This window comes from Dactylosporangium sp. CA-139066, from assembly GCF_050936175.1.
Classification (GTDB): Bacteria; Actinomycetota; Actinomycetes; order Mycobacteriales; family Micromonosporaceae; genus Dactylosporangium.
Genome location: NZ_JBNJNH010000001.1, coordinates 8398854 through 8455098, shown reverse-complemented (window position 1 = coordinate 8455098; position 56245 = coordinate 8398854). Strand labels below are relative to the sequence as shown.

The window sequence follows — 56245 nt, the reverse complement described above, 5'->3', positions numbered from 1 at the left end:
CGGCGCTGGCGGCGATGCGGGACAGCGCGGCGCCCGCCGTCACGTAGCGCTCGGCCTGCCCGCGGTCGCCCTCGAAGTCCAGCGCGTCGGGGCGGGCGAGCCCGAGACGTACCGTTGCCGGGGCCTGGCTTCTGGCGGGACCGGTCCGGGACCACGGGTCGCCGTCGTGCGGGGCGGCGGCCACGGCGAGCACCGCGGCGGCGTCGGCGACGTCGAGGGAGAAGACGGAGACGCAGTCCAGGGAGCGGCAGGCGGGGACGACGCCGAGCGTGCTGAGCAGCCCGCGGGTCGGCTTGAGCCCGACGATGCCGTTCAGGGCGGCCGGCACCCGGCCCGAGCCCGCGGTGTCGGTGCCGAGCGCGAACGCGACCAGCCCGGCGGCCACCGCGACCGCGGAGCCGCTGCTGGAGCCGCCGGCGACGAGGCCGCCGCCGTAGACGCTCTCCACCGCGCCGTACGGCGAGCGCGTCCCCGTCAGCCCGGTCGCGAACTGGTCGAGGTTGGTCTTGCCGACGAGCATCGCCCCCGCGTCCAGCAGCCGCTCGACGACCGGCGCGGTGCGCGCGGGGGTGTAGGCGAACTCCGGGCAGGCCGCCGTGGTCGGCACCCCGGCGACGTCGATGTTGTCCTTGACCGCGAACGGGATTCCGTACAGCGGCAGATGCTCCTTACCCTGAAGCTCCCGCGCCCGCCGGAGCAGCGCCTCGGGCTCGACCCGGCTGATCCACACCCCGGCGGGCGCCTCGGCGGCGGCGGCGCGCTCGGCCACGTCGGCGGGGCGCAGGTCGCCGCGCCGGTAGGCCGTGCTGAGCGCGGCGATCCCGGATCGGGTGGCGGTGCTGGTCATACTGTCGATTGTCGACAATCCTGTTTCGGTCGCCGTCCCGCGATGTAACGCATTGATGTCCGACCGTTCAAACCCCGGGCCGGGCCCTCGCGGCGGCGCGCACGAGGTTGCGCAGGCCGCGGCGGCAGAAGAACGGGACCATCACCCGGAACGTGACCAGGCGTACCACGGGCAGGCGCATCCGCAGGGGCGCGCCGGTCATCGACGTGCGCCGCAGGTGGGCCGCGGCGTCCTCGGCCGCCAGTTCGGGGCGGTGCGCCCGCGGCTCGCGTTTCGAGCGGTACGCGTCGGCCGCCGCGAGGATCCGCGCCACGGAGAACCCGGCCCCGCTCAGGCCAGATACGAACGCGCCCCGTGCTCGTCCAGGGCGGCCCGCACGGCTTCCGCGTCGCGGGAGGAGACGGCGTCGAAGAGCCGCTCGTGGCGGTGCACGCCGTCGTGCGGCCGGGCGACCTCGGCCTCGCGGCGCAGATTCATCGCCATGTACAGCTGGATCTTCACCAGGATCGACTCGTACACCAGCGTCAGCTGCCGGTTGCCCGCGAGCGCCACGACCGCGACGTGGAACTCGCGGTGGGCGTTGGCCACGTCGAAGCGGTCGCCGCGCGCGTCGGCCTCCTGCATCGCCTTCACCGCCGCGGCGACCCCGGCGAGGTCGGCGTCGGGCGGGGTCGTGGCGACCGCGTGGTGCTCCAGGACGTCGCGGACCGCGTACAGCTCGCGGATGTCGGCCTCGGACAGGATCGCCACCCGCACGCCCCGGCGCGGCATGTGCTCGACCAGCCCGCGCTGGGCCAGCAGCCGCAGCGCCTCCCGCAGCGGCGCGCGGCTGATGCCGAAGCGGCGGGTCAGCTGCTCCTCGACCAGGCGCTCGCCCGGCTCGACGCCGCCGCCGAGGATCTCCCGGGTCAGCCGGGACACCGCGAGCTCGACCAGGCTCGCGCTGGCCAGCTCACCGTCGTCCCTCATCGGCACAGTGTGGCAGACAGGCTCAGACGGACTGCAGGCCGTGGAGGCGGGCGAAGAGCCCGCCGGCGGCGATCAGCTCGGCGTGGGTGCCCAGCTCGGCCAGGCGCCCGCCGGCGAGGACGGCGATCCGGTCGGCGTTGCGGATCGTGGCCAGGCGGTGCGCGACGACGAACGTGGTCCGGCCGCGCATGAGCCGGGTCAGCGCCTCCTGCACCAGCGCCTCCGACTCGCTGTCCAGGGCCGACGTCGCCTCGTCGAGCAGCAGCACCCGCGGGTCGCGCACCAGCGCCCGGGCGATCGCCAGGCGCTGGCGCTGCCCGCCGGACAGCAGCGCGCCGCGCTCGCCGACCATCGTGTCCCAGCCGTGGGGGAGGTCCTCGACGAACTCGAGCGCGTTGGCGTCGCGCAGCGCCCGGGTCACGTGCTCCTCGGTGAGGTTGCGCCGGCCGTACGTCACGTTGTCCCAGATCGTGCCGTCGAACAGGACGGGCTCCTGGGGCACCACGGAAACGAACTTGCGGTATGAACGCAGGTCGATGCGCTCCATGTCCTGCCCGTCGAGCAGGACCCGGCCCGCGCTCGGGCGGATGAACCCGATGAGCAGGTTCAGCATGGTCGACTTGCCCGAGCCCGACGGCCCGACGAACGCGACCGTCTCGCCCTCGGCCACGCTCAGGTCGATGCCCTCCAGCGCGGGCGCGGCGGCGTCGGGGTAGCGGTAGCCGGCGCCCTCGAGCACGATCGCGCCGCGCACGGCCGCGACCCGCTGCTTGCCCTCGTTGAGCTCCAGGTCGGGGGCGGAGAGCACCTCGCCGATCGAGCGGATCGACTCCAGCCCCTTGGTCACGATCGGGGCCAGCCCGAACAGGCCGATGACCGAGCTGGTGAGCACGGCGAAGTACGTGCTGAGCAGCACCACGTCGCCCGCGCTCACCGGGGCGACGCCGCTCCACGCGGCCCAGCCGGCGCCGATGAGGCACGCGGCGCCGAGCAGCTGGTAGGTCACCCACGACATGGCGCCGAACCGGCCGTTGATCATGTCCAGGCGCAGGCCGGCCGCGCGGACGTCCTCGACCGTGCCGCGCAGCCGGTGTACGGCCTCCTGCTCCAGCGCGTGCGCCCGCGTGATCGGCATCAGGTGCGCCATCTCGTCCACCCGCGCGGAGAGCTCCTCGACCCGGCGCCGGAACTCCTCGTTGCGCGCCCCCGAGCGGCGCCGCACCATCGCGACCAGCGCCGCCGTGCACGGCACCACCAGCAGGAACAGCGGCACGAACGGCGGCACCCGGACCGCGGTCAGCGTCAGCGCGCCCAGCAGCGTCAGCACCGCCGACGTCCCCGACGCGGCCACCTGCTGCAGCATCATCTCGACGTTCTCGACGTCGCGCACGACCTTCGTCTGCAGCAGGCTCGCCCCGGCCTTGGTGTGGAACGCGATCGACAGCTGCTGCAGCCGCCCCGCGAGGTCCGAGCGCAGGTCGGTGCCGAGGTGGCGCACGATGAGGCTCATCTGCCGCACCCACAGCATGTGCATCGGGATGTTCTGCAGCAGGATCACCGCGAGCACGCCGGCGTTGAGCCACAGCTGCGCGACCGGCCGATGCTGCACCACGACGTCGATGATGTTGGCCGTGATCAGCGGCAACAGCCAGATCGGGCTGTCCTTGACGGCGAAGGCGAGGGTGGCGAGGGCAAGGCGCGCGCGGCTCGGTGCGAGCAGCCGCAGCAGCGTACGGACCGGCCGGCGGCCGTCGAACTCCATGCCTGCCATTCTTTTGGTACCCGCCACGGCCACGGAAGCGTGCACCGCGTCACAGCGGGCTCCTCGTTCCTGCCTGGACGTAGGGGGCGGAAATTGTCGTACGCGGGTTGTAGCCTGCTGGTCATGACGCAGCCACCGTATGGATCCCCCAATCCGTATGGGCAACAGGATCCGTACGGACAGCCGTCGCCGTACGGGCAGCCGGTGCCCTACCAGCAGCCCGACCCGTACGGTCAGCCTGCGTACGGTCAGCCCGCGCTGCCGCCGCCACCCATGTCGGCGCCCCCCGCCTCGGGCCAGCCGTATTCGACGGCCTACCAGATGCCCCCGGTGTCGGGCGCCCCGGTGTCCGGCGGCTACGACCCCTACGGCCAGGCCGCCTACGCCCAGGCCGCCGCCTACCCGGTCCCGATCGCCATGGCCCAGGCCTACGACCCGCTGACCGGCCAGCCCTATTCGGACAAGAGCAAGCTCGTCGCCGGCCTGCTGCAGCTGCTGCCCGCGATCGTCTTCCTGGTCGGCGGCATCGGCCGCCTCTACGCCGGCAACATCGCCCTGGGCGTGACCCAGCTGATCCTCAGCATCACCGTCGGCTGGCTCTGCGTCATCTGCGGCCTCTTCCTGCTCGGCGTGCCGTTCATCATCGCCGGCGGCCTGTGGCTCTGGTTCGTGATCGACGGCATCATGATGCTCGCCGGCCGCCCGGTCGACGGCCAGGGCCGCCCACTGCGCCCCAACTGAGCCCGCCGGCCGCTCAGCGCCACCGCCGCGCATCGAGCAGGATGTCCGACGGCCCCAGGAAGCAGTGCCCGAGCACACAGCGCAGGCGCACATGCTCGACGGGGCCGTCGGTGCTTGCGAGGTGGCCTTCGGAACGTTTGGTCGCGGGGAGGCCGCATTCGGGGCAGTCCACAAGGTTCGTCTCCATGCCGGCCCTCACGCACCGCCGCCCGCGCGCGGCTCACTTCGGTCGCCAACCCGACCCCCGTCGACTCGCCATTCGTCGGCCGCGTGCGCCCGGTGTCGGCTGCTTGGTATCCGCGTCGCGTCGCCTTGTGTTCGCCTTTCGCTCTCGTCCCGTGCCGGCGCCGTCCGGGTCCGCGTCGCGCCGCCCCGTGTCGCGCCGTTTGGGTCCACGTCGCGCCGCCCGCGTCTGCGATTGGTCCGCGCTGTCCGCGCGGCCGCGACTGGTCCGCGCCGCTCGCGCCGCTTGCGCCGTCCGCGCCCTCTGCGTCGCGCCCTCTGCGCGGCGCTCTCCGCGTCGCACGTGCCGCGCCCCCGCGCTGTCCGCGCCGCGCGCCCGCGCTGTCCGCGCCGCCCGCGCCCCACGCTCGAGTCCGCGCGGCACCGCCTGCTCGCGCCCGCGCCCCTCCGCGCCCTCCGCGCCGCGCCCCCGCGTCATCCGCAAGGCGCCGCCCGTGCCTACGCTCGCGTCGGCGCGGCACCGCCTGCGCCGCGCCCGCGCCGCGCCGCGGCCCTGCGCCGCGCCCCCTGAGCTTCCGCGTCGCCCGCGTCGCGCCCCCCGCCGCCCGCGCCACGCCCGCGCGGCGCCGCCCGCGCCCACGCCCGTGTCCGCGCTGCGCCGCGGCCCCGCGCCCCTGCGCCATCCGCGCCGCGCCCTCGCGCCGTCCGCGTCGTCCGCGCCCACGCCCGCGCTGCGCCGCCCGCGCCCGTGCTGCGCCGCCCGCGCCCCCGCGCCCATGCCCGCGTCCGCGCGGCACCGCCTGCGCCGTGCCGTCCGCGCTGCGCCGCGCCCCCGCGCCCCCGCGCCGTCCGCGTCGTCCGCGTGGCACCGCCTGCGCGCACGCGCCCCTCCGCGTCGTCCGCATCGCGCCTCCGGGCCGTCCGTGCCGCGCCGTCCGTGCCGCGCCGTCCGTGCCGCGCCGTCCGTGCCGCGCCGTCCGTGCCGCGCCGTCCGTGCCGCGCCGTCCGTGCCGCGCCGTCCGCGCCGCGCCGTCCGTGCCGCGCCGTCCGCGCCGCGCCGTCCGCGCCGCGCCCTCGCGCCGTCCGCGCCCACGCCCGCGTCCGCACGGCACCGCCTACGCGCCCGCGCCCCTCCGCGTCGCCCGCGTCGCGCCCCCGCGTCGCGCCCCCGCGTCGCGCCCCCGCGTCGCGCCCCCGCGTCGCGCCCCCGCGTCGCGCCCCCGCGTCGCGCCCCCGCGTCGCGCCCCCGCGTCGCGCCCCCGCGTCGCGCCCCCGCGTCGCGCCCCCGCGTCGCGCCCCCGCGTCGCGCCCCCGCGTCGCGCCCCCGCGTCGCGCCCCCGCGTCGCCCGCGTCGCCCGCGTCCGCGTCCGCGCGGCACCGCCTGCGCCCCTCCGCGCCGCGCCCTCCGCGCCGCCCGCGCCGCGCCCTCCGCGCCGCCTATGCCCGCGTCCGCGCTGCGCCGTCCGCGCCTATGCCCGCGTCCGCGCGGCACCGCCTGCGCCGTGCCGTCCGCGCTGCGTCGCGCACCCGCGTCGCGCCTCCGCGCCGTCCGCGCCGCGCCCCCGCGCCCCCCGCGCCGTCCGCGTCGTCCGCGTCCGCGCGGCACCGCCTGCGCGCGCACGCGCCCCTCCGCGTCGTCCGCGTCGCGCCTCCGCGCCGTCCGTGCCGCGCTCCCGCGCCCCCCGCGCCGCGCTCCCGCGCCGTCCGCACCGCGCCGTCCGCGCCCATGCCCGCGTCCGCGCGGCACCGCCTACGCGCGCCCGCGCGGCACCGCCTACGCGCGCCCGCGCCCCTCCGCGCCGTCCGCGCCGCGGCCCCGCGCCGCCCGCGTCGCGCCCCCGCGTCGCGCCCCCGCGCCGTCCGCGCCCCCGCGTCGTCCGCGCCGCCCGTGCCCGCGCGGCACCGCCTGCGCGCGCCCGCGCTCCTCCGTGCCGCCCGCGCGGCACCGTCTGCGCGGCACCGTCTGCGCCGCCCACGCCCGCGCCGCGTCGTCCGCGCCGCCTACGCCCCCATCCCGCGGCCGCACAGCCATGTCCGCGCCGGCCCGCGTCTGCGATTGCGGCCGAACCGTCCTCGTTGCCCGCGCCCGCGACTGCGTCGCGCCGTCTGCGACTGCGTCGCCTGCGGCGTCCGGGGCCGGCCGGCCGTGTCGGCGGCGGCGCTGTTGTGGGCCAAGCGAGACCCTGGAATGGGTCATGGGTTCGGCCGACTCCGCGCGCGGCGCCCGCTTTGTACAGTGGCGGCCATGGACCGCCTCGATGCCGAAGCGACCGACGACGCCCTGCGCGTGCTGCGGGACCTCGCCGCGTGGGAGCTGACGCCGCACGCCTGGGAGCGCGCCGCCGCCTTCCTGGAGCGCATCGCCGACGCCCTGGAGACCGATGACGCGTACGCGCTGCGCCGCGCGGTTGCCGGCCTGGAGTCCACGGTTCGTGTCAAAGCGCTGCGCATCGGCAGCGACGACGTGCGCGGTGTGCCGCAGGTCGTCCTCGAACGACAGATGGCCCTGGTGCACGCCCTGGTCGAGCGCCGCGCGGCGCCGGAGGGTGGCGACCGTGCTCGCTGAGCACGAGCTCGTCGCGCACCTGTTCGCGCCGCTGAGCGGGCCGGGTGTGGACGCGGCGGTGGCGGGCCTCGAGTCCGTCTGGGGTGCGTGCCGTGACGAGCTGGGCATGACGCGGGGGATTGCGGCGGCCGGGCTGCCGGCGCGGTGGCCCGTGCAGTACACCGAAGGGCCGCTGGCCGGGCTGCAGGACCCGCCGGCCGACCACCAGGCGATCCTGCGCCGCGAGCGCGACGCGCTGAACCTGTCGCTGGTCATGGCGGCCCCGCTCGGCGGGCCGGCGCCGACGTGGCGGGAGCTCGCCGGGCGCTGGTCGCTGCTCGGCGCCGACGCCGGGGCGCTGCTCGGCGTGGTGACGATCTTCCAGGCCAAGTCCGGCGGGGGCTCGCCCGCGGACGAGCTCCCGGCGCGCGACGGCGACGCCCGGGGCTGGTGGACGGCTCCGGTCACGATGGACGGCTTCACCGTCTTCGAGACCGGCCCGGTCGGGACCGCCGCCGATCGGCGCCTGGTCGTGCTCGGCCGCCCCGGCGAGGACGAGGCGCTCAGCCGCTTCACGTGGAGCGGGGGCGACACCGCGCTGCCGCCGCTCGGGCGCTATCTGATGCATGCCGCCTGGCTGCGCTACCACGCCCGGGTCCGTGGCGACGGCGAGGACCTGCGCCGGCTGCGGGAGGACCCGGCGGCCGGCGCCGACGTGGCGTACACGCTGGAGCGCCTGCGCCTGCTGCGCCGCGCCGTCGAGATCACGCAGGCGAACATGACCGCGGCGCTGGGGACGCTGCTGCCGGCCGACGCCGCGCTGTCCGAGTGGCTGACGGCCCAGCTTGCCGACGACCTGGAGCACCTGTCGGCGGCCCAGGAACGCCTCGACCGCGTGGGTGCCGTCGTGCCGCCGCCGCCTCCGCCGCCCGTGGAGGACGGCCGGATCGAGTTCCGCATGATCTTCGGGGTGGACGTGATCGGGTACAGCGGCCGCTCGGCCCCGGAGCAGGAAGCCGTGCAGGCCCGCGTCGCGGCGCAGGTCGAGCGCGTCCTCGAGCGGCTCGGCGTCGCGAGCCCGGAGGCGTCGCGCCAGCCCGCCGGCGACGGCATGATGGTGGTCCTGCCGGCGTCGGTCGAGCTGCACCGGGCCCTGCCGGCGCTGGTCCACGGCTGGCGCTCGGTGCTGGCCGAGGACAACGCCGCCCACCCGGGGCACCGCATCCGGCTGCGCCTGTCGGCGACGGCGGGGCCGATCGCGACGGCCTCGATGGGGTACAGCGGCAGCGCCATCGTGGAGGCCGGCCGCCTGCTGGACGGCCGCCCGCTGCGCGACGCCGCCACCGACCGGCCGGACGCCGACGTGGTCACGATGATCTCCGACCGCCTGTATCAGGACGTGATCGGCGAGGGGCACCCCGGGCTGCCCGGACGCGAGTTCGTGGGGTGCGAGGTGGAGAACAAGACGTACAGCGCGAAGGCCTGGCTCTGGACCGGCCCGAGCTGATCAGGGCACCAGCGCCAGCTTGCCGACGGTTGACCGTGATGCCATGTCGGTGAGCGCCCTGGCGCCGTCCGCGAGGTCGTACACCGTGGGCGGCTCGGGCGTGAGCACCCCGGCCCCGATGAGTGCGAACAGCTCGCCCATCACCTCGCCGAAGACGTGCGGTGCGGCCTGGATCAGCATGCCGATGTTCAGCCCGATGAGGTGGATCTGGTGCCGGTACACCAGGTCCCAGTTGCTGATCGCGGCGTCCCCGCCGGCCGTGCCGTAGACGACGACCCGTCCGGTCACCCGCTTCGCCGACGCCAGGCCGGCCTCGAAGGTGGCGCCGCCGGCCGACTCCAGCACCAGGTCGACGCCGGCGCCGCCGGTCAGCTCCCGCACCTCGTCGGCGATGGCCGGGCTGCGGGAGTCGAGGACGTGGTCGGCGCCCAGCGCGCGCACCGTTTCGTGCTTGCCCGCCGAGGCGGCGGCCAGCACGGTCGCGCCGTAGTGCTTGGCCATCCGCACCGCGGCCCGCCCGGTCCCGCCGGCCGCAGCGTGGATGAGCACGGTCTCGCCGGCGGCGATCCGCCCGAGCGGGCGCAGCGCCGCCAGCGCCGTCGGCCACGCCACGACGAGCCCCAGCGCCTGCTCGTCGGCCCAGCCCTCGGGCACGGGCACCGCCGCGACCGCGGGCAGCACCATGTACTCGGCGAACGCCCCGCCCCCGATCCCCGCCCCGACGACGTGGACGCCGGGTCGCAGCCCGGTCACGTGCTCGCCGACGGCGACGATCTCGCCGGCCGCCTCGAACCCCGCCACGTACGGGGGCCGCGGCCCACCGGGAAACGCGCCGCGGCTCTGCAGGATGTCCCCGAAGTTGACCCCCGCCGCGGTGACCCGGACGAGGACCTCGCCCGGGCCCGCCACGGGCACCGGCGCGTCGGTGACCAACCGGAGATCCTGTGGCCCGTTCAGCGAGGTCTGCTGCAGCGCACGCATGCCGCCCGCCCTTCCTGTCTGATTATTTATCGAACGACCAAGAAGCTCTCACGGTGGGCGGCCGCGGGTCAAGGTAAACTTGATCGAACGACCAAGAAAGGCGTACCCGAGATGCCAGCACGCGGCCGCCCGCGCGGCTTCGACCCGGACACCGCCCTGCGCCAGGCGCTGGACCTATTCTGGGAGCACGGTTACGAGGGCACGTCCCTGAGCGACCTGGCCGCGGCCATGGGCATCGCGTCGGCGAGCATCTACGCGTGCTTCGGCAGCAAGGAGCAGCTGTTCCGGCAGACGATGGCGCTGTACGGCGCAACCGCGGGCGAGCCGCCGAGGCGCGCGCTGCGCGAGCAGCCGACGGCGCGCGCGGCGGTCCACGCCATGCTCCGCGCCACGGCCGACCAGATCACCCGCCCGGACGCGCCGCACTACTGCATGCTGATCCTCGCCGCCCCGACGGGCGCCGTGGAGAACCACGCCGTGCGCGAGTTCCTGGCCGACCGGCGCCGCGACATGTACGCCACGATCCGCGCCCGCCTCGCACAAGGCGCGACCGACGGCGACCTCACCGCCCCGGAGTCCAATTTGGACGGTATCGCCCGCTACTACACGACCGTGGTGCAGGGCCTGTCGATCCAGGCCCGCGACGGCGCCACCCGAGCCGACCTGGAAACGGTCATCACCTGCGCCATGGCCGCGTGGGAGACCCTCGCCACCCCTTGATCTTGGATTGCCGCTGTCAAGCATCACGCCGTTGCCCGGACGGTGAGGTCGGCGTGAAGCTGCGTTTCGGAATGGCGGCGGCCGACGCGCCCCTGTCGCTCGTCTCGGCGAGCACGCCGGTGCAGGACCGGGTCGACTTCACCATCGCCGCGGTCCGCGTGCACAACGCCGGCGCCGCCGTGAGCTCCGTCCACCTGCGGCTGAAGTTTCATCATAGACCCGGGCGCGTTCAACCCGATCGAGTGGGACAACTACCGCGACCAGAGCCCCTGCCACGTCACGTCGCCGGGCTCGTTCGACGCGGTGCTCGACTGCGACTACGCGGTCAGCGTCGCCGCGGGCGGCAACGCCGACATTCCGGTGCACGCGTTCGTCCAAGCGGGCAACCGTACCGAGACCGCGCCGGCGCCGCGCGTGCAGGTCTTCGTGGGCGACCCGGCGGCCGGCCAGAGCCTGACCACCGGCCCGGTCTAGCGGGTCAAGCACAACGCCGACCTCACGGCGAGCGCATCCTCGCCGACCGGGCCATCGGCGACGTGGTCGACGTGCGCCTGGTCGTGAAGAACAACGGCCCGTCCGCCGCGTGGGGCTTCGCCGTCGGCCTGAGCGCGCCCGAGGGCACCGAGTTCGTCGGCCCGGCCGTTGAGCAGTGCTGGACGCCGCCGCGCACCGACATGGTGTGCAAGCCCACCGGTTTCGTGAAGCCCGGCCAGGCGTACGAGCAGACGTTCCAGCTGAAGTTCAAGTGGGCGGGCGCCAGGCCGGGCACGGTCAGTGTCACGGACAACTGGCAGCAGGGCCCGGACCCCGACCCGTACTTCCACATCGTCGACCCGGACACCTCGAACAACACGGCCGAGTTCCACGTGACCCTCGGTTCGTCGGCGCCGCACCCGTCGGCCAGCGCAACCGCCGGCGAGCCGCTGCCGGTCACCGGCACCAGCGTGACGCTCTACGTCGCGGTCGGCGCGGCCCTCGCCCTGGCCGGCGCGGTCCTGCTGGCCCTCGTCCGCCGGCGCCGGGTGCGGTTCGCCGCCGAGTGACCTCCTGGCCGGGACCGGTCCGTCAGCTATTGGCATGAGGATCGGTGACCCGGCCGAGGCGCCCCTGCGGGGCACGTCGCTGGACGTGTCGTTGTCGGTGACCGCCGGCGCGGTGCGGTTGTGCGGCCCGGGCGTGGACGTGTCGGCGCCGCATGGTGGGGTGCTGCCTGGGTTGTCGAACGCGTTGCATGACGTGCGGTTGGAGCGGGCGCGGTCCGGTGTGGCGGTGCGGGAGGTCGACTCTGACCAGTCGGGGGCGGGTCTGGTGTCGTTGCGCCGGGCGGGTGAGCTGCTGGCTGAGTCGTTCCTGCCGGCGCCGGTGGCGGCCGGGTTGCGGGGTTTGGTGGAGCGTGCGGTACGTGAGCATGTGGCGTTGCGGTTGGCGGTGGAGGCGCCGGGTTTGGCGTGGTTGCCGTGGGAGGTGTTGCCGGACCCGGTGACCGGCCAGCCCCTCGCCCTGCATCCCCTGGTGGTGGTTTTCCGGCGGAGTGGTGGGGATGTGGGGGTGCCGGGGCGGTTGGCGGGGCCGTTGCGGATTGTGGTGGCGATCGCGTCGCCGGTGGCTGGTGGTGGTCCGTTGCTGGATTACGAGCACGAGTTGCGGGCGGTGCTGGCGGCGGTGCGGCAGGCGCGGCGGGCGCGGGGCCGGGTGGAGGTGGTGCCGTTCGCGACGACGGCGGCGATCCGGGCCGCGTTGAACGTGCCCGGCGGGGTGCACGTGCTGCACATCTCGGCGCACGGTAAGCCGGGGGCGCTGATTCTGGAGGACGAGGAGGGTCGGGCGCGGGAGGTGACGGCGGAGCAGTTGCTGGTGGAGGCGGTGCCGGCGGGCCGGATGCCGCCGGTGATCAGCTTGGCCGCGTGTTACACCGATGCCGCCGGTGAGGCTGATGGTTCTTCGTACGCGGCGCGGTTGGCGGCTCACGGGGCGTGTGCGGTGATCGGGACGCAGACGAGCGTGACCGATCGCTACGCGACGCTGTTGTTCGCGCGGGTGTATGCGGAGCTGGCGGGGAGTCCGGGGGCGGATGTGGTGCAGGCGGTTGCCGATGCCCGGCGGATGGTGCAGCAGGAGCTGCTGAGCGCTACGAGTCCGGTCAGCCGCCGGTTGGCGGGGATGGATGAGTGGGGTGTGGTCACTCTGCAGGCCAGCGCCGGGGCGGTCCCGGTGGTCGACGACGGGTTGCCGGTGGTGGCGGTGCCGGCGGCGCGGCCGACGGCGTGGGGGCCGGTCGAGGCCCGCCCGGTCGGGCAGTTCGTCGGCCGCCGCGCCCTGCAACGCCGCCTCCCGTCGGTGCTGGACGGCGATGAGTACGCCGGTCTGGTGTTGCACGGCATTGGTGGGGTCGGGAAGACGACCTTGGCGGCGGAGGTGCTGCGCCGGACGGTCCAGGCTGATCCGGGGTGGCGGGTGGCGAGCCTGTTCGGGGAGGTGACCGTCGACGGGGTCCTGGCCGAGGTGGCGGCGGTCGCCCGGCGGGAGCTGCTGGTGCGTGGGCAGGTGGCTGGGTTGGCGGCGCAGGGGGTGGCGGTTGCGGGGCGGGTGGATGTGCCGTGGCGGGACCGGTTTGAGGTGCTGCGCGAGCATGTCCTGCACGAGGTGCGCATCCTGGTGGTGCTGGACAACTTCGAGGACAATCTCACCGCCGACGGCGCGGCCGTCGCCGATCCGAACCTGGCGGAGCTGCTGGCCGGGTGGGCGACAGCCCCCGGGGGCAGCCGGCTGCTGATCACCTCACGCTACCCGCTGCCACTGCCCGGCGGGCGGCTACTGGCCCAGCCGCTCGGGCCGCTGTCGGCGGCGGAGACGGGGAAACTGTTGTGGTCGTTGCCGCACATTGACCGGCACGCCACCGATGACCCGGCGGTGGAGCAGATCTGGCGGGTGGTCGGCGGCCACCCGCGGTCGCTGGAGTACCTGGATGCGCTGCTTGGGCATGGTGAGGCGCGGTTCGAGGACATCACCGCCCGGCTCGCCGACGCGGCGAAGACCCGCCTCGGACCCGACCAGGCCGGGACCTGGCTGGTGCAGGACCGCACCCTGGATGCGGCGCTGGCCGACACGGTCACCCTCGCCGCCGACGACGTCCTGCTCACCGAACACCTCAACCGGCTCACCACCATCCCCGGCGCCATCGACCTGCTCATGGCCATCAGCGTCTACCGCGAACCGATCCCCACGGTTGCGCTCACCTTCCATATCGGCATCCCGAAACCGGCCGACCAGGTCACCGCCGACACCGACGCCCGCGAGGAACAGCAGCAGGCCGCCATCGAGCAGATCGTCGGCCTGCTCGCCGCGTACGACCTCACCTTCGACGAGATGGACGCCGCCCTGGATGACGGCGGGCCGCTCACCCCGGCCGAACGCGACACCCTGCAGGACCTGTTCGTCGCCGCTGCGCGGCCGCCCCGGTCGCCGTACACGGAACCGGCCGGCCTGGCCGAGCTGCTGGACGTCCTGCGGTACAGCAGCCTCATCCACCACGACCCGGTCGACGGGGTGGTGTTCATGCACCGGTGGACCGCCACCGAACTGCACCACCGCTGGCAGCGCACCACCACCCTCGACCCGGGCAAGGACCCCATCCGCCGGGCCCATCGGACCGCGGCCGCGTACTGGCAGTGGCGGGTCACAGCCTGGCCGCAGGACCCGGCCGCGGACCTCCACGACCTCGAAGAGGCCCGCCACCACCTGGTCAGCGCCGGGGACCTCGAGACCGCCGGCGCCGTGACTGAGGGCATCGGCCAGCAGCTCGAATCCTGGGGCGCGTGGGACCGAGCCACCAGCCTCATCATCGACACCCTGCGCTGGCTACCCACCGACTCGCCACGCCGCCCCGCCCACCTCGGCCAGCTCGGCAACCTCGCCCACCGCCGCGGGGACTACGCCGAGGCCGAACGCCGCTACCAGCAGTCCTTGGCCATCTTCGAGGAGCTCGGCGACCAGTTGGGCCTCGCCAGCTGCAATCACCAGCTCGGCATGCTCGCCCAGGGCCGCGGGGATCACGCCGAGGCCGAACGCCGCTACCAGTGGGCAATCGGCATGTTCGAGCAGCTCGGCGAACAGGCCGGTCAGGCCGCCGGCCATCATCAGCTCGGCATCCTCGCCTACCTTCGCGGCGACGACGCCGAGGCCGGACGCCGCTACGAGCGATCCCTGGCCATCAGGGAGCAGCTCGGCGACCAGGCCGGCCTCGCCCTCGGCTATCACCAGCTCGGCCTGCTCGCCCAGCGACGTGGGGACCACGCCGAGGCCGAGCGCCGCTACCAGCAGTCCTTGGCGATCTTTGCGGAGCTCGGCGACCGGGCCAGCCGGGCCGCGGGCTATCACCAGCTCGGCATCCTCGCCCACCGCCGCGGCGACTACACCGAGGCCGAACGCCGCTACCGGCAGTCCCTGGCCATCAAGGAGCAGCTCGGCGACCAGTCCGGCCTCGCCACCAGCTACGGCCAGCTCGGGATCCTCGCCCAGGACCGGGGGGACCACACCGAGGCCGAACGTCTCTACCAGCGGTCGCTCGTCATGTTCGAGCAGCTCGAGGACCAGGCTGGAGTCGCCACCAACCTGAGCCAGCTCGCCAGCGTGCGGATCGCCGGCGGTGACAGCGCCGCGGCGATACCCCTGTACGTGCGGGCTCTCTCCATCAGGCTCGCCCTGGACATGCCGCAGGCCGCCGGCAACATCGAACAACTCGCGCGGATCCGCGGGCAGATCGGCGATGCGGCGTTCGCTGCGGCGGCCCGCCGGGTCGTTGACGGCGCCTCCTACGACAACCTCGTCGCGCTGCTCGAGGCGCGTTAGGAGAGCACCTCGGGCCGGACGCCGCGGATGGAGGCGTCCAGGACCTGGGCCGTGTGCGCCAGGCGCAGCTTGGCGCCGGCCCGGGACGCCGCCGCGGCGATCTGCATCAGGCAGCCGGGGTTGGCCGTGACGAGCAGCGACGCCCCCGTCGACAGCACGGCCTGGGCCTTGCGATCGCCCAGCTCCGCAGCCGGGCCCGGGTTGAGAATGTTCCAGATGCCGGCCGAACCGCAGCAGATCTCCGGATCGGGGATCTCGCGCAGGTCGAGGCCCGGGATGCCGCGCAGCAACGCGCGCGGCTGGGTGCGCACGCCCTGGGCGTGCGCCAGGTGGCAGGCGTCGTGGTATGCGGCCGTCAGCGGCACCGGATGCCGCGGCGCGACCGGGCCCAGCTCGGCCAGGAACTCCGACAGGTCGCGGACCTTGGTGCCAAGGGCGAGCGCCCGCGGGTCGTCGGGCAGCAGCTCCGCGATCTCCTTGAGCGCCGACCCGCAGCCGGCCGCGTTCACGACCAGGACGTCGACGTCCGTGAACGACGACAGCAGGCCGGCGGCGAAGCGGGCCGACTCGGTCCGGCGTCCACTGTGGAGGCTCAGGGCGCCGCAGCAGCCCTGCGACGGCGGGATGACCACGTCGCAGCCCTCGGCGGCCAGCACGCGGGCCGTCGCGGCGTTCACCGACGGGAAGAACGCGTGTTGCACGCAGCCCGTGAGCAGGCCGACGCGGGCGCGGCGCGGGCCAAGGGCCGGCACGAACGACGGCAACGGCACGGCGCGGCGGACCGGTGGGGCCAGGTCGATCAGGGTGCGCAGGGTCGCCGGCAGGCGGCTTTTCAAGGGCAGACCCAGGCGTTGGTACCCCACCAGCGGCGCCTTCGCCGCCCGCAGCCGGCGCGGGTACGGGAACAGCGCGAACACGGCGGCCCGCAGTGCCCGGCCGGCGGGCGGGCGGACCTGCTCGACCATCGTGCGGGTCTCGGTGATGAGGCGGTCGTACTGCACGCCCGACGGGCAGGCCGTCACGCACGCCATGCAGCCCAGGCAGGCGTCGAAGTGGCCGGCCATGGAGCTCGTCAGGGGTTCGCCCTCGGACTCCTGCAGCATCAGCTGGATGCGGCCGCGCGGGGAGTCCATCTCCTCGCCCCACAGGACGTACGTGGGGCAGGTCGGCAGGCAGAAGCCGCAGTGGACGCAGTCGTTGATGAGGTCGCGGCGCTCCTGCATCGCGCTAGATACCTCCTACGAAGCGGCCCGGGGCCAGGGTGCCGTACGGGTCGAACTGTTCCTTCACGCGGCGCATCAGGTCCAGGCCGTCGACGTGGCCCCAGACGTCGATGCGGGCGCGCACGGCGGCGGGCGCGGTCAGCACCACGCAGTGGCCGGCGCCGGCCCTCGTCGCGGCGCGCAGGTCGCTCACCACGCCGGCCACCACGCCGGGGTCGGTGGTGCCGGGGAGGCCGGCGTAGAGCACGCCCGTGCCGGCCGAACCGCGCACGCGCAGGGACACGTCGTGCAGGCGCGCGGTCACGCCGGCCGCGGTGAGCAGGTACGGCACCCTCGACAGCGCGCAGGTGAGCTTGATGCCGACATCGCCGGGCGACCACGGGTACCGGCCCCAGCCGGGCGGCGGCGTCTCGTGCTGGGTGGCGTCCGCGCCGAGCAGCTTCTCGAGGTCGGCGGCGCGGCGCTCGACGCCGGCCGGCACGCCCTCCACGAGCGCGGTGACCGTGAGCGGGCCCGGGCCGGGCTCCATGTCGACCTCGAGGGCGCTCGGGACCACCTGCGAGCCGAGCACCGCGGCGACGGCGTGGCCGGCCGCCTCCGGGTCGTCGGCCGGCGCCGACACGAAGCGGGACGCGGCGGGGAGCGGGTGGAGGCGGAAGGCGCACTCGGTGATGACGCCGAGGGTGCCGTACGAGCCGGCGACGAGCTTGCCGAGGTCGTACCCGGCCACGTTCTTCACGACCTTGCCGCCGGCCCGGGCGACCACGCCGTCGGCCCGCACGACGGTGACGCCGATGAGCAGGTCGCGGACCGTGCCGTAGAGCATGCGGCGGGGGCCCGAGGCGTTGACGGCGACGGTGCCGCCGACCGTCGACCCGGGCAGCGGGTCGTCGAGGGCGAGCTGCTGGCCGGCGGGGCGCAGCGCCTCCTGGACCTCGCGCAGCGGGGTGCCGGCGCGCACCACGGCGACGAGGTCGCCGGCGGCGTGCTCGACCAGGCCGCACACGCCGCGCAGCTCCAGGATCACGTCGAGGCGCTGCGGCGGCAGCGCCCAGTCCTGCCGGGTGCCCTCGCCGCGGGCGACCAGCGCCAGCCCGTCGGCGGCGGCGCCGCGGACCACGTCGGCCACCTCCGCGGTCGAGGCCGGCGTGGCCACCGCCGCGGCCGGGACGCCGGCGATCTCAGCTGAAGGCGGCAGCATCAGAAGATCTCCACTCCGGAGCCGTGCAGCGGATGGACGCCCTTGCGCCGGCCGGGTACCTCGCCGCACAGCCGCGGCGTCGGGAACACCTTGCCGGGGTTGGCCAGGCCCCGCGGGTCGAACGCGCAGCGGACCAGCTGCATCGTGTCGAGGTCCTCGTCGGAGTACATCCGCGGCAGGTGTTTGGCCTTGTCGACCCCGACGCCGTGCTCGCCGGTGATGGAGCCGCCGTGCTCCACGCAGAGGTCGAGGATCGCCCCGGACACCGTCTCGGCCCGCTCGGCCTGGCCGGCGACCGCCTCGTCGAACAGGACCAGCGGGTGCAGGTTGCCGTCGCCGGCGTGGAAGACGTTGGCGACGCGCACGCCGTGCTCGCGGGCGAGCTCGCCGATGCGGGTGAGGACCTGCGGCAGGGCGGTGCGGGGGATGACGCCGTCCTGGACGATGTAGTCGGGGGAGATGCGCCCGACCGCGGCGAACGCGGACTTGCGCCCCTTCCAGAACAGCGCCCGCTCGGCGTCGTCGGCGGCGATGCGGATCTCGAAGGCGCCGTGGGCGCGGCAGAACTCCTCGACGGCGGCGAACTGGGCGTCGACCTCGGCGGCGGGGCCGTCGAGCTCGACGATGAGCACGGCGCCGGCGCCCTCGGGGTAGCCGCAGTGCACGGCGGCCTCCGCGGCCTCGATGGCCAGGGCGTCCATCATCTCCACGGCGGCGGGGACCACGCCGGCGGCGATGATGGCCGAGGTGGCGGCGCCGGCCTCGTCGGTGCCGCCGAACGCCGCGAGCAGGGTGCGCACGGCCTCGGGCAGGCGCACCAGGCGTACCGTGACCTCGGTCGCGATGCCCAGCGTGCCCTCGGAACCGACGAACGCGCCGAGCAGGTCGTAGCCGGGGGCGTCGGGCGCGCGGCCGCCGAGGCGGACCAGGTCGCCGTCCGGGGTCACGATCTGCACGCCGGTCACGTGGTTGGCGGTGAAGCCGTACTTCAGGCAGTGCGCCCCGCCCGAGTTCTCCGCCACGTTGCCGCCGATCGAGCAGATCTGCTGGCTGGAGGGGTCGGGCGCGTAGTAGTACCCGTGCGGGTTGGCGGCCCGGCTCACCTGCAGGTTGATGACCCCGGGCTCGAGCACGGCCCGCTCGTCCAGCGGCGCGATCTCGAGGATGGCGCGCAGCTGCGAGGTCACGATGAGCGCGCCCTCGGCGTGCGGCAGCGCCCCGCCGGACAGGCCGGTGCCGGAGCCGCGGGCCACGAACGGCACCCCGGCGGCGACGCAGGCCCGCACCACGGCCGCGCACTCCTCGGCGGTGCGGGGCAGCAGCACGATGCCCGGGATGACGCGGTAGTGCGCCAGCCCGTCGCACTCGTACGTGCGCAGCCGCTGCCGGTCGGTGATCACCTGATCCGGCCGCAGCAACCCCCGCACCGTCGCGGCGAGCGCATCGAGGGTCATGGCATACGTTCGTACGCCGGGATGGTCAAAAAGTCCACAAAGTCGTCGGCCACGGCCACCTCCATGAACAACGTGCGCGCCTCGGCGAAGTCCCCGTCGAGCTTCGCCAGCTCCTCGTCGGCGATCTTCTCCACCAGCTCGCGCGTCACCTTCTCGCCGGTGTCGTCGAGCGTCACGTCGTTGTGCAGCCACTGCCAGACCTGCGAGCGGGAGATCTCGGCCGTCGCCGCGTCCTCCATGAGGTTGTTGATGGCCACCGCGCCGGTGCCGCGCAGCCACGCGGCGAGGTACTGCACGCCGACGCTGACCGCGTTGCGCAGCCCGGCCTCGGTGCGCTGCCCCGGCGTCGCGCCGACGGCGAGCAGGTCCGCGGCGCTCACCGACACGTCCTCGCGCAGCCGGCCGAGCTGGTTGGGCCGATCGCCCAGCACGCCGTCGAAGATCTCCCGGCAGACCGGCACGAGGTCCGGGTGGGCGACCCACGAGCCGTCGAAGCCGTCGCCGGCCTCGCGGGTCTTGTCCGCGCCGACCTTCTCCAGGGCGACCCGGTTGATCTCGGGGTCGCGCCGGCTCGGGATGAACGCGGCCATGCCGCCGATCGCGTGGGCGCCCCGCTTGTGGCAGGTGCGCACGAGCAGCTCGGTGTAGGCGCGCATGAACGGCACGGTCATCGTCACCGTGTTGCGGTCCGGCAGCATGAAGTCGCGGCCGCGGGTGCGGAACTTCTTGATGACGCTGAACATGTAGTCCCAGCGGCCGGCGTTGAGCCCGGCGGAGTGCTCGCGCAGCTCGTAGAGGATCTCCTCCATCTCGAACGCGGCCGGGAACGTCTCGATGAGCACCGTGGCGCGGATCGTGCCGGTCGGGCGGCCGAAGCGCTCCTCGGCGAACGTGAACACGTCGTTCCACAGCCGGGCCTCGAGGTGGGACTCCATCTTCGGCAGGTAGAAGTACGGCCGGGTGGCGAGGTGGTTGTGGAAGAAGTACAGCCCGAAGTCGGTCAGCGAGCCCGAGGTCGGGCGCCCGTCGACGAGGATGTGCTTCTCGGGCAGGTGCCAGCCGCGGGGCCGCACCACGATCGTCGGCCGGGGGCCCTCCGCCAGCCGGTACTGCCTGCCCTCCGGCGAGGTGTACGACAGCGTCCCGGCGATCGCGTCGCGCAGGTTGAGCTGCCCCTGCACGACGTTGTCCCACAGCGGCGTGTTGGCGTCCTCGTGGTCGGCGAGCCAGACCTTCGCCCCCGAGTTGAGCGCGTTGATGGTCATTTTCGCGTCGGTCGGCCCGGTGATCTCCACCCGGCGGTCCTCCAGGCCGGGCGCCGGCTCGGCGACGCGCCAGTCGGCCTCCCGCACGTCGGCCGTCTCCGGCAGGAAGCCGAGGGTGCCGCCGGCGGCCAGCGCCGCCTCGCGCTCCTTGCGCAGCCCGAGCAGCTCCAGGCGCCGCTCGTCGAAGGCGCGATGCAGATCTGCCAGGAAACTCAGAGCCTCTTCGGTGAGGATCTCGGCGAATCGTTCGCCGAGCGGTCCGGTACTCTCGACGCCCGTAGCGTTGCCCATACAACCGACCTTAGGCCATATCGTCCGGCACCCCGGTGCGTGCCGGAAGGCGTGTGGTATGGGAAGCTCTGCCGAACAAATCTCGGGTCCGTCACCGTGCGGGGCCGCCCACCAGGGGAGTCGACGAACTGTGAGCGATCGGGGCAGGAACCGCCGCCCGGCAAGGTCGACCAAGGCCACCCCGCCGAAGGCGGCCGCGGCCGAGCCGGACGCATCGACGGAGGACGAGGTCACCGAGGCCACCCCGGCCACCGCCGGGGAGGCGGAGGAGACGACCGCCGCGGAAGTTTCAGACGCGGCCGAGGCGGACGAGTCCGACGAGTCCGAAACGTCCGACGGGGACGATGCGGACGGCAAGGACAACGAGGACGACAAGGCCAAGGCGAAGCCCAAGGGGCCCGCGCCGCTGACGAAGGCCGAGAAGCGCGCCGCGGCCCGCGTCGCCGCCGCCAAGGTCGCCCGCCGCAAGCGCGTCGGCCAGGCGATCGCCGGCTCGATCATCGTCCTGCTCGCCATCGGCGGCGCGTTCGCCGGCGTGTGGTACTTCGGCGACCGCGCCGAGCAGAAGAAGACCGAGTGCAAGCCGATGGCCGAGTCGTCGTACCCGCCCATGCTCGGCGGCTTCGACAAGCGCCTGGCCGAGGAGCCCAAGGTCGACGCCGGCGGCGACCAGCGCGTCGCCATCCGCGACGTCAAGACGGTCATCCAGGGCAACTGCAAGACCGTCAAGCCGGGCGACACCGTCGTGGTCAACTACGTCGGCGCGACCTACAAGGACGGCAAGGTCTTCGACTCGTCCTGGACCCGCAAGCAGACGTTCCCGGTCCAGGTCGGCATGGCCGAGCAGAACCAGCAGCCCCAGGTCATCGAGGGCTGGGACCGCGGCCTCGTCGGCGTGAAGGTCGGCAGCCGCATCATCCTGGACATCCCGGCCAAGGAGGCCTACGGCGACACCCCGCAACAGCAGGGCGCGCCCGCCGGCGACCTGCGCTTCGTCGTCGACGTCCTCGACATCCAGGCCCCCGACGCGTCCGGCGGCCTGCAGATCCCCGGCAACTAGCGGCCCTCACTGCGGCCCCGCGCGAAGGGCGGCCTCGGCGATACGCCCGAGGCCGCCCTTCGCCGCTGCGGAGCCAGGGCGGCGCCGGAACGACGTAGGGGAGAGCGGCCACGACCGCCGGCACGATGCAGGCGAGATACGTTGGGCGCATGAGCGAAGTGCTGCTGACCGGCGCCACCTCGGGCCTCGGGCGCTGGCTCGCGCCCGAGCTGGGCGCCGCCGGGCTCACCGTCCTGCTGCACGGCCGCGACCCGCGCAAGGTCGAGCGCGGCGTGGCCGAGGTGGAGGCGGCCGACGGCAAGGCCGAGGGGTTCGTCGCCGACCTGGCCGACCTCGCCGACGTCGACCGGCTCGCCGCCGCCGTCGGCGGGCGCCCGCTCACGGTGCTGGTGAACAACGCGGGCGTGGGCTTCGGCGCCCGCGACGGCGGCCGGGAGCTCTCCGCCGACGGCTACGAGCTGCGCTGGGCGGTCAACCTGCTCGCCCCGGTCCGGCTCACCGAGGCGCTCCTGCCCACCCTGCGGGCCAACGCGCCGGCCCGCATCGTCAACGTCGGCTCGCTCGGGCAGCGGCCGATCGACTTCGACGACCTGCAGCTGGAGCGGCACTACAACGGGGTCGACGCGTACCGCCGCGCCAAGCTCGCCCTGGCCGCCTGGACCTTCGACCTCGCCGCCGGGCTCGCCGGCACCGGGGTCACCGCCAACTGCATCCACCCGGCGACGTTCATGGACACCGGGATGGTCCGGCAGTACGGCCAGCGCCCCTTCACCACCGTGGAGCAGGGCGGCCGCGCGACCCTGCGGCTCATCCTCGAGGAGCCGGGCACCGGGCTCTTCTTCGACGGCGAGCACCCCGCCGAGCCTCACCCCGACGCCAGGGACCCGGCGGTGCGGGCCCGGCTCAGGGACGCGTTGCGACCCGCCTGAGGCGCTCGACCACCCCCGGGTGGGGCCACCCGCGCAGCCGGTAGCGCTCCGGCTCCAGCCCCGGCTCCGGCTCCAGGTCGACCTCCCGGGCCACGGCGTCCCAGGCCACGAAGAACGGCGCGACCTCCTCGTCGTCGCCCGCGTCGGCGGTGAACACGACGAAGTCGGCCCGCGGCAGCAGCGTGTCGACCCCCTCGGCCCAGCTCGCCCACGAGAACACCGAGCCGTCCGGGCGCTGCGCGACGCCGTGCTCGGCCACGAACGCGTCCGTCTTCAGGTGCCGGCCCTGCGCCTCGTACTCCGCGTTCGCCATCAGCACCGCCGAGCGGTGCGCGACCTCGTGCATCGGGTCGCCCGGCGGCGGCCGGAACGGCACCACCTCGCCGTCGCCGTCGACGGTGAACGCCATCGGCGAGATCGGCCGGGCCGCGTCGCGGTACTCCCGTTCCACGAGCTCGAACAGCTTGCCGAGGCTCTCCGGGGTGTCGTCGGCGGTGCGCCCGACGAGCAGCACCCCGGTCGTGTCCGGCACGAACAGCAGCGGCGGCCCGCCGACCCGCCCCCGCTGCCCGGCCAGCCAGCCGTCGACGAACAGGTGCGAGGCCCAGTACGCCTCGCCGGACTCGACCATCCGGATCAGCGAGCGCGGGCCCGGGCCGTCGCTCGCCTCGGTGGTGCGCCGCGCGATCTCCGCCATGTTGCGCCGGGCCCGGTCGAACACCGTGCGCTCGGTGACCCCCCACTCCCGCGCCTGCTTCGTGGTCACGTAGATCATCGACGTGGGCTGGTCGACGACCACGAACTCGGCCAGGTACGCCCACGCGGGCCGGCGCAGCGGCAGCGCCGCCTCCCGATCCACGCCGAGGCCGAAGGTGACCGTGCGCAGCAGCGGCCGCAGCAGCGGGGCGACCTCCTCCCACGTCTGCGGGGCGCCCGGGTTGAAGATCAGCGCGCCGATGAACGTGGCGATGCGCTGGCGGCGCTCGGCCCGCCCGGCGCGGGCGCACTCGCGGAAGAGGTTGCCCAGGTAGGCGATCGCCGGCGGCTCGGCCGGCGAGTCCCGCCGGACCTCGATCGCGAACTGTTCGCGCAGGTAGCGGGCCTGCGCCACGCCGGCGTCGCGCATCGCGGTGAGCACCCGGCGGGCGAAGCGGTCCTCGGGCGTCCCCAGCAGCCGGTCGAACACTCCCATGGCCCAGCACGCTACCGGATCACGGCGGGCAGGTTTGGACACCGCGGATGTGGCAAAGCCGTGGGTATGACGAAGCAGACCGTGGGCGAGGCGATCATCGCCCGGCTGGCCGACTGGGGCGTCGACACGGTGTTCGGCCTGCCCGGCGACGGGATCAACGGCCTGATGGAGGGGCTGCGCCGCAACGCCGACCGGATGCGCTTCGTGCTCGTGCACCACGAGGAGGCGGCCGCGTTCATGGCCGTCGCGCACGCCAAGGCCACCGGCCGCCTCGGCGTCTGCCTGGCCACCTCCGGCCCCGGCGGCATCCACCTCGCCAACGGCCTCTACGACGCCAAGCTCGACCACGCCCCGGTGCTCGCGATCACCGGCGCCCAGGAGTCCGGCGTCCTCGGGACCGCATATCAACAGGAGGTACACCTGGACCGGCTCTTCCAGGACGTCGCCGTCTACAACGAGCCCGTCGTCAACCCGGCCCAGGTGCCCGCCCTCGTCGACATCGCCGTGCGCACGGCGCTGGCGCGCCGCGGCGTGGCCCACCTGACCGTCCCCAACGACGTGCAGGTCGCCGCGGCCGGCGACAACCCGTACGAGGACGTCGGCCCGGTGCGCGCCCCGGCGACCGCGCCGGTGTGGGTGCCCCCGCCGGTCCGCCCCGCCGACGACGACCTGCAGGCCGCCGCCGACCTGCTCAACGCCGCCGAGCGCCCGGCGATCCTGGCCGGCATCGGCGCGCGCGGCGCCGGCGCCCTGGTCGAGCTCACCGCCGACGTGCTCGGCGCGCCGATCGTCAAGTCGCTGCTGGGCAAGATGGTCGTGCCGGACGACTCGCCGTTCTCGCTCGGCGGCCTGGGCCTGCTCGGCACGTCGCCCAGCGAGGACCTCATGGCCGAGTGCGACACCCTGCTCATGGTCGGCACGAACTTCCCGTACACGAAGTTCCTGCCCGAACCCGGCCAGGCCCACGTCGTGCAGATCGAGGCCGAGGCGAGCCGCGCCGGCACCCGCATCCCGACGGACGTGCCCCTCGTCGGCGACGCCGCCGCCACCCTGGAGTCGCTGCTGCCCCGCCTGCGCCGGCGTCCGGAGCACAAGCATCTGCAGCGGTACCAGGAGAAGATGCGCGACTGGCGCGAGCGCATGGCGGGCCTCGAGAACGCGCACCGGTCCCCGATCGCCCCGCAGTACCTGGCCGCCGCCCTGGACCGGGCCGCGGCCGGCGACGCGATCCTGTGCTGCGACTCGGGCACGGTGGCCACCTGGGCGGCCCGGCACTGGCAGGTCACCGGCCGCCGCGAGTTCTACCTCTCCGGCACCCTGGCCACCATGGCCCCGGGGCTGCCCTACGCGATCGCGCTGCAGCACGAGTACCCCGGCCGCCAGTGCATCGCCCTCGTCGGCGACGGCGGCTTCGCGATGCTCATGGGCGAGTTCCACACCGCCGCCCGCTACGGCCTGCCGGTCAAGGTCGTCATCAACAACAACAACGCACTCGGCATGATCGTCTGGGAGCAGATGGTGCTGGGCCTGCCGGAGTACGGCGTCCGCTTCGGCGACCCGGCCCCCGACTACGCCTCGTGGGCCCGCGGCTGCGGCGGCTTCGGCGCCCGCGTCGAGGACCCCGCCGACCTGCCCGCGGCCCTGGCCGACGCCCTCGCCCACGACGGCCCCGCGCTGCTCGACGTCGCCGTCGACGCCAACGAGCCGCCCATGCCGGCGAAGGTCACCTACCAGCAGGCGGTCCACTTCGCCGAGGCGTTCCTGCGCGGCCAGCCCCACCGGGCCGCGATCGCCACCACGATCCTGAAGGACCGGATCACGACCCTGAAGTGAGGGGATCCCGATGCGCGCCCAGCCCCGCGGTCACCACGGCACCGCCGACCACCCGTACAGCGCCCTGAACCTGCGGCTGGTGCTCGCGACGTTCGGCTTCTTCACCAGCGCCGTGCTCGGCGCGCTGGCCCTGAGCGCCGGCTTCGTCTGGCTGGCGGTCATCCTGTGGGTCCTGGCGGCGACGGCCCTGGTCGACGCGGTCGTGGTCGAGCTGCGCCGCCGCGCCCGCCGCCGCGAGGGCGGCGGCCGCGGCTCCCTGTTCGAATAGCGGTACCCGAGCCGGCCGAGGTCCCGCACGGCATGTTCTGACGGCCGGCCCGGAAAACCGCTTGAGTCCTCCGTCCGCGGTTGCATAGGTTGCCGGGAGCACCCGTCGCCGCGAGGACAGAGGACAACCGCGTGACCCCTCCCGCTCTGTAGACCTGACGCTCTTCTGCGCGCATCTGCGGCCGGCGCCCCCGCCGGCTCTGCCGGGCTGCCCGTGGGCGCCCGTTCATGCGGCGTTCGAGGCCGCGCGTAATCGGCCTCGGTCAGGTCTTCAGAGAGATCACCATGTCTTCACAACCTCATATCGTGCTGCCCTGGGTCGTCCGCCGGACCAGACTGCCGCTGCTGTCGCTGCGGTGCCTGGACTGCCGGTCGGAGTCGGCCACCACCGGCGAGGGCCGGTTCCGCGTCAACGCCAACGGCAAGCTGCTGGACGTGTGGCTGCTGGTCCGCTGCGTCTCCTGCGATCGGACGAGCAAGCTCACCGTGCACGAGCGAGCCACGGTCAGGTCCTTCGACCCGGCCGAGCTGCACGGCTACCACGCCAACGACCCGGAACGGGTGGCGGCCACGCTGCTGGACCCGCTGCTCGCCCGGCGCAACCGGTTCACCCTCGACTGGACGGGGGCCTGGCGGCTGGACGGCCCGCCGCCCCGGCTCGACGAGGCGTGGCCGGTCCAGGTGGACGTCGTCTTCGACGATCCGGTGCCGGTACGCCCGGACCGGCTCATCGCGCACGGGCTCGGCCTCAGCCGGAACGAGGCCCTGCGCCGGATCAAGTGCGACGTCGCACTGCACCGCCCGACGACCGCCGGATTCACCTTCATCGTGATGATGCGGACCTAGCCGGCCGTTACGGGAACATCCGGCCGGCGGTGGGGTCCCAGCCCTTGACGAGGATCGGGGGCTGCGGGCCCGCCGCCGGCCACAGCTGCAGGCGCAGCGGAAGGGGGTCCGCGGCCGGCGGGTCCTCGGTGAACGGCTCGTGCGTCAGCGAGACGCGCAGCCGCAGCCAGCCCGCCGGGACGTCGAAGCGGTCGCCGTCGTCGTCGCCGTACGTCGGGCAGGTCAGCCGCAGCCGGCCGGACGGCGACTCCAGGCTGCACTCGGTGACGTGCGCAAAGGCGTCCGCGTCGGGCGGCGGCGGGGCGTCGAGGACCTCGACGGTGACCACGACCGGGGCGTTGACGCCGGTCATGACGGCGACGGCGTCGCCGGCCGGCGCCACGTGGTCGTTGCCGATCCAATGGTCGGCGAGCTCGGCGGTGCAGGCCGTGTCGTACAGCTCGATCTGCATGTAGTCCGAGAACAGCGTGAATTCCATCGGCGCCCATCATGGCACCGGGGCCGCCCTCCGCGTGGAGGACGGCCCCGGGTTCATCGCAGCACTGCGATCAGGCGACGGGCTTCCACGGGCCGTAGGGGTCGCCGGGGGCCTGGTTGCGGGTCCACCACTTGGCGACGTACTTCTTGCCCTGGTACACCACGACGTCCCCGGTCGTGAAGACCCGCGACGCCGTCCAGACCGCGGTGCCGTCCGGCGACGTCACGATCTGCTGCCACGGGCCGTACGGGTCGCCGGGGGCCTGGTTCTGGGTCCACCAGAGGGCCTGCCAGGTCGAGCCGTTGTACGACACCTTGTCACCGGCGTTGTACACCGTCGACTTGCTCCACGCGGGAGCGGTCGGGGTGACCGGCGGGTTCAGGCCGACGACGACCGGGTCGTGGTCCGACGCCGTGAACGGGTCCGCGCCGTTGAACAGCAGGGTGGCGTTGTAGTTGTAGCGGCTGTAGGAGTACGCGATGGGCTCCTGGGCATTGATCTGCCACACGTCCGCGCCGGTGACCAGGGCGCGGGCGCCCGCGTTGGCCAGGACGTGGTCGAGGGAGCCCTGCAGGCCGTTGAACGAGTACGTCGCCTCCGACGGGTCGAAGGCCGAGCCCAGGTCGGTGTAGCCGGCCTGGTACAGCACCTGCAGCGGGTCCTCCTGCGTGTAGGCGTTGAAGTCGCCGACGAGGAAGATGCGGCCGGTGCCGAGCGCGGCCGCCGCCTGCGAAGCGAAGGCGGTCGTGTCCTGGGCCTCACGGACCCGGGTGGCGTTGAACGAGCCCTGGTCGACGGCGGGGGACGAGGTGTCCTCCGCGTCGCCGGGGTACAGCGCCGTCCCGCTGCCCTTGGACTTCCAGTGGTTGGCCACGACCAGGAACGCGTCGGCGTCGGTCGCGCCCGTCTTCTTGAAGCCCTGCGCGAGCGGCTCCCGGGCGATCGAGAACGGCTGGCCCGGGCCCGACGACGTGGTGAGGATCGTCGAGGCCCCGACGAGCGCGATGTCGGCCGGCTTGTAGATGAACGCGGTCCGGATGACGTCCTCGTCGGCGATCGCCGGGCGCTTGTCGGCGGCCGGCGACGGCACGTACGCCCACACCGTCGCACCGGCGGCGGCGTTGAGCGCGTCCACGAGCGTGGCGAGCGCGGCGTCGCGGTCCATGCCGAACTTCGCCGAGTTCTCCACCTCCTCCAGCGACACGACGGAGGCGCCGAGCCGGTTGATGCCGGTGACGATCTTCGCCTGCTGGCGCTGGAAGCTCGCGGCGTTGGCCGCCCCGCGCGGGCCGGCGCTGTTGCCGGGCCCCGTGCAGGTCTTGACGGAGATGTGGTTGCCGGCCCGGTCGTCGTAGTACGTGCAGGTGCCGAGGCCCCGGGCGACGTACTCCTCACCGGTCAGCGGGAAGTAGTTCTGCACGTTGAACGTCGCCAGGCGAACCTCGCCGCCGACCATCGCCGGCTGCTGGTTGGCGGCGCGCATGTCGCTGAACGTGGCGACCGCCGCGCCGTCGTCGGTCACCTGGTGGGTGGGCTGGAAGTTCCACAGCGAGAAGCGGTACTCCAGGATCACCGGCTGGTGGAACGTGACCTTCGACCCGATACTCACGGTGTTCGTCGCCGTGAACCACGGCAGCGGCGTGCCCGAGTTGGCCGCCGTGCTGTAGTTGACGCTCGCGCCGTCGTCGAGGGTCACCATGCGCGCGGCGTTGTCGGCCGCGGCCGCCTGCGCCTCGGCGCTGCCGGCCTGACCGGCGTCGGTCGGCTGGCGCAGCGGCTTGTCGCCGGCGGCCAGCGTGAACGAGCCGTACCAGTTGGCGTCGTAGTTGTCCGACACCGTGAAGCTGCCCTGCGGCGCCACCAGCTCGCCCTCGTGGGCCTCCTTCTGCGCGTCGGTGGTGAGGCTCGACCACGGCAGCGTGTCGGCCTTCACCGGTGGCAGCGGGGTGGCCAGCTTGGTCACCGACGGCGAGGAGATCTCGGTCTGGCCCTGGAACTCCTGCACGGTACCGCTGACCCGCACGCTGTCGCCGACCGCGACCTGCGCGGCCGACGCCGAGCCGAAGACGAACACGGCGTCGGAGGCGCCGGGCGTGGCGTCCTCGGCCTCGGTGCCGCCGGCGCCGCCGGTCTCCAGGAAGAAGCCGTTGAAGCCGCCAGTGGTGTAGACGGCGGTCACGACGCCCTCGGTGGTGACGGGCTGGCCGTCCAGCGGCGACGTGTCGGTGTTGGTGCCCTGGATCGCGGCGATCGGCACGACGGTCGTCGCGGCGTTCACCGTCCAGCCGAACGTCGCCGAGCCGGTGGCGCCGGTCGAGTCGGTCGCGGTGACCGTCACGCTCGACGTCCCGGCGGCCGACGGCGTGCCGGAGACGACGCCGCCGGACGAGACCGAAAGCCCGGCGGGCAGGCCGTCGGCGCTCCAGGTGTACGGCGACGTGCCCCCGGCGGCCGACAGCGTCAGCGGCGCGATGGCCGTGCCGGCCGTCGAGCTCTGCGCACCCGGGTTCGTCACCGTCACCGACGTGGTGCCGCCGTCGGAGGCCGCGTTCTGCGGCTGCGGCGTCGCGGTGCGGAAGTCCGCCCCGTTGTCGTCGGTGTCGGCCCCGGCCGCGTCGCGCTGGTAGCTCAGCACGATCGAGTTACCGTTCGCGGCCGTACCCTCGGGCGAGTTGCTGGTGCCCCACCCGATCTTGTCGATGACGGACGGGTCGGTCGGCAGCACCCCGGCCGCGCTGGCCGCGATGAACAGCGTCCCGCCGCCCGCACCCGGGTTGACGCTGGTACCGGTGTTCAGGTCGGCCGCCGGCAGCGGCGCCCCCGGGTTGGTGGCGGCGTTGTTGCTCGGCAGCTGGATGAGAAAGTGGCCGTGCGCGGCCACGGTCCCGGACAGCGCGAACACCTGCGCCCCGCTCGGCACCACCGTGCTGGTGGGCGCGCGGTACTGCAGCGTGTCCCCGCTGAGCGAGATCGGGCTCGACGTGGGGTTGTACAGCTCGACGAACTTGTTGAGGTAGCTGGCGCCGGACGAGCCGCCGTTGACGTATGCCTCGCTGATGACCAGGCCCGTTCCGGCCGGGTTGGCGGCCGCCGGGCCGCCGAGTAACGGCCACGCCAGGCCGGCGGTGGACAATGACAGGGCGAGGGTGACCCGCCGGACGAGCGCACGGGACATAGACCCGGACCTCCAGGTGGACGAGTTTCGACCGCCGCACGCGGCGGCCTGACCAACGGACGCTAGGCGCCGGACGGCACCGGACGGCGGCCGAAGTCTGAACGGCGTGTGACACGCTAAGGCACCCTGACGGAACTGAGGCCCGTGCCGATGCCCTACGGTCGATTTGTCCCACCCGCGCCCTGTGCTGCTGAGAGCGGTCCATGGACACGTGGGAGTGCTTCCATGGGCCCGCGTCAACCGTGCGCGCCGCTCCTCGTCGCGGGCTTTGCGGTCGCCGCGCCCTCGCCGGCGACGACGGACTTCAGCTGTGCGCCTCGCTGCTCGTCGCCGGCTCCGCGGTCGTCGTGCCGTCGACGGCATGTTGATTGCCGCGTCAATGTCGACGACAACCTGCCGTTCAACCGCGACGGTATCGACATCGTCGACATCGACGGACTTCAGGTGCGCCTCGCTGCTCGTCGCCGGCTCCGCGGTCGTCGTGCCGTCGACGGCATGTTGATTGCCGCGTCAATGTCGACGACAACCTGCCGTCCGACCGCGACGGTATCGACATCGTCGACATCGACGAATTGTCGACATCGGCCGACGTCCTGGTCGATGTCGACACCACGTCCTGGTCGAGCACGGCAGCCTGGCAACCGACGAGGACGTCAATCGTCTTCAAGTCCGACGACCCGGCCGGCGTGGACGACGTGACGGTGCGCCGCCTGTCCACGGTCGGCCGGTCGGCCAGCGCGAACGGCGTCAACCTCGGCACCGGGCCGCCGGCCGGGCATGACGGAGGAAGGGCCCGGCGGTCAGCTCACGTCGGGATGCGCCCTCAGGATCGCCTCGACGATCTGGTCCGGCGGTGGCTCGACCGACACCTCGGTCACGCCCTCGCCGGGCAGCGGCGGCTCCAGGTCGGCGAACTGGCTGTCGAGCATCTCCACGCGCATGAAATGGCCGTGCCGGGCCGTGAGCCGGCGCGCGATCAGCTCGCGGGAGCCGTCGAGGAACACCATGCGCACCTGCGGGCGGCCCTGGCGGAGCCGGTCGCGGTACACGCGCTTGAGCCCGGAGCACGTCACGACGCCGGACTCGCCGGCCGCGGCGCGCTCGTCGATCCAGCGGCCGATCGCCGCCAGCCAGGGCTCCCGGTCGGCGTCGGTGAGCGGGATGCCGGCGGCCATCTTGTCGACGTTCGCGGCGGGGTGGAAGTCGTCGGCCTCGGCGTAGGGCCAGCCGAGCCGACCGGCCAGCAGCGCGCCCACGGTGGTCTTCCCGGTCCCGGCGACCCCCATCACGACGAACACCGGCGGCGCATCTGGCATGGCCACACCGTACCCGCACGGCTCGCGGCCGGCGCGGGGCCGGGCCACGTCACGGATCGGCGCGGCACGGCTCGCGGCCGGCGCGGGGCCGGGCCACGTCACGGATCGGCGCGGCACGGCTCGCGGCCGGCGCGGGGCCGGGTTAGGTCGCGCCACGGCGCGGCACGGCTCGCGGCCGGGCCACGTCACGGATCGGTGCGGCACGGCTCACGGCCGGCGCGGGGCCGGGCCAGGTCACGCCGCGGCGCGGCACCGCTCGCGGCCGGCACTGAGCCGGGCCACGTCACGGATCGGTGCGGCACGGCCCGCGGCCGACACTGGGCCGGGCCAGGTCACGCCGCGGCGCGGCACGGCTCGCGGCCGGCGCGGGGCCGGGCCACGTCACGGATCGGTGCGGCACGGCTCGCGGGCGGCGCGGGGCCGGGCCAGGTCACGCAACGGCGCCGTCAGCCCTTGGGGATGTTCTTGCCCTTGGTGCCGAAGACCGAGCCCGTGATCGTCTTGCCGCTCCACATCACGAAGTAGCACTGCACGACGGCGATGCCGGACTTCTCCAGGCTGCGGGCGGCCCAGAAGTTGTAGCCCCAGGTGGCGTCGAGCGTCTTCGCGGTGACGCCCATCTCGGCGGCGATCTCGTCGCGGCACGCGACCTGGAACGGCGTCCACGCGGGGTCGTCCTTGTCCTTCGGCATCACGCTGCCGTAGGGCGCGCTGGCCGCGCCGACGTACTCGGCGCCGTGCGGCTGGGCGCAGTCGGCGGGGGTCAGGGTGTCGGAGTTCTCGGTCACGGTGTAGCAGTGCGGCGCGGCGGCGTTCTTCCCGGCGGCGTACGACCCCTGGACGGTCGTGAGGTTCGGTTCGCCGGGCGTGGAGTCGATCGCGATGAGCTCGCAGGCGAACCAGTGGGGGCCGCTGTTCCAGCCGGCGGTGTCCGGCACGCCGATCTCGTACGTCATGCCGCGCCGGCCCAGCGGCGCCCCGAGGTAGGCGGCGACCTTCGTGCGGCACTCCGCGTCGGCGGGGGCGAGGTCGGGGCTGCCGGCCTGCGGCGGGCCGGCGATGTTCAACTGGCCGACGTAGGCGATCTCGACCTGGTGATCCTTGGCGCAGTCGGTGACCACCGGCGTCATGATCTCGCCGCCGAACGGGCGCTCGTAGCACTGGCCGGCGACGGGCAGCAGAGGCGGAGCCGCCGAGGGAGAGGCCGGCGCGGCGGGGGGCGGCGACGAAGCGCCGGACTGGGCGCAGCCGGCGGTGAGGAGCAGGGCGGCGGCGATGAGGGCCGCGCCGTACCCGCGAAGGATCATCGGCACATCTTGCAGCACGCCTCGGCGAGGCGTTCGAGCAGCCACAGGTCGTAGCGGTAGCCCGCCGCGCCCGAGCGGCGGACCGCGACCAGGCCGCCGGCGCCGCCGTGGATGCGCACGTCGCGCCAGACCGGGCCGACCGGCGGCAGCGCGGCCAGCACCGCGGCGCCGGCCGGGGGCGCGCCCAGGTCGACGACGAACGCGCCGGCCGCGTTGCCCAGCGCCTGGATGTCGGGGACGGACGCCTCGACGCGGGTGACCATGGCGCCGCCGTCGGTGCGGATCTCGACCGCCCGGCCGCCGCGGACGCCCGCGAGCCGGACCCCGTCGTCGTCCTCGACCCGCGTGAGCCCCGCGGGCACGACCTCGGCCAAGAGCTCGGTCAGGCGTGCATCCACCCGACCAGGATCCGCGCGAGGGCGGGCGGCGTCAGTGGTGTGGGCACGACAGATTACCGTTCGGCCAGGTAGAGCAGCACCGCGCGCGGGCGGGCGGCGTCAGTGGTGTGGGCACCACAGATTACCGTTCGGCCAGGTAGAGCGGCACCGCGCGAGGGCGGGCGGCGTCTGTGGTGTGGGCACGACAGATTACCGGTCGGCCAGGTAGAGCAGCACCGCGCCGACGCGGCGGTGGGTCTCGCCCTCCTCGGCGAGGCCGAGCTTGGCGAAGATCGAGTTGATGTGCCGCTCGACGGCGCGGACGGTGACGAAGAGCCGGTCGGCGATCGTGGCATTGTTCGCGCCGGTGGCCATCTCGGACAGCACCTGCCGCTCCCGGGCGGTCAGGTGGCGCAGCGCGCTGGAGGCCGGGCGGCTGCGCGCGGTGAGCATCGACTCGACGATCCGCGGGTCGATGACCGAGCCGCCGCCGGCCACGGCGCGGACCGCCTCGGCGAGCTGGCCGGGCTGGGCCAGGCGCTCCTTGAGCAGGTACGCGCGGCCGGCCACGCCGTCCTGCAGCAGGGCGGTGGAGTGGGCCGGGTCGTCGTACTGGCTGAGCACCACCACGCCGACGGCCGGATGGCTGGCCCGCAGCGCGATCGCCGCGCGCACGCCCTCGTCGGTGTTGGTCGGCGGCATGCAGATGTCGGTGATCACGACATCCGGGCCTAACCGCTCCACAGTGGACAAAAGCTCGTCGTGGTCGGCGGCCAGTCCGATAACCGACAGGTCGGGCTGATCGTTCAGGAGTGCCCGGACGCCCTCCCGCACCAGCAGACTGTCATCGGCCACCACGACCCGGATATCCATGGGTCCGTAACCTACCCGGGGGAAGCCCGTGACACAGCGCCCAGCCGTCGACGTCGCGCTGCTGCTGCGCCTCGAGCACGCGATCGCCGAGATCCTCACCGCGCCGCAGGCCGGCGGCGCCGTCCTCGACGCGATCGGGCAGGCGCTCGGCTGGAGCGCCGGCGCGCTGTGGCAGGTGCACGGCGGCGCGCTGCGCTGCACCGCGACCTGGTCCGCGCCCGGGCACGACCACGCCGCGTTCGAGGCCGCCACCCGCGCCCTCGCGCTCGCCCCCGGCCAGGGGCTGCCGGGCGCGGTGTGGCGCAGCGGCGAGCCGGCGTGGGTGCGCGACTTCGGCCGGGAGGCGGCGTTCCCGCGCGCGGTCGCGGCCGCCGACGCGGGCCTGCGGGCCGCGTTCTGCTTCCCGCTGCTGTCGGCGGACTCGTCGGTCGAGGGCATCGTCGAGTTTCTGACCGGGCGGCTCGAGGACCCGCCGGCGGAGCTGCTGAGCACCGCGAAGAGCCTCGGCCGGCGCATCGGCGAGGCGCTGCACCGGGCCCGCTCCGACGAGTCGGTGCGCCGCAGCGAGGCGCAGCTGCGCGCGGTGCTGGACTCGGCCCTGGACTGCATCGTCATCGCCGACGCCGACGGCACCGTGCTCGAGTTCAACCCGGCGGCGTGCCGGACGTTCGGCTACGAACGGCACGAGGCCGTCGGGCGCGAGCTCGCCGGGCTCATCATCCCGCCGCAGCTGCGGGAGCAGCATCGCCAGGGCCTGCAGCGGTACCTCATGACGCAACGGCCCCAGGTGCTGGACACCCGGGTGGAGATCGTCGGCATGCGCAGCGACGGCACGCAGTTCCCGGTCGAGCTCACCATCACCCGCGTCGCCGTCGACGGGCCGCCGATCTTCAGCGGCTACCTGCGCGACCTCAGCGCCCAGCACGCCGCCGCCGAGGAGCTGCGGGCCTCCCGCCGCCGCATCATGGAGACCGCGGTCGGCGAGCGGCAGCGCCTCGAGCGCGACCTGCACGACGGGGCGCAGCAGTCGCTCGTCGGGCTCGGCATGACCCTCGCCCGGGCCCGCACCGCGCTGCCGGACGAGCCGGCGCGGGCCGCCGCGATCCTCGACGACGCCATCGCAGCCCTGGAGGAGGCCGCGATCGAGCTGCGCAACTTCGCCCGGGGCATCCACCCGAGCAGCCTGACGCGGTACGGCCTGGGCGCCGCCGTCGCCGACCTGGCCCGCCGCAGCCCGGTCGAGCTGCGGGTCGCCGCCCTGCCGCCGGAGCGCTTCCCGGCGGCGGTGGAGTCCGCGGCGTACTTCGTCATCAGCGAGGCGTTGACGAATGTGGCGCGTTACTCGGGTACCGATGCGGCGGTCGTGACGTTGGCGATCGAGGACGGTGCGCTCGTCGTCACGGTCGCCGACGACGGCCGCGGGGGCGCGGACGCCGCCCTCGGCAGCGGGCTTCGCGGCCTGGCCGACCGCATGGCGATGCTCGACGGCTCGCTCGACGTGCACAGCCCCGCCGGCCAGGGCACCGTCGTGCGGGCGCGCATCCCCGTGTAGTGCTGCCACCACAGCGGGGTTCGCGATGGACCTCGTGCCACCGCCCTGCGCCGGAGCCCGCGTTTCGCGAAAACTCTTCATCGGCGCCGCACGGACGTGCGGCCGCACCGAGAAGGGGGAGGAATGAACCGTGAACACGTTCGCGAGGGCAGCATCTTCGACGCGCTGGGCGGGTCCGACGCGGTAGCCGCCGCGGTCGACGGCCTCTACGAGCGGCTGCTGGCCGACCCGCGCACCGCCGTGTACTTCGAGGGCGTCGACCTGCGCCGCCTGAACCGGCACCTGCGGGTGTTCCTGACCGTCGCGTTCGGCGGCCCGGAGATCTACCAGGGCCGGGACCTGCGCTCCGCGCACGCGCCGCTGGGCATCACCGCGGAGGCGTGGGACGCGACGGTCGGCCACCTGCTGGCCGTCCTCGACGGCCTCGGCGTGACGGGGGAGTTGCTGGACCGCATCGTGGCCAAGGTCGCCCCGCTGCGGGTCCTGATCGTCACACGCTGACGGCTCCGGCCCCGGCGAAGCGGTGCACGGCGAGCACGGCGGACATGGGCAGCGGGGCGTACAGATGCGGGAACGTGCCCCCGCTGGTGCTCTCCTCCCAGCGCAGCCGGTCGCCGAGCGCCTCCGGGTCGACGGCCAGGACAACGAGGTCCGGCTCGTCCCCGAAGTACCGCACGGCGGTCCCGGCCACCTGGCCGGCGCCGGACAGGTGCACGAACCCGTCCCGGCGGTCCAGCGGCGAGCCCTCGAACACCCCGGCGGCCTCGAACGCGTCCCACTCCGCCGGCAGCAGGATCTTGTAGATCGTCACCCGCCCACTGTGCCATTTCACCCGCGTCGGTCTGCGCCGGCTCACCCGGCCGGCCTTTAGCGTCCCTCGCGATGAAGACGAGGGCATGGCAGTGCGTCGCGGGCGCGGCGCTGGTGGTCGGCACGCTGAGCGCGGCCCAGGCGGCGCGGACCCCGGACCCGCCGCCGATGGTGGAACGCGCGAACACCACCACGATCGATCCACCGGCCCCCGTCGCCTCGTCGCCCCCTACGGTCCTCTACCTGGTGGCCGGCACCGGCCTGCTGTCGTTCGGCGGTATCGTGCTCGTCGGCGGCGTCGTCGGGCTGGGCGGCCTGCGGGTGCCCGGCGGGGTTTCGATGACGGTGGCGCGGTCGCGGTTGTGGTACCGCTCGCTGCGCCGCGCCGGCGTGCACCGCTCACCCGTGCGGTGATGACGGCCGCCCGGGAATCCATGCGACGCGCGTTCGGGCTGGCCGGCAGGGTGCTCATGGGCATCGGCGTCGCCGGGTGGGTGGTCTGCGTGACCGCGCTCGTCGTCACGTCCGTGGCGTTCCGCGGTCAGTTCCACTACGCCGTGGAGGGTCTGCGCTGGTCAGGCTGGTGCTGCTGCGCGGGCGTGATGTGTTTCTGGGCCTCGCGCCGCCGGGCCGGGCCGCCCGCCGCCGACCGGCGGCGCCGCGGGCCTCCCCGCCGCGAGCGAAGCGGGCTGTGACGCGCTAACGGTCGCCGCGGATGCGGCCGTAGACGAGCACGTCGCGCCAGGCGCCGTCGCGGAACTCGGCCGAGCGCAGGATGCCCTCGCTCAGGAAGCCGACCTTCTCCAGGGCCTTCTGCTCGGCGATGTTCTCCGGCTGGATGCGGGCCTCGACGCGCTGCGTCGGGGTGCTCGCGAACAGGTAGTCGCACAGCAGGGTCTGTGCGCGCCAGCCGACGCCCCGGCCGCGCCACTCCGGCAGCAGCACGATGCCGATCCCCCAGTACTGGGACATCCCGGACCCGATGGCGAACCAGTGCACGAAACCGGCGGCGGTCTCGTCCGCCTCGACCATGAGGCGGCCGTCCTCGGCGCCGAGGTAGCCGTCGTGCGCGAAGCGCCGCGCCGGGCCGTTCGGCTCGGAGTAGCCGGTCCAGGCCGCGCCGGCCAGGCCGGGCTCGGTCGCGAACCGGCGGAACATCGCCAGGTCGCCGTCGAGCACCGGTCGCAACCGCACCCACGTCTTGTTCACAGCTCCCCACCCCACTTCGGCCCGGCAAGATCGCCCGCCATCTTCGCCGAAGACGGCGGCGGGCGCCACCGCCGTAATCGCGTGACGCTACCGCACCGGGGCCTGCAGCGCGGGGGCGACCTCGGCGCGGATCAGCTCGAACGAGCGGGCCCGGGCCTCCAGGTCGTACACCATGCAGGTCAGCATGAACTCGTCGGCCTGCGTGGCGGCGAGCAGCTCGGTCAGCTGCTCGCGCACCGTCTCCGGCGAGCCGAGCGCCTGGCCCTCGCGCCGCTGCAGGACGAACTCGCGCTCGCGGTCGGTGTACGGGTAGGCGGCCGCCTCCTCGGGCGTGGCCAGGGGCTCCGGGCGCCCCGAGCGCAGCCGCAGGAACGACAGGGCGCTCGGCCCGGACAGGAACTCGGCCTCCTCGTCGGTGGGCGCGGCGAGCGCGCTGACGGCGACCATCGCGTACGGCTCGGCGAGGCGGGCCGACGGGCGGAAGTGCGAGCGGTAGAGGGCCAGGGCCGGCAGCGTGTTCTGCGCGCTGAAGTGGTGCGCGAACGCGAACGGCAGGCCGAGGGCGCCGGCCAGCTGGGCGCTGTATCCGCTGGAGCCCAGCAGCCACACGTCGGGGTGCTGGCCCTTGCCGGGGGAGGCGAGGATGCGGCCCTCGCCGTCGAAGTACCCGATGAGGTCCTGCAGCTCCTCCGGGAAGTGCTCGGCCGACAGCCCCTCCATGGTGCGGCGCAGGGCCAGGGCCGTGTACTGGTCGGTGCCGGGGGCGCGGCCGATGCCCAGGTCGATGCGGCCGGGGTGCAGCGCCTCCAGGGTGCCGAACTGCTCGGCCACGACGAGCGGGGCGTGGTTGGGCAGCATCACGCCGCCGGAGCCGACCCGGATCGTGCTCGTCGCCGCGGCCAGGTGGGCCAGCAGCACGGCCGGGGAGGAGCTTGCGATGGCCGGCATGTTGTGGTGCTCGGCGACCCAGAACCGGCGGTACCCGAGGGCCTCGGTGCGCCGGGCCAGCTCGGTGGTGTGCCGCAGCGCCTCGGCGGCCGAACCGTCGGCGGCGACCGGGGCGACGTCGAGCACGGAAAGCGGAAGTTCAGTCACGAACCATGGTCAACAACGGCGGCCGCGGGATATTCCCTTAGCTAGGATCCTAGGATGCCGGTCGACCGCGTGACATAGACTCCCACCCATGCGCGGGTGGAGCCTTCTGCTGGCCGGCCTGGTGTTACTGGTGATCGCGTGCGACGGGGCGGCCGGGGCGACGCCCGAGCGGTCGCCGCAGGACAAGAGCAGTATGGCCGCGCTCGGGGACTCCATCACCAACGCCTTCGCCTCCTGCCTGGCGCCCAGCCCGTGCCCGCGCAACTCGTGGTCGACCGGCGACGGGACGAAGGTCAGCAGCCACTACCGGCGGCTGCTCGCGGACAACCCCGGGCTGCGCGGCGGCAACCACAACCTCGCCGCCGCCAACGCGCGCGCCGACGCCCTCGCCGGGCAGGCCTCGGCGGCGGTGAGGACCGGGGCGCGGTACGTCACCGTCCTCATCGGCGCCGACGACGCCTGCCGCGGCGGACTGGCCGACATGACGCCCGTCGAGACGTTCCGCCGGCAGGTCGACGCGGCCCTGGCCGTGCTGCACGACGGGCTGCCCGGCGCGCGGGTGCTCGTGGTGAGTGTCCCCGACATCAACCGGCTGTGGGAGATCGGGCACACCAACCGGCTCGCGGTGAAGGCGTGGTCGTTCGGGCTGTGCCCGGCGCTGCTGGCCGACCCCGGCTCGACCGCAGCGGCCGCGGTGCAGCGGCGGCGGGCGTTCGCCGAGCGCGTCGACGCCTACAACACGCAGCTGGCCGCGGCCTGCCGCGCATACGGGCCGCGCTGCCGCGACGACGGGGGAGCGGCGCACCGCGTCCGGTTCACCCTCGACATGGTCACCGCCCAGGACTTCTTCCACCCCAACGCGGCCGGCCAGCAGGCCCTCGCCGACGCGACGTGGCCGGGTCAACCCACATGGTGATGCATGCCGAGCCCGGGGCGGCGCGAACCGCAGTACCCTGCTGAACGTGACAGCTGACCCCAGCGTGTGGCGGGTCAAGGGCATGCCGCTGGCGCCGGCCACCGGCCACGGCCCGCTCGACGGCCTGCGCCTGGCCGTCAAGGACCTCTTCGCCGTCACCGGCTTCGCGGTCGGCGGCGGCAACCCGGACTGGCTCGCCGAGGCGCTGCCCGCCGCCGAGGACGCCCCGGCCGTCGCCCGCCTGCGCGCCGCCGGCGCCGTCGTGCAGGGCATCGTGCACACCGACGAGCTCGCGTACTCGCTGTCGGGCACCAACCGCCACTACGGCACCCCGCCGAACCCGGCCGCGCCGCACCTCGTCACCGGCGGCTCGTCCAGCGGCCCGGCCTCGGCCGTGGCGAGCGGGCACGCCGACATCGGCCTGGGCACCGACACCGGCGGCTCGATCCGGGTGCCCGCGAGCTGCTGCGGGCTGTTCGGCCTGCGGCCCACCCTCGGGGCCGTCCCGACGCAGGGCGTGCTGCCCCTCGCCGCCTCGTTCGACACCGTCGGCTGGATCACGCGCGACGCGCTGACCCTGGCCGCGGTGGGCGACGTGCTGCTGCCGCCGGGCCCGCAAGGCCCGCCGTCGCGCATCCTCTGCCTCGGCGGCACCGCGGAGGCCGTGGCCCGCCTGGGCCCGCCCGTCGCCGAGGCCTCGCTGTCCACCTGGGACGATCCCGATCCGCTGCTGCTGGCCTTCCGCCAGGTCCAGGCGGCCGAGGGCTGGCGGGCGCACGGCGCCTGGATCGAGGCCCACCCGCGCTCGCTCGGCCCCGACATCGAGGCCCGGTTCCGCTTCGGCGCCGGCGTCTGCGGCGAGGAGGAGGCCGAGGCCCGCCGCCGCATCGCCGCCTGGCGGGCCGAGCTGCTGGACCTGCTCGGCGCCGACGCCTGGCTGGCGCTGCCGGCCGGCGGCCCGGGCCACTCGCGGGAGCTGAGCCTCGCCGGGCGCGACACGTGGCGGCGCGAGACGCTGCGCTGCGCGGTGCCGGCCAGCGCGTTCGGCCTGCCGAGCGTGTCGGTGCCGACCGGCGCGTCGCCGCCGGCCGGGATCGCGCTCGTCGGGCCGCCGGGCCACGACCGGGCCCTGCTGGGACTGCTCGCCGGGACCTCTTGATCGTTCGCGGCCCCCTGCCATACTCCTAGGCGTGACTGCGCAGGGGGGACCGCGGACCGGGGTGGTGCTGGCGGTCGTCGGGGCCCTGCTGGCCGCCTGCCTGATCGGCGGTTCGGCGGCGGCGTACGTCATCGAGCGCGGGCTGCCCGGCGTGCTGCCGACCGACCTGTCGCACCGCCAGCCGCGTGACGTGTGCCCGCTGCTGGAGGTCGGGCAGTTCCGCAAGGACGGGCTCGGCGAGCTGCTCACGTCGCACGACTACAAGAGCAACGGCTGCGACTACGTGCTGCGCTCCTACGCCGCCGACGCGAGCACCAAGCCGCGGACGCTGCGCCTGGTCGTGGCGGTGTCGCAGGACGCGGGCGCGTCGTTCGCGCGGTCGCAGCGGGAGACGCAGCCGCGCCGGCTGCCGGTCGAGTGCGGCACGCAGGCGTTCGCCGCGCACGAGATCGACACCGCCGGGGAGAACGGCGACGCCTGGCTGTGGTGCGTGGACGAGGACGTCTACCTGACGCTGGTCTTCCACGGGTACAACAAGGACCGCTGGAACGGCCTGGAGCTCGACGAGGCGATGGCCGTGGTCGGCCGGGCCGCGCTGAGCCGGGTCCCGACGGCGTAGCGCACCGCCCCGGGCTTCCGGCCGGGGCCGTTTGGGGCCTAACGTCCCAGGCATGGATCTGACCGATTTGGCCCGGCGGCTGCTGGATCCGATCCCGGCGCACCGCACCCTCGGGCTGCAGGTGCTGCGCGCGGCCGACGGTGTGGGCGAGGTCGCCGCCGACGTACCGCCGGCGCTGACCAACGTGATCGGCTCCCTGCACTCCAGCGGCCTCATCACCCTCGTCGACGCGGCCGGCCTCGCCGCGATCATCGGCGCGGTCGACTCCGCCGACGCGTTCGCCGGGATCGTGCCGCTGGGCTCCGCGGCGGAGCTGCGCTTCCTCGCCCCCGCCCGGGGCCACCTGGTCGCGACGTGCCGGCTCGAGCGGGAGGAGCGGGCGGCGGTCGCCGCGCTGTGCGCCGGCACCGTCGACGTGGCCCGCACGATGACCGAGACCGAGGTGACCGACGCCGGCGGCGTGGTGGTCTGCCAGGGCAGCTTCGACTGGATCCTGCGCCGCCGTTGACGCATGTGGCGGTACACCTTGCCGCGCTACAGTTCGCGCGGTGGCGACCATCGCGATCATCGGCGACGTGGGCGGCTGCCTGGAGCAGCTGGCCCGGGCCGTCGCCGACCTCGAGTCCGCCGGCGACCCCGACACCGTGATCATCCAGGTCGGCGACCTGGTCGACCGCGGCCCGGACAGCGCCGGCGTGCTGGCGTACGTGGCCGCCCGCCCGCCGCGGCAGTGGATCCAACTGGCGGGCAACCACGAAGCCCAGTACGTCGGGGCCGAGCCGTTCTGGCCGGTGCCGCTCGCCGCCGCCGACGCGGCGCTGCTGCGCGACTGGTGGCTGCGCGACCGGCTGCGGGTCGCCGCCGCGGTGCGCACCGCGGACGGCGAGGACCTGCTCGTCACCCACGCCGGCCTCACCGCCACCGCCTGGGCCGAGCTCGGCGAGCCGGTCACCGCGGCCACCGCCGCCGGGCTGCTCAACACCCGCCCGGAGCCGCTGCTGTGGGCGGCCGACGGGCCGCTGTGGGCCGAGGCGGCCACGAAGCTGTACCCGTCGTGGCTGCAGATCGGCCCGCCGATGCCCTTCTCGCAGGTCCACGGCCACTCCGCCATCGTCGACTACGGCCGGCGGGCGTGGCGCTGCCGCGAGCGCATCCAGCAGCGCTCCACAGTGGACTGGGAGGCGCGGCACACGTTCACCCGCACCGGCGGCGCCCGGTTCGTCGGCGTCGACCCGCGCCACGGCGCGCGCGGCGCCCCCGTCTGGTCGCCGCTGATCCTGCGCGAAGCGGTGGTGCTGGAGTAGGCCCCTCAGGCGGCCGCGCGCTGCGCGCTCACGGCCACGGCGGCCGCGGCGAACGCCCGGATCACCGGGTGGCAGTAGGCGCCCTCGCCGGCCAGCTCGGGCTGGAACAGGGTGCCGAGCATGAACGGGTGCCCGCCGAGCTCGGCGATGCGCACCTCGCCGGTGTCGTCGTGCCCGGTGAAGCGCAGGCCGGCGGCCTCGAGCGCCGGCAGGTACGCGCGGTCCAGCCCGTACGCGCAGTGGTAGCGCTCGACGGAGCGCTCCACGCCGAAGATGCGCTCGGCCAGGCTGTCCCGGGTCAGGCGGACCGCCCCCTCGTGCCCGACGAGCGAGCAGCTGAGCTCCACGATGAGGTGCCGCTGCCCGTCGGGGTCGCTCTCGGCGTGGGTGACGGGCAGCCCGCACACGTCGCGGGCGATCTCGAGCAGCAGGTGCTGGAACCCGCCGCAGGTGCCGAGGAACGCGACCCCGTGCTCCCGCGCGGCGCGCACCGCGGCGAGCGCGCCTTCCTCGCTGCGGTACGGCGAGCCGGGCAGCAGCCATATGCCGTCGAACCCGGCCAGGCCGGTGCCGCCGACCTCGTCGGTCGGGATCCAGTAGGCGTCGAGGGCGAGGCCGTGCTCCTCGCGGAGCACGTCGAGCAGGCCCGGGATGCGGGTGTGGGAGCGGACGTGGGCCGAGCGGTCGCCGATCAGCGCGACGCGGGCGGTGCGGGTTTCGGTCATGCCCTGAGCCTGCCGTGGGCTGGGCCGATAAGTCCAACGATTCTTTGCGGTACCGGCATCAGGAATAATAATGTCGTGGACCCCCACCTGCTGCGCACGTTCGCGGCCGTCGCCCGCCTGCGCTCGTTCTCCGCCGCCGGGGACGAGCTCGGCTACACCCAGTCGGCCGTCTCCCAGCAGATCGCCGCCCTGGAGCAGGACGTCGGCGCCCCGCTGCTGCGCCGCCGCCCGGTCGCGCTCACCGACGCCGGCGCCCGCCTGCTCGAGCACACCGGCCCGATCCTGCTGCGCCTGGCCGCGGCCCGCGCCGACGTCGTGCGCCTGGCCGGCCCGCCCCCGGCCACCGTCGTGCTGGGCGCGACCCCGCTGTGCGGCGTGGCGCCGGCCCGGGTGGTCGCGGTGCAGCGGGCGATGCCGCGGGTGACGTTCACGCTGCGCGTGGCCGGCCGCGCGGAGGTCGCCACGGGCGTCGCCACCGGCGCGCTCGACCTGGGCCTCGTCGACGGGGTGGCCGCCCCGTCGGACCCGCTGCCGCTGCCCGACACGGGCGAGCTGGACACCGCGGTCCTGTCCGAGGGGCCCGTCGTCGTGGCCCTCCCGCCGGAGCATCCGCTGGCCGCCCGCCGCGGCGTGCGCCTGGCCGACCTCGCCGACGCCGTATGGCTGGACGCCCCCGAGGCGGCCACGCCGCCCGCCCAGCTGCGCGCGCTGGCCCGCTCGGAGGGCTTCCGCGGCGGCCTGGCCTACCCCGGCACCGACACCGGCGTCCTGCTGGGCCTGATCGCCGCCGGCGCGGGCCTGGCGCTGCTCCCGTCGGCGGCGCTGCCCCCGGCACTGCGCGGCGTCCCCGTCGCGGAGCCCCGCCTGGTGCACCGCACCGAGCTGGTGCACGGCTCGCTGACGGCCCCCGCGGCCGCGTTGCGCGCGGCGCTCATGAGCTGAACTCGGCGGCGACCGCGGCATGGTCGGACGGCCACACGCCGCCCACGGGGACGTTGCCGCAGACCCAGACCCGCCGCACGGTACCGCGACCGGGCGCCCCTTCGGCCCACGGCGGCTCGGCCAGGATGTAGTCGATGCGGGCCGGCGGCAGCCCGAAGCGCTTCGCGTGCGGGTTGCGGTTGTCCCACGTCGCCCCCGGGTCGCCGGTCGTGGCGTGCCGCCAGGCGTCGACGAGCAGCAACCCGGGCGCGGCCGGCGCGGTGAGCCGCCCGCCGAGCAGCCGCATCTCGTCGGAGTCCGGCTCGGCGTTGCAGTCCCCGGTCAGGATCGCCGGGTGCCGGCTGCGGTCCTGCGCGCCGATGAACCGGGCGACCGCGGCGACCTGCTCGACCCGCACCCCCGACTCGGCCGGCGCCGAGTGCAGGTGCGTGGTGAAGAACGGCACGCCGTTGGTCCGCGCGAACAACACCGTCCGGCCGTCCGGCCCCGGCAGGCCGGCGACGGCCTGCTCGTCGATCGGCCACCGGCTCAGCACCGCGTTGCCGACCCCGGCGGTCTCCCCGCCGCCCCGCTCGTGCCACCGCTGCGGCGCGGGGGAGGGGCTGTAGGCCCAGTGCATCCCCAGCGCCTCGGCGAGGATCGCCGCCTGCCCGTCCCACACCTCCTGCAGCCCGCACACGTCGGGCCGTTCCTGGCGCAGGACGGCGAGGATCGCGTCCTGCCGCGCCCGCCAGGTCCCGTACCGCCACCAGAGGTTCCACGTCAGCACCCGCATCACGACCTGATCTCCACCACTCGGGCCCAGGACGGCGGGGGGTCCGGGCGGTACTGCGACGATACGAAACGCAGGCGCGGGAACAGGCCGATCACCGTGCGGCACGGCGGCGGGGCCGACGGCCACGGGGTCTGGCCGTCCGTCAGGACGACGATCACGTCCGGCGGGGGCGCGGCCCGCAGCGCCCGCCTGAAGCCGGCCCGCAGGTCCGTGCCGCCGCCGCCCAGCAGCGACAGGCCCTCGCCCTGGCACAGCGGCACCACCAGGCGGGCCGCGGCGTCGCAGGACAGCACCGTCACCAGGTCGCGGCGGCCGCCGACGGCGCGGGTGATGGCGGCGACCTCGAGCAGGGCGCTGCCGAGCTCGGCGTCGCTGACCGAGGCCGACGTGTCGACGACGACGCTGACGCGCGGCGGGCGGCGGCGCAGGCTGGGCAGCACCACGCCGGGCAGCGACGCCGCGCGGCGGGCCGGGCGGCCGTAGACGTAGTCGTCGGCCGAGCCGGCCGTCGACGCGGCCGCGCGCACGGCCGCGCCGAGCAGGTCGCGCCAGGGCTGCGGCGGGTGGAACGCCTCCTCCGCCCAGCGGCGCCAGGCCTTCGGGGTGTCGCCCGGGCGGCCGCGGATGCCCTCGGCGACCCGGAAGCGCACCGCGTCGCGCTCCTGGTCGCTGAGGCCCGCGGCGCCGTCCGGGCCGAGGTCCCACGCGCGTTCGGCGCCGTCGGCCCCGCTGCCGCAGTCCAGCCAGGCGGTTTCGCGGCTGTACCGCCCGAGGCGCGGATCGTGCAGATAGTCCTCCATCAGCTGGCCGGGCTGCAGGCCCGCGTCGGCGGGGGTGATGGCGCCGGTCGGGAGGGGCAGGCCGGCGCCGTACGCGTCGTCGTTGATCTCGAAGTCGGCGGCGATGTTCATGCGCAGCCGTTCGCCCGGGGCGCCGCGGCCCGTCCGGGCGGCGTACCGGTCGCTGCGGCCGTGGTGGTCGCGCAGCAGGTGCGAGACCTCGTGGACCCAGACGGAGGCCAGCTCGGCCAGCGGCGTGCGGGCCACGAAACCCGGGGACACGTAGCAGCGCCAGTGCCGGTCGACGGCCATCGTCGGCACGTGCGCCGACTCGACGGGGTGCAGGGCGTAGAGCGCGGTCGCCAGGTACGGGCGCATCCGCGCCGCGTGCAGGCGCGCGGCGAACAGCTTCTCGCGGTCCAGCGCGATCATCGGGCACCCGCGTGCGCCGCACCCTGGGCCGCCTCGCGCTCGGCCCGCTGGGACAGGGCGACGGCGCCCGAGATGCGCTCGATGTCGACGGGGACCTCCCAGTCGTGGTCGCGCAGCGCGGCGAGGGTCGCCGCCGGCACGACGACCAGGTCGGGGGCGCCGGTCTCGGCGGCCCGGGCGAGCAGGGCCCACGCCGCGTCCCAGCGCGGCCGCGCCGGGTGCCGGCGGACGGCGGCCACCACGGCGTCGAGGACGGCCTGGCGCAGGTCGCCGCGTTCCGGCAGTACCGCCGCCGCCGGGTCCTGCAGCAGGTCCTCGGGGTCCGGCAGGTCCATGCGGTCGAGGGCGGCGAGCAGCTCCAGGCCCGGTCCGTCGCCGACCGTGCCGCGGACCAGCAGGGACAGCACCTCGCGGGAGGTGCCGGCGGCGGTGGCGAAGGCGATGAGGCGCAGCGTCATCTCCCAGCTGCGCGGGGACGGCCACGCACCGCCGCGGCGGGTTTCGCCGCCCGGCAGCTTGTGTACGAGTGCGGGGCGCGCCGACAGCAGCCCGCACACGGCGCGGCGGGCGTGCGCGACGGCGCCGGGCAGCCCCGCCGGGTCGAGCCGGGGCAGCTCGGCGCGCGGCCACACGCCGCCGAGGCCGCGCACGACGACGTCGTGCTCGTACGTCCACTGCAGGTGCACGAACCGGTTCGCCAGCGGCGCGCTGAGCTCCCACCCGTCGGCGGCCGAGGAGCGCGGGTTCGCGGCGGCCACGATCCGCACCCCGGGCGGCAGGTGCAGCGCCCCGACCCGCCGTTCCAGCACGAGGCGCAGCAGGGCGGCCTGCACGGCCGGCGGGGCGGTGGACAGCTCGTCGAGGAACAGCAGCCCGCGCCCGGCCCGCACCAGCCGGACGGCCCAGTCGGGCGGGGCCATGGGCACGCCCTGTACCGCGGGATCCGCCCCGACCACCGGCAGCCCCGAGAAGTCGGAGGGCTCGTGCACGGAGGCGATGACGGTGGTCAGCGGCAGGTCGAGGGCCTCGGCCAGCTGGTTGAGCGCGGCCGTCTTGCCGATGCCGGGCTCGCCCCACAGCAGCACGGGCAGGTCGGCGGCGACGGCCAGGGTCAGGGCCTCCAGCTGGGTGTCGGCCCGGGTTTCGGTGTCGGTGTCGCGGAGCAGGGCGAGCAGGTCGGCAGCAACGTCGAGCGTCGGCATGAAGAAGTCACCTTTGTGAAAGTCAGCGGGTGTCGCGGCGGGACGCCGCGGGGGCAGGGCCGGGCCGGTGTCGGCTTTTGTGAATGTCAGCGGGTGGCGCGGCGGGGACGCCGTGGAGGCAGGGCCGGGCCGGTGTCGGCCTGCCCGGCGTGGCGGGGAGGCCGCGGGGGCAGGGCCGGGCCGGTGTCGGCCAGCCCCGCGCGGAAGAGGCCGTGGGCGACGCGGCCGCGCACGGCGGCGTCGAGGGCGTCGCGCAGCGGCCCGTGGCGCAGCGGCGCGTCCGGGCCGAGCAGCGCCTCGACGGCGCACAGCGCCCCGTCGGCGTCGCCGTGGTCCAGGCGCGCCCGCACGTCCTCCAGGCACTCCGGGTGCCGGTGGGCGTCGTCGATCGCCTGCAGGCACGGCAGTGGCGGCCCCCCGAGCGCGGCGAGCAGCTCCTCCCGGCGTAGCTGCGCCGGGTCGTGGTCGAGCGCGACCAGCACCCCGCCGAGCAGGCCGATGCGGTGCCGTTCGCCGCGGCACTCGACGATGCGCACGCCGTCCTCGCCGGCCGTACCGGCGCGGACGCGGTGACCCGGCGCGAGCGCGGCGGCGACGAGCGGGTGCAGCCGGCCGGGGTCGATGAGTCCGGCGCGCAGCAGCTCGGCGTCGGGCGGCTCCCACGTCGCCGCGTGCGGCAGGACCGGCAGCGTCGCTTCGGTCCGCTTCGCCGGCCGGGTGGTGCCGTCGCGGGCCAGCCGCAGCCTCCGCGCGCCGCCGAGGCGCACGACGACGTCGGCGTCCCCGGCGCCGTCGGCCGCGCGCAGGATCGCCGCCTCGGCCGCCCAGCGCCCCGGCCCGCCGGCGCGCACCGCGAGCTCGCCGGCCCGGCGTGCGTCCCACAGGTGCCGGTGCAGGTCGAGCCGGAAGTGCCGGTCCGGCCGGGGATGCGGGTGCGACCCGGCGCCGCCGCCGTCCCACAGCGCGAGGCTGATCCGCTGCCCGGCCCCCGCCCACCCCGGCGGCGTGCGCGCGACGAGGTGCAGGTCGGCGTACCGGGCCAGCCCCACGGTCAGCCCCGGCCGCAGCAGCCCGTCGGGCGCGATCCGCGGCATGTGCCAGCGCAGCAGGTCGGGCGCGAGATGCCGCAGGTCGGCGCGGACCAGCGCCGCGGTGTCGGGCCCGCGCTCCCGCGCGAGCACCCGGAGGTTGAGATCCACGTCGACCCGCGCCGCGGCGCAGGCCCCGCCCCAGTCCCCGGCTTCCCGCCGGGCGGTGGCTGTCTCGATCATGTGCCGCGGAACGGCGAACTCACGTGTCCGCAGCCAGAATGCCAGTCGGCCGTCCAGGTCGTGAATGCCCATCAGCACTCACCTTTGGTGGACGGGACCCCCGATCTGCGCTCGTTGGTAAGCATCGAACGAAGCGTACCGCTCCCCGTCCCGATTGTCAGTCCCGGCCTCCGCCGCCCCGTCCCGCCCGTCGAACTGCAGGTCGAGCGGGTGCAGCTGCGCGTTGTGGCTCGCGCCGAGCGTCGCGCGGATGAGCCGCTCCTGGATCCGCGGATCGGTCCCGCCGTCGACGCGCTCGGCGAGCCACTCGGCGTGCAGCACGTCGGTGGCCGCGGCGTTGCAGGCCAGCTGGACGAGCTTGGCGGCGTTGTCCGCCGGCGCGCCGGCCACGTCGATGCACTTGCCGCCGGCCCCGGCGGCCAGGGTGCACATCCCGCCGGCGACCGGCGCGACCGCCGCGCCCGCTGGCCAGACGGCGACGCCGCCGGCGACGAGGGCGACCGCGACCACGAGCACGCTCTTGCGTATGTGATGTCCTCTCTCTCGCTTGAGACAGATGAACATCGAGCCGCTCCGATAACGCTTGTTCAGCCGTCGTCGCCGGAGACGCTCAGGGACGCCACGCCGCCGGCGCAGGTGACCGTGGCCCGGAACTGCCCGCCGCCGGAGCGGGCCTTGAACCGCAGCGAGACGGCGTCGGCGGGGCCGCGCACGACGTGGTCGGCCTCGAACCCGGCTTTCGGGATCCACGACTCCAGCGTCGCCCGCCCGCCGTCGCACGACACGACGAGGCTGCCGCCGCCCGTCGACAGCGCCCGCGTCGCGGCCGTCGCCTCCGGCACGGACGGCCCGGCCGAGGACGGCTCCTCGCCCTGAGTGCCGCCCCCGCCCGACGGCGGCTCCCCGGGCGAGGCGGACAGCTCGGCCTCCACCTCGGACTCGCGCCGGGGCTGGTCCGACGGGCCGAACAGCCCCTGGCGCAGCGAGCCGACGGCGCCGATCGACGCGGCCGTGGCCAGGGCCGCGGCGGCCAGCCACGCGCCCGCCGCCAGGGGCCAACGCATCCTCATGCCGACCAGTCTGCGCCGCCCGACGCTAAGGAATGGTTAACCTCGCGATATGGCCAAGGTGCTCATCGTGGAGGACGACGCGACGATCCGCACGGGAATCGTGCGGGCGCTGGCCGGGCGGGGGCACGTGGTGGTACCCGCCGGGACCGCCCTCGACGGCCTCAAGCTGGTCGTCGCCGAGGCGCCCGACGTGGTCCTGCTCGACCTCGGGCTGCCCGACCTCGACGGGCGCGAGGCGCTGCGGATGCTGCGGGCGGTCAGCCAGGTGGCGGTCATCGTCGTCACCGCCCGGCGGGCCGAGGGCGAGATGGTCCGGGCCCTCGACGCCGGCGCCGACGACTACGTCGTGAAGCCCTACGGCGCCGACCAGATCGACGCCCGCATCCGCGCCGTGCTGCGCCGCACCGCCCGCCCGGCCGAGCAGCGCGATCCCACGGTCGAGGCCGACGGGGTGCGGGTGGACCCGCGGGCCCGCGTCGCGAGCGTCGACGGGGCGCCGCTGGAGCTGACGCCGCGGGAGTTCGACCTGCTGTACCACCTCGTCGCCCGCGCCGGCGAGGTCGTGTCGAAGCGGGAGCTGCTCACCGAGGTGTGGCAGGTGCCGTACACGGCGGCGGACAAGACCGTCGACGTCCACCTGTCGTGGCTGCGGCGCAAGCTGGGGGAGACCGCGCAGGAGCCGCGGCGCCTCCACACGGTACGCCGGGTCGGCGTCCGGTTCGGGATCACGCCGCCGGGTCCGACGCCGTGAGGCGCCGGCTCGCCCTGCTGGTCGCGGCCGCAATGGCGCTCGTGCTGGCCGCGTTCCTCGTGCCCCTCGCCCTGCTGCTGCGCGCCGCCGCCGAGGACCGGGCGGTCGCCACAGCGCTCGCCCAGGCGCAGGCGCTCGCCGCGCTGGTCGCCACCGCCGACGCGCAGTCGCTGCGCCTCAGCGTCGAACAGGCCAATGTGGACGGTGCGCATCCGGTGACCGTGTACCTGCCCGGCGGTACCGTCGTCGGCGCCCCGGTCGCGGCCACCCCCGCGGTGCGGCTCGCGGCCCGCAGCGGCAGCTTCACCGTCGCCCACGCCGGCGGCCGCGAGATCGTCGTCGCCGTGCAGGGCCTGCCCGGCGGCACCGCGGTCGTGCGCTCGTTCGTGCCGGAGTCGGACCTGCACCGCGGCGTGACCCGGTCCTGGCTGGTGCTCGCCGCCGTCGGCGCCGGCCTGCTGCTGCTCGGCCTCGCCGTCGCCGACCGGCTCGCGGTCGCCGTCGTGCGCCCGATCCGCGGCCTGGCCGCGGTGTCCGAGGGGCTCTCGGCCGGCGACCTGGACCGCCGGGCCACCGGCGAGGGCCCGCCCGAGGTGCGCGCGGTCGCCGCGGCGCTCAACCGGCTCGCCGGGCGGATCCGCGACCTGCTGCGCCAGGAGCGGGAGGCCGCCGCCGACCTGTCGCACCGCATGCGCACCCCGATGACCGCGCTGCGCCTGGACGCCGAGAGCCTCGCGGACCCGGCCGACGCCGAGCGCATGCTCGGCCACGTCGACGCCCTCGACCGGGCGCTGACCGCGGTCATCGAGGACGCCCGCCGCGAGCGCACCGCCCCGTCGTGCGACGCCGCCGCGGTCGTCGCCGAGCGGGTCGCCTTCTGGTCCGTCCTCGCCGAGGACCAGGCCCGGCCCGTGCGCACCGCCCTCGACCCCGGCCCGCGGCCGGTCGCCGCATCCGCCGCCGACCTCGCCGCCGCCGTCGACGCCCTGCTGGGCAACGTCTTCGCCCACACCGAGGAGGGCACCGGCTTCGCCGTCACGCTGCGCGCCACCCCCGGCGGCGCCGACCTGGTCGTCGAGGACGACGGCCCCGGCATCGCCCCGGGGTCGGGGGAGCGCGGCGTGAGCGCCGGCGGCTCGACCGGCCTGGGCCTGGACATCGCCCGCCGTACCGCGGAATCGACCGGCGGCCGCATGACCGTCTCCGGCTCCCGCGTGACCCTGGAGCTCTTAACCGAACGTTAGCGTGCGGCCAGGAATCCGTTGACGCGACGCCCGGCACCGTTGAGCGCACCAGCGAAGCGAAAGGTGTACGGCAATGCGCAGACTGCTCGTGATTCCCGCGACGATCGTGGCGGCCCTGGCGATCGGGGGCACCGCCCTGGCCGCCAGCGGCCCCGGCCGCCACGACGACGACCCGGCCCGGGTCGTCGTCGACGACCACGGCACCCACACCCCGAGCCCGTCCGTCAGCCCCTCCGCCGACGACCACGGCACCGACGCCGCGAGCCCGTCGGTCAGCCCCTCCGCCGACGACCACGGCACCGACGCCCCGAGCCCGTCCGTCAGCGCCTCCGCCGACGACCACGGCGGTCTCCGCGACGGCAATGGCGGCCTCCGCGACGACAACGACCATGACCGGCACGGCGGCGACGACCGGGCCGGGGACGATCATGGGGGTTCCCGCCACCGGCATTAGCTGCGATCATGTCGCCGTGCCCCTGCTCGACGACGACGCCCTCGCCGGATCGGCAGTGGTGGCGAACAACGACATGAACCGCGAACGGCAGCTCGCCGGCGTCAACAGCTACGAGCGTGAGCTGGGATTCAACCCGGTCGACGTGCTGGCGGCCCTGCTGCGGGTCACCGGCGCGCCCGACACCGTCGCCTGGCTCGACCTGTGCTGCGGCACCGGGCGGGCGCTCATCCAGGCCGCCGGCCGGCTGCGCGAACAGGGCGTGGCCGGCCGGGTCCTGGTCGAGGGCGTCGATCTCGTCGACGCCTTCGACCCGGCCCCGGACGTACCGTGGCTGCGCCTCACCGCCGCCCCCGTGCTCACCTGGGTTCCGCACCGCCGCTACGACCTCATCACCAGCGTCCACGGCCTGCACTACGTCGGCGACAAGCTCGGCCTGCTCGCCCGGGCCGCCGGCTGGCTCACCGACGGCGGCCGGCTCGTCGCCGACCTCGACCTGTCCGCGGTCCGCCTGGCCGGCGGCGCCCCGGCCGGGCGGCGCCTGGCCGCCGACCTGCGCGAGGCCGGCTTCAGCTACGACGGGCGCCGGCGGCGCATCGGCCGCGACGACCGCGGGGACGTCAGCCTGCCGTACGAGTACCTCGGCGCCGACGACGACGCCGGCCCCAACTACACCGGCCAGGCCGCCGTCCACTCGTTCTACCGCCGCCGCACCGGGCGGGCCTGAGCGCGCAGCCAGCGGCGGATGCGGCACGCCCGAGGATCGCAGCCCGCGCCGCCCGCGCCCGTGCAGATACTCAATCCGGGCTAAGTACCGCCGACCAACCGTCCTGCATGATCGAGCCATGATCTATGCGCTCGGTCGGGGCGAGGACGTGACGGTACTGCGGGCCGACGGCGACCAGGCGGGCGAGCTGCTCGCCCGGGCCGTCGGGCACCGGGGCGCGGCGGGCGCCTACCCGCTCGACGACGAGACCCTGCTCGACGTGGCCCTGCGCGCCGACCCGCCGGAGGACGGGTGGCGCTGGCTCATCGGCGAGGTGGACTTCGTGGCGTTCGCGGACTCTCCCGCGGTACACCATGCGGATCCACGAGTCGTCTCGCTGCTGCGGCGGGCCCTCGCCGGGCGGGTCGAGGAGCCCGGCGGCACGACGCTGCTGTGGCGGCCGATCGGGCCCGGCGAGCACCGCCTGCTGGATCTGGCCGGCTGGTGCGCGTTCCCGCCCCGCCTGCCGGACCAGCCCATCTTCTATCCGGTGCTCAACCGGGGGTACGCCGAGCAGATCGCCCAGGAGTGGAACGTGCCGGCCAGCGGGCGCGGCTACGTCACCGAGTTCCGGGTCGACACCGGGTTCTGCCGGCGGTACCCCACCCGCCGCGCCGGCGGCAGCGGCATCGACGAACTGTGGGTGCCGGCCGAGGAGCTCGACGCGTTCAACGCCCACCTGCGCGGCCCGATCGCGGTCGTCGCGGAATTCGGTTGCGAGCGCGGCGTCGCCGGTGTCGGGTGATGCGTATGGACGCCGAGGAGATCCTCGCCCGCTTCGACCGGGAGATCCGCCAGCACCCGCTGGAGGGCCCGGGCGCCGCCGTCGAGCGCGAGCCGGGAATCGTGCGGGTCGTCACCGCCGACGACGGCTGGACCGGCATCACCTGGACCGACCTGACCGGCCTGGACCCGGCCGCGGTCATCGCCGCCCAGGTCCGCCGCTTCGCCGCCGCCGGCGTGCCGTGGGAGTGGAAGCTGTACTCGCACGACCGCCCCGCCGACCTGCCGGCCCGGCTGCTCGCCGCCGGTTTCGAGCCGGGCCCGCCGGAGGCCCTGCTGGCCGCCGAGGTCGCGGCGCTGCCTCAGGAGGTGCAACTGCCGGAGGGTGTACACCTCGTGCCCGTGACGTCGGCGCCGGAGGCCGAGCTGCTGGTGAGCGTGCACGACGAGGTGTTCGGCGGCGACCACTCGGCCATCGGCCGGGCCGTGCTCGCCCGCCCCGACACCGTCCGGGCGGTCGTGGCGATGGCCGGGGACCGCCCGATCTGCGCGGGGCGGATCGAGTTCCACCCGGGCACGGCGTTCGCGAGCATCTGGGGCGGCGGCACCGCGGCCGACTGGCGCGGCCGCGGCGTGTTCCGCGCGGTGGTGGCCCACCGGGCCGCGCTCGCGGCCGCGGCGGGCTACCGCTACCTGCAGGTGGACGCCTCCGACGACAGCCGCCCGATCCTCAAGCGCCTGGGGTTCGTGCAGCTGGCGACGACGATTCCGTTCGTGCACGCCTGAGCGCCAGCGGCGCGAGGCTCAGCGCCAGCCCCACCACGGCCACGCCGGTCACCAGGTTGATGCCCGGGTGGAACTGGGTGAAGCCGGGGGTGCCGGCCGGGCCGGCGGTGGCGATGACCGCGGTCACCGCGGCCAGCACCAGTGCCGCCCCGACCTGGCCCGAGGTCTGCACCAGGCCCGAGGCCAGGCCCTGCTCGGCGTCGGCGATGCCGTGCGTGGCCTGCGCCATGATCGAGCTGAAGCCGAACGCGAACCCGCCGCCCAGCAGCAGCATCGTCGGCAGCGTGGTCACCGCGTAGTGCGGGGCCGCGCCCGCGGTCAGCAGGAACCAGCCGTAGCCCAGGCTCATCGACAGCATCGCGCCGGTGATGAGCGGGGCGGTGCCGTGCCGGGTGATGAGCCGGCCGACGAACGGCGAGACGAACGCCACCAGCAGGCCGGCCGGCAGCAGGGCCAGGGCCATGCGCAGCGGCGACCAGTGCAGCACGTCCTGCAGGTACAGCGTCATCATGAACTGGAAGCTCAGGTACGAGCCGAACAGCGCCACCATGCTCAGGTTGGCCCGCACGATCGAGCCGGAGCGCAGGATGCCCAGGCGGATCAGCGGGTGCGCGACCCGGCGCTCGACGGCCACGAACGCGGCCAGCAGCGCCACCGCGCCGAAGGCCATGGCCAGGGTGACGGGGTCGAGCCAGCCGCGCGCCGGGGCCGAGACCACGGTGTACACCGCCAGCAGCATGCCGCCGACCAGCGTCGCGGCGCCGGCCAGGTCGTGCCCGCCCTCGGCCGCCGGCCGGTCGCGCGGGATGAGGGCGACCCCGGCCGCGAGGGCCGCGAGCGCCAGCGGGACGGGAATGAGGAACGTCCAGCGCCAGCCGGCCGTGGTGAGCAGGCCGCCGAGGATGAGCCCGGAGGAGTACCCGCTCGCGCCGAACACCGAGAAGACCGACAGCGCGCGGTTGCGGGCCGGGCCCTCGGCGAACGTGGTGGTGAGGATCGACAGGGCGGTCGGCGCGGTGAACGCGGCCGCCAGGCCCTTCACGAACCGGGTCGCGATGAGCAGGTCGCCGTCGTCGACGAGGCCGCCGATCAGCGACGCCACGGCGAAGACGCCGAGCGCGACGAGGAAGATGCGGCGGCGGCCCAGCAGGTCGGCGGTGCGCCCGCCGAGCAGGAGCAGGCCGCCGTAGCCGAGCACGTACCCGTTGACGATCCACTGCAGCGCGGTGGTCGACAGGTTCAGGTCGCCGCCGATCGAGGGCAGCGCCACGCCGACCATCGAGACGTCGAGCGCGTCGAGGAACAGCACGGCACACAGCACCGCCAGCACGCCCCAGAGCCGTGGAGTCCAGACCTGCTCTGCCGCCCGCGGTGCCTTGGCTTCGGTGAGTGTTGTAGTCACGAGCGCCGACACTAGATGCGTGTGCATTCAATGTCTATGCACTAAATCCGCGCGCATTTAATGCAGGTGCAA

55 protein-coding genes (1 of these 55 running past the window's edge) are annotated in these 56245 nt (G+C 74.9%); 28 read left to right on the top strand and 27 right to left on the bottom strand.

What is annotated here, in order from left to right; genetic code table 11:
- The 4 genes from atzF to ACQEVU_RS38675 all read right to left on the bottom strand — a co-directional run.
- Positions 1-847: the beginning of an allophanate hydrolase gene (gene atzF / locus ACQEVU_RS38690; protein WP_433332643.1), read on the bottom strand. 890 nt of this gene lie to the left of the window's left edge; only the first 847 of its 1737 coding nucleotides appear in the window; its start codon is at positions 845-847; the stop codon falls past the left edge of the window.
- Positions 848-914: 67 nt separating this feature from the next.
- Positions 915-1160, bottom strand: a complete 246-nt coding sequence (locus tag ACQEVU_RS38685; protein WP_433332641.1) for a hypothetical protein — start codon at positions 1158-1160, stop codon at positions 915-917.
- Positions 1161-1177: 17 nt separating this feature from the next.
- On the bottom strand, positions 1178-1816 hold the full coding sequence (locus ACQEVU_RS38680; RefSeq protein ID WP_433332639.1) for a GntR family transcriptional regulator: 639 nt from the start codon (positions 1814-1816) through the stop codon (positions 1178-1180).
- Between the two features lie 22 nt (positions 1817-1838).
- Positions 1839-3578, bottom strand: coding sequence for an ABC transporter ATP-binding protein (locus ACQEVU_RS38675; protein WP_433332637.1), 1740 nt, complete (start codon positions 3576-3578; stop codon positions 1839-1841).
- 123 nt (positions 3579-3701) lie between these two features.
- Between ACQEVU_RS38675 and ACQEVU_RS38670 the strand changes: the two genes are divergently transcribed.
- From ACQEVU_RS38670 to ACQEVU_RS38660, 3 genes are all read left to right on the top strand, one after another.
- Positions 3702-4319, top strand: a complete 618-nt coding sequence (locus tag ACQEVU_RS38670; protein WP_433332635.1) for a hypothetical protein — start codon at positions 3702-3704, stop codon at positions 4317-4319.
- 2428 nt (positions 4320-6747) lie between these two features.
- Positions 6748-7068, top strand: a complete 321-nt coding sequence (locus tag ACQEVU_RS38665) for a CATRA system-associated protein (RefSeq protein WP_433332633.1) — start codon at positions 6748-6750, stop codon at positions 7066-7068.
- Complete coding sequence (locus ACQEVU_RS38660; protein ID WP_433332631.1) at positions 7058-8554, top strand: CATRA conflict system CASPASE/TPR repeat-associated protein; 1497 nt, start codon at positions 7058-7060, stop codon at positions 8552-8554. Before ACQEVU_RS38665 ends, ACQEVU_RS38660 begins: the two co-directional genes overlap by 11 nt.
- Here ACQEVU_RS38660 and ACQEVU_RS38655 read toward each other — a convergent pair whose 3' ends face one another.
- Entirely contained in the window at positions 8555-9535 is a 981-nt protein-coding gene (locus tag ACQEVU_RS38655; protein ID WP_433332629.1) for an NADPH:quinone oxidoreductase family protein, read from the bottom strand.
- A 111-nt stretch (positions 9536-9646) separates the two neighbouring features.
- Between ACQEVU_RS38655 and ACQEVU_RS38650 the strand changes: the two genes are divergently transcribed.
- The 4 genes from ACQEVU_RS38650 (at position 9647) to ACQEVU_RS38635 (ending at position 15103) form a co-directional block, all read left to right on the top strand.
- Complete coding sequence (locus ACQEVU_RS38650) at positions 9647-10255, top strand: TetR/AcrR family transcriptional regulator (protein ID WP_433332627.1); 609 nt, start codon at positions 9647-9649, stop codon at positions 10253-10255.
- Positions 10256-10558: 303 nt separating this feature from the next.
- Positions 10559-10729, top strand: a complete 171-nt coding sequence (locus ACQEVU_RS38645) for a hypothetical protein (RefSeq protein WP_433332625.1) — start codon at positions 10559-10561, stop codon at positions 10727-10729.
- A 62-nt stretch (positions 10730-10791) separates the two neighbouring features.
- Positions 10792-11298, top strand: a complete 507-nt coding sequence (locus tag ACQEVU_RS38640; protein WP_433332623.1) for an LPXTG cell wall anchor domain-containing protein — start codon at positions 10792-10794, stop codon at positions 11296-11298.
- A 34-nt stretch (positions 11299-11332) separates the two neighbouring features.
- Positions 11333-15103 carry a tetratricopeptide repeat protein gene (locus tag ACQEVU_RS38635; RefSeq protein WP_433332621.1) on the top strand — a complete coding sequence of 1257 codons (3771 nt, stop codon included), beginning with the start codon at positions 11333-11335 and terminating at the stop codon, positions 15101-15103.
- Here the strand turns inward: ACQEVU_RS38635 and ACQEVU_RS38630 are convergent.
- From ACQEVU_RS38630 to aceB, 4 genes are read right to left on the bottom strand one after another with little or no spacing between them, the layout of a single operon-like run.
- Complete coding sequence (locus ACQEVU_RS38630; protein WP_433332619.1) at positions 15100-16326, bottom strand: (Fe-S)-binding protein; 1227 nt, start codon at positions 16324-16326, stop codon at positions 15100-15102. The two genes, ACQEVU_RS38635 and ACQEVU_RS38630, sit on opposite strands and share 4 nt — an antisense overlap.
- 4 nt (positions 16327-16330) lie before the next feature.
- Positions 16331-17527 carry an FAD-binding oxidoreductase gene (locus tag ACQEVU_RS38625; RefSeq protein ID WP_433332617.1) on the bottom strand — a complete coding sequence of 399 codons (1197 nt, stop codon included), beginning with the start codon at positions 17525-17527 and terminating at the stop codon, positions 16331-16333.
- Positions 17527-18981, bottom strand: coding sequence for an FAD-linked oxidase C-terminal domain-containing protein (locus ACQEVU_RS38620; RefSeq protein WP_433332615.1), 1455 nt, complete (start codon positions 18979-18981; stop codon positions 17527-17529). The genes ACQEVU_RS38625 and ACQEVU_RS38620 overlap by 1 nt, the downstream gene beginning before the upstream one ends.
- A complete protein-coding gene (aceB, locus tag ACQEVU_RS38615) occupies positions 18978-20537 on the bottom strand; it encodes a malate synthase A (RefSeq protein WP_433332613.1) in 1560 nt (519 codons plus the stop codon). The genes ACQEVU_RS38620 and aceB overlap by 4 nt, the downstream gene beginning before the upstream one ends.
- Positions 20538-20667: 130 nt before the next feature.
- On the opposite strand from aceB, the gene ACQEVU_RS38610 reads away from it, so the two are divergent.
- The gene (locus tag ACQEVU_RS38610) at positions 20668-21597 is read left to right on the top strand and encodes an FKBP-type peptidyl-prolyl cis-trans isomerase (RefSeq protein WP_433332611.1); all 930 of its coding nucleotides are present in this window, start codon (positions 20668-20670) and stop codon (positions 21595-21597) included.
- 149 nt (positions 21598-21746) lie between these two features.
- A complete protein-coding gene (locus tag ACQEVU_RS38605; protein WP_433332609.1) occupies positions 21747-22526 on the top strand; it encodes an SDR family NAD(P)-dependent oxidoreductase in 780 nt (259 codons plus the stop codon).
- On the opposite strand, the gene ACQEVU_RS38600 is transcribed toward ACQEVU_RS38605, so the two are convergent.
- Positions 22501-23718, bottom strand: coding sequence for a hypothetical protein (locus ACQEVU_RS38600; RefSeq protein ID WP_433332607.1), 1218 nt, complete (start codon positions 23716-23718; stop codon positions 22501-22503). The two genes, ACQEVU_RS38605 and ACQEVU_RS38600, sit on opposite strands and share 26 nt — an antisense overlap.
- A 66-nt stretch (positions 23719-23784) precedes the next feature.
- Between ACQEVU_RS38600 and ACQEVU_RS38595 the strand changes: the two genes are divergently transcribed.
- The 3 genes from ACQEVU_RS38595 to ACQEVU_RS38585 all read left to right on the top strand — a co-directional run bounded on the left by ACQEVU_RS38595 (position 23785) and on the right by ACQEVU_RS38585 (position 26664).
- Positions 23785-25551: a thiamine pyrophosphate-dependent enzyme gene (locus ACQEVU_RS38595; RefSeq protein WP_433332605.1), complete on the top strand. Its 1767-nt coding sequence runs from the start codon at positions 23785-23787 to the stop codon at positions 25549-25551.
- A 10-nt stretch (positions 25552-25561) separates the two neighbouring features.
- A complete protein-coding gene (locus tag ACQEVU_RS38590; RefSeq protein WP_433332603.1) occupies positions 25562-25819 on the top strand; it encodes a hypothetical protein in 258 nt (85 codons plus the stop codon).
- A gap of 305 nt (positions 25820-26124) precedes the next feature.
- A complete protein-coding gene (locus tag ACQEVU_RS38585; protein ID WP_433332601.1) occupies positions 26125-26664 on the top strand; it encodes a DUF1062 domain-containing protein in 540 nt (179 codons plus the stop codon).
- Positions 26665-26671: 7 nt separating this feature from the next.
- Here ACQEVU_RS38585 and ACQEVU_RS38580 read toward each other — a convergent pair whose 3' ends face one another.
- The 6 genes from ACQEVU_RS38580 to ACQEVU_RS38555 form a co-directional block, all read right to left on the bottom strand.
- A complete protein-coding gene (locus ACQEVU_RS38580) occupies positions 26672-27142 on the bottom strand; it encodes a hypothetical protein (RefSeq protein WP_433332599.1) in 471 nt (156 codons plus the stop codon).
- 70 nt (positions 27143-27212) lie between these two features.
- Positions 27213-30317 (bottom strand): ExeM/NucH family extracellular endonuclease, encoded by a 3105-nt coding sequence (locus ACQEVU_RS38575; RefSeq protein WP_433332597.1) that lies wholly within the window; start codon positions 30315-30317, stop codon positions 27213-27215.
- An 800-nt stretch (positions 30318-31117) separates the two neighbouring features.
- On the bottom strand, positions 31118-31633 hold the full coding sequence (locus tag ACQEVU_RS38570) for a gluconokinase (protein WP_433332595.1): 516 nt from the start codon (positions 31631-31633) through the stop codon (positions 31118-31120).
- A 446-nt stretch (positions 31634-32079) separates the two neighbouring features.
- Complete coding sequence (locus tag ACQEVU_RS38565; protein WP_433332593.1) at positions 32080-32940, bottom strand: septum formation family protein; 861 nt, start codon at positions 32938-32940, stop codon at positions 32080-32082.
- The gene (locus ACQEVU_RS38560) at positions 32937-33338 is read right to left on the bottom strand and encodes a hypothetical protein (RefSeq protein ID WP_433332591.1); all 402 of its coding nucleotides are present in this window, start codon (positions 33336-33338) and stop codon (positions 32937-32939) included. Before ACQEVU_RS38560 ends, ACQEVU_RS38565 begins: the two co-directional genes overlap by 4 nt.
- A gap of 189 nt (positions 33339-33527) precedes the next feature.
- Positions 33528-34190 (bottom strand): response regulator transcription factor, encoded by a 663-nt coding sequence (locus tag ACQEVU_RS38555; RefSeq protein ID WP_433332589.1) that lies wholly within the window; start codon positions 34188-34190, stop codon positions 33528-33530.
- A 28-nt stretch (positions 34191-34218) separates the two neighbouring features.
- Between ACQEVU_RS38555 and ACQEVU_RS38550 the strand changes: the two genes are divergently transcribed.
- Positions 34219-35742, top strand: a complete 1524-nt coding sequence (locus tag ACQEVU_RS38550) for a PAS domain S-box protein (RefSeq protein ID WP_433332587.1) — start codon at positions 34219-34221, stop codon at positions 35740-35742.
- Positions 35743-35865: 123 nt separating this feature from the next.
- Positions 35866-36243: a group I truncated hemoglobin gene (locus tag ACQEVU_RS38545; RefSeq protein WP_433332585.1), complete on the top strand. Its 378-nt coding sequence runs from the start codon at positions 35866-35868 to the stop codon at positions 36241-36243.
- On the opposite strand, the gene ACQEVU_RS38540 is transcribed toward ACQEVU_RS38545, so the two are convergent.
- A complete protein-coding gene (locus tag ACQEVU_RS38540; protein ID WP_433332583.1) occupies positions 36233-36553 on the bottom strand; it encodes a DUF952 domain-containing protein in 321 nt (106 codons plus the stop codon). The two genes, ACQEVU_RS38545 and ACQEVU_RS38540, sit on opposite strands and share 11 nt — an antisense overlap.
- A 71-nt stretch (positions 36554-36624) precedes the next feature.
- On the opposite strand from ACQEVU_RS38540, the gene ACQEVU_RS38535 reads away from it, so the two are divergent.
- Positions 36625-36966: a hypothetical protein gene (locus ACQEVU_RS38535; RefSeq protein ID WP_433332581.1), complete on the top strand. Its 342-nt coding sequence runs from the start codon at positions 36625-36627 to the stop codon at positions 36964-36966.
- Positions 36967-36986: 20 nt separating this feature from the next.
- On the top strand, positions 36987-37247 hold the full coding sequence (locus tag ACQEVU_RS38530) for a hypothetical protein (protein WP_433332579.1): 261 nt from the start codon (positions 36987-36989) through the stop codon (positions 37245-37247).
- 4 nt (positions 37248-37251) lie between these two features.
- Here the strand turns inward: ACQEVU_RS38530 and ACQEVU_RS38525 are convergent, their stop codons facing one another.
- Entirely contained in the window at positions 37252-37761 is a 510-nt protein-coding gene (locus ACQEVU_RS38525; protein ID WP_433332577.1) for a GNAT family N-acetyltransferase, read from the bottom strand.
- Positions 37762-37848: 87 nt separating this feature from the next.
- Entirely contained in the window at positions 37849-38856 is a 1008-nt protein-coding gene (locus ACQEVU_RS38520; protein WP_433332575.1) for an LLM class flavin-dependent oxidoreductase, read from the bottom strand.
- Positions 38857-38944: 88 nt separating this feature from the next.
- On the opposite strand from ACQEVU_RS38520, the gene ACQEVU_RS38515 reads away from it, so the two are divergent.
- The 5 genes from ACQEVU_RS38515 to ACQEVU_RS38495 are packed head-to-tail and all read left to right on the top strand — an operon-like array spanning position 38945 to position 42854.
- Positions 38945-39772 carry a GDSL-type esterase/lipase family protein gene (locus ACQEVU_RS38515; protein ID WP_433332573.1) on the top strand — a complete coding sequence of 276 codons (828 nt, stop codon included), beginning with the start codon at positions 38945-38947 and terminating at the stop codon, positions 39770-39772.
- Between the two features lie 46 nt (positions 39773-39818).
- Positions 39819-40931: an amidase family protein gene (locus tag ACQEVU_RS38510; RefSeq protein WP_433332571.1), complete on the top strand. Its 1113-nt coding sequence runs from the start codon at positions 39819-39821 to the stop codon at positions 40929-40931.
- A gap of 31 nt (positions 40932-40962) precedes the next feature.
- Positions 40963-41550, top strand: a complete 588-nt coding sequence (locus tag ACQEVU_RS38505; protein WP_433332569.1) for a hypothetical protein — start codon at positions 40963-40965, stop codon at positions 41548-41550.
- A gap of 52 nt (positions 41551-41602) precedes the next feature.
- Entirely contained in the window at positions 41603-42058 is a 456-nt protein-coding gene (locus ACQEVU_RS38500; protein WP_433332567.1) for a PaaI family thioesterase, read from the top strand.
- A gap of 40 nt (positions 42059-42098) precedes the next feature.
- Positions 42099-42854: a metallophosphoesterase gene (locus tag ACQEVU_RS38495; protein WP_433332565.1), complete on the top strand. Its 756-nt coding sequence runs from the start codon at positions 42099-42101 to the stop codon at positions 42852-42854.
- Between the two features lie 5 nt (positions 42855-42859).
- Here the strand turns inward: ACQEVU_RS38495 and ACQEVU_RS38490 are convergent, their stop codons facing one another.
- Entirely contained in the window at positions 42860-43579 is a 720-nt protein-coding gene (locus ACQEVU_RS38490) for a CTP synthase C-terminal region-related (seleno)protein (RefSeq protein ID WP_433332563.1), read from the bottom strand.
- 75 nt (positions 43580-43654) lie between these two features.
- Between ACQEVU_RS38490 and ACQEVU_RS38485 the strand changes: the two genes are divergently transcribed.
- Positions 43655-44521: a LysR family transcriptional regulator gene (locus ACQEVU_RS38485; RefSeq protein WP_433332561.1), complete on the top strand. Its 867-nt coding sequence runs from the start codon at positions 43655-43657 to the stop codon at positions 44519-44521.
- Here ACQEVU_RS38485 and ACQEVU_RS38480 read toward each other — a convergent pair.
- From ACQEVU_RS38480 to ACQEVU_RS38455, 6 genes are all read right to left on the bottom strand, one after another.
- A complete protein-coding gene (locus tag ACQEVU_RS38480; protein WP_433335236.1) occupies positions 44511-45296 on the bottom strand; it encodes an endonuclease/exonuclease/phosphatase family protein in 786 nt (261 codons plus the stop codon). The two genes, ACQEVU_RS38485 and ACQEVU_RS38480, sit on opposite strands and share 11 nt — an antisense overlap.
- Positions 45296-46507 (bottom strand): vWA domain-containing protein, encoded by a 1212-nt coding sequence (locus ACQEVU_RS38475; protein ID WP_433332559.1) that lies wholly within the window; start codon positions 46505-46507, stop codon positions 45296-45298. Before ACQEVU_RS38475 ends, ACQEVU_RS38480 begins: the two co-directional genes overlap by 1 nt.
- Entirely contained in the window at positions 46504-47709 is a 1206-nt protein-coding gene (locus tag ACQEVU_RS38470) for an AAA family ATPase (RefSeq protein ID WP_433332557.1), read from the bottom strand. Before ACQEVU_RS38470 ends, ACQEVU_RS38475 begins: the two co-directional genes overlap by 4 nt.
- A gap of 86 nt (positions 47710-47795) precedes the next feature.
- Positions 47796-49052 carry a hypothetical protein gene (locus ACQEVU_RS38465; protein WP_433332555.1) on the bottom strand — a complete coding sequence of 419 codons (1257 nt, stop codon included), beginning with the start codon at positions 49050-49052 and terminating at the stop codon, positions 47796-47798.
- Positions 49053-49058: 6 nt separating this feature from the next.
- Entirely contained in the window at positions 49059-49496 is a 438-nt protein-coding gene (locus ACQEVU_RS38460; protein WP_433332553.1) for an RICIN domain-containing protein, read from the bottom strand.
- Between the two features lie 71 nt (positions 49497-49567).
- Complete coding sequence (locus ACQEVU_RS38455; RefSeq protein ID WP_433332551.1) at positions 49568-50050, bottom strand: hypothetical protein; 483 nt, start codon at positions 50048-50050, stop codon at positions 49568-49570.
- A 49-nt stretch (positions 50051-50099) separates the two neighbouring features.
- On the opposite strand from ACQEVU_RS38455, the gene ACQEVU_RS38450 reads away from it, so the two are divergent.
- The 6 genes from ACQEVU_RS38450 to ACQEVU_RS38425 all read left to right on the top strand — a co-directional run bounded on the left by ACQEVU_RS38450 (position 50100) and on the right by ACQEVU_RS38425 (position 54771).
- Entirely contained in the window at positions 50100-50801 is a 702-nt protein-coding gene (locus ACQEVU_RS38450) for a response regulator transcription factor (RefSeq protein WP_433332549.1), read from the top strand.
- A complete protein-coding gene (locus tag ACQEVU_RS38445) occupies positions 50798-52045 on the top strand; it encodes a sensor histidine kinase (protein ID WP_433332547.1) in 1248 nt (415 codons plus the stop codon). Before ACQEVU_RS38450 ends, ACQEVU_RS38445 begins: the two co-directional genes overlap by 4 nt.
- Positions 52046-52118: 73 nt before the next feature.
- Entirely contained in the window at positions 52119-52499 is a 381-nt protein-coding gene (locus ACQEVU_RS38440) for a hypothetical protein (RefSeq protein ID WP_433332545.1), read from the top strand.
- Positions 52500-52515: 16 nt separating this feature from the next.
- Positions 52516-53223, top strand: a complete 708-nt coding sequence (locus tag ACQEVU_RS38435) for a class I SAM-dependent methyltransferase (protein ID WP_433332543.1) — start codon at positions 52516-52518, stop codon at positions 53221-53223.
- Between the two features lie 379 nt (positions 53224-53602).
- Positions 53603-54007, top strand: coding sequence for a hypothetical protein (locus tag ACQEVU_RS38430; protein ID WP_433335234.1), 405 nt, complete (start codon positions 53603-53605; stop codon positions 54005-54007).
- 5 nt (positions 54008-54012) lie between these two features.
- On the top strand, positions 54013-54771 hold the full coding sequence (locus ACQEVU_RS38425; protein WP_433332541.1) for a GNAT family N-acetyltransferase: 759 nt from the start codon (positions 54013-54015) through the stop codon (positions 54769-54771).
- Here ACQEVU_RS38425 and ACQEVU_RS38420 read toward each other — a convergent pair.
- Complete coding sequence (locus ACQEVU_RS38420; RefSeq protein ID WP_433332539.1) at positions 54716-56173, bottom strand: MFS transporter; 1458 nt, start codon at positions 56171-56173, stop codon at positions 54716-54718. The two genes, ACQEVU_RS38425 and ACQEVU_RS38420, sit on opposite strands and share 56 nt — an antisense overlap.
- Between the last annotated feature and the right edge of the window lie 72 nt (positions 56174-56245).

Excerpts from the sequence above, each read along its gene's own strand:
- ACQEVU_RS38680 (WP_433332639.1), bottom strand. The coding sequence starts at position 1,816 with ATGAGGGACGACGGTGAGCTGGCCAGCGCGAGCCTGGTCGAGCTCGCG.
- ACQEVU_RS38675 (WP_433332637.1), bottom strand. The coding sequence starts at position 3,578 with ATGGAGTTCGACGGCCGCCGGCCGGTCCGTACGCTGCTGCGGCTGCTC.
- ACQEVU_RS38670 (WP_433332635.1), top strand. The coding sequence starts at position 3,702 with ATGACGCAGCCACCGTATGGATCCCCCAATCCGTATGGGCAACAGGAT.
- ACQEVU_RS38665 (WP_433332633.1), top strand. The coding sequence starts at position 6,748 with ATGGACCGCCTCGATGCCGAAGCGACCGACGACGCCCTGCGCGTGCTG.
- ACQEVU_RS38655 (WP_433332629.1), bottom strand. The coding sequence starts at position 9,535 with ATGCGTGCGCTGCAGCAGACCTCGCTGAACGGGCCACAGGATCTCCGG.
- ACQEVU_RS38650 (WP_433332627.1), top strand. The coding sequence starts at position 9,647 with ATGCCAGCACGCGGCCGCCCGCGCGGCTTCGACCCGGACACCGCCCTG.
- ACQEVU_RS38635 (WP_433332621.1), top strand. The coding sequence starts at position 11,333 with ATGAGGATCGGTGACCCGGCCGAGGCGCCCCTGCGGGGCACGTCGCTG.
- ACQEVU_RS38630 (WP_433332619.1), bottom strand. The coding sequence starts at position 16,326 with ATGCAGGAGCGCCGCGACCTCATCAACGACTGCGTCCACTGCGGCTTC.
- ACQEVU_RS38625 (WP_433332617.1), bottom strand. The coding sequence starts at position 17,527 with ATGCTGCCGCCTTCAGCTGAGATCGCCGGCGTCCCGGCCGCGGCGGTG.
- ACQEVU_RS38620 (WP_433332615.1), bottom strand. The coding sequence starts at position 18,981 with ATGACCCTCGATGCGCTCGCCGCGACGGTGCGGGGGTTGCTGCGGCCG.
- aceB (WP_433332613.1), bottom strand. The coding sequence starts at position 20,537 with ATGGGCAACGCTACGGGCGTCGAGAGTACCGGACCGCTCGGCGAACGA.
- ACQEVU_RS38605 (WP_433332609.1), top strand. The coding sequence starts at position 21,747 with ATGAGCGAAGTGCTGCTGACCGGCGCCACCTCGGGCCTCGGGCGCTGG.
- ACQEVU_RS38600 (WP_433332607.1), bottom strand. The coding sequence starts at position 23,718 with ATGGGAGTGTTCGACCGGCTGCTGGGGACGCCCGAGGACCGCTTCGCC.
- ACQEVU_RS38595 (WP_433332605.1), top strand. The coding sequence starts at position 23,785 with ATGACGAAGCAGACCGTGGGCGAGGCGATCATCGCCCGGCTGGCCGAC.
- ACQEVU_RS38590 (WP_433332603.1), top strand. The coding sequence starts at position 25,562 with ATGCGCGCCCAGCCCCGCGGTCACCACGGCACCGCCGACCACCCGTAC.
- ACQEVU_RS38580 (WP_433332599.1), bottom strand. The coding sequence starts at position 27,142 with ATGGAATTCACGCTGTTCTCGGACTACATGCAGATCGAGCTGTACGAC.
- ACQEVU_RS38575 (WP_433332597.1), bottom strand. The coding sequence starts at position 30,317 with ATGTCCCGTGCGCTCGTCCGGCGGGTCACCCTCGCCCTGTCATTGTCC.
- ACQEVU_RS38570 (WP_433332595.1), bottom strand. The coding sequence starts at position 31,633 with ATGCCAGATGCGCCGCCGGTGTTCGTCGTGATGGGGGTCGCCGGGACC.
- ACQEVU_RS38565 (WP_433332593.1), bottom strand. The coding sequence starts at position 32,940 with ATGATCCTTCGCGGGTACGGCGCGGCCCTCATCGCCGCCGCCCTGCTC.
- ACQEVU_RS38555 (WP_433332589.1), bottom strand. The coding sequence starts at position 34,190 with ATGGATATCCGGGTCGTGGTGGCCGATGACAGTCTGCTGGTGCGGGAG.
- ACQEVU_RS38545 (WP_433332585.1), top strand. The coding sequence starts at position 35,866 with ATGAACCGTGAACACGTTCGCGAGGGCAGCATCTTCGACGCGCTGGGC.
- ACQEVU_RS38535 (WP_433332581.1), top strand. The coding sequence starts at position 36,625 with ATGAAGACGAGGGCATGGCAGTGCGTCGCGGGCGCGGCGCTGGTGGTC.
- ACQEVU_RS38530 (WP_433332579.1), top strand. The coding sequence starts at position 36,987 with ATGCGACGCGCGTTCGGGCTGGCCGGCAGGGTGCTCATGGGCATCGGC.
- ACQEVU_RS38515 (WP_433332573.1), top strand. The coding sequence starts at position 38,945 with ATGCGCGGGTGGAGCCTTCTGCTGGCCGGCCTGGTGTTACTGGTGATC.
- ACQEVU_RS38500 (WP_433332567.1), top strand. The coding sequence starts at position 41,603 with ATGGATCTGACCGATTTGGCCCGGCGGCTGCTGGATCCGATCCCGGCG.
- ACQEVU_RS38490 (WP_433332563.1), bottom strand. The coding sequence starts at position 43,579 with ATGACCGAAACCCGCACCGCCCGCGTCGCGCTGATCGGCGACCGCTCG.
- ACQEVU_RS38480 (WP_433335236.1), bottom strand. The coding sequence starts at position 45,296 with ATGCGGGTGCTGACGTGGAACCTCTGGTGGCGGTACGGGACCTGGCGG.
- ACQEVU_RS38475 (WP_433332559.1), bottom strand. The coding sequence starts at position 46,507 with ATGATCGCGCTGGACCGCGAGAAGCTGTTCGCCGCGCGCCTGCACGCG.
- ACQEVU_RS38470 (WP_433332557.1), bottom strand. The coding sequence starts at position 47,709 with ATGCCGACGCTCGACGTTGCTGCCGACCTGCTCGCCCTGCTCCGCGAC.
- ACQEVU_RS38465 (WP_433332555.1), bottom strand. The coding sequence starts at position 49,052 with ATGGGCATTCACGACCTGGACGGCCGACTGGCATTCTGGCTGCGGACA.
- ACQEVU_RS38455 (WP_433332551.1), bottom strand. The coding sequence starts at position 50,050 with ATGAGGATGCGTTGGCCCCTGGCGGCGGGCGCGTGGCTGGCCGCCGCG.
- ACQEVU_RS38450 (WP_433332549.1), top strand. The coding sequence starts at position 50,100 with ATGGCCAAGGTGCTCATCGTGGAGGACGACGCGACGATCCGCACGGGA.
- ACQEVU_RS38440 (WP_433332545.1), top strand. The coding sequence starts at position 52,119 with ATGCGCAGACTGCTCGTGATTCCCGCGACGATCGTGGCGGCCCTGGCG.
- ACQEVU_RS38425 (WP_433332541.1), top strand. The coding sequence starts at position 54,013 with ATGGACGCCGAGGAGATCCTCGCCCGCTTCGACCGGGAGATCCGCCAG.